The sequence below is a fragment of the Kitasatospora sp. NA04385 genome (genome assembly GCF_013364235.1).
GTDB lineage: Bacteria > Actinomycetota > Actinomycetes > Streptomycetales > Streptomycetaceae > Kitasatospora.
In genome coordinates this window covers 6,473,642-6,531,312 of sequence record NZ_CP054919.1, presented here as the reverse complement: position 1 = coordinate 6,531,312, position 57,671 = coordinate 6,473,642, and the positions used below count along the sequence as shown (strand labels likewise).

The window sequence follows — 57,671 nt, the reverse complement described above, 5'->3', positions numbered from 1 at the left end:
CACCACTCGCGCTCCGGGCCGTCGTCCTCCTGCCCGTACTCCGGCTCCGGTGCGGCCGGCTTCGGTTCGGCGACCCAGCCGGCCGCCAGGACCAGGCGGGAGGTGCGCTGGACGGCGAGGAAGGCGAAGGGGCGGTCGAAGGCGACGGTGAGGCGCCGGGCCAGGTACGGAGGTGGCGCGGGGATGCCGGCGGCGGCCGCCCCGAAGGCGGTGACCGAGGCGGCCCGGAAGCCGCGCGGGCCGAAGACGGCGGTGGTGGTCTGCCGGGCCGACTCGACCGCCAGCGGCTCGGCGCTGATGCCGGGGAAGTGGCCGCGGCCGAGGTCGGCGGCGGTGCGCAGGCCGAACAGCTCGGGCCGCGCCAGCAGGTCGTGGTCGTCCGCGAGGTCGAACTCGACGGTCTCGGCGTGGAGTTCGGGCTCGCGGGAGTAGCTGCGTACCCGGCGGGCGTCCAGCCCGGGGCCGGGGGCGCCGTCGGGGAGTACGGTGCCGGGGCGCACCGTGCGGGGGTGGGCGGCGGTGCCGACGGCGGCGGCCAGGACGGCGCCGGGGTCGGCGTCCTCCGTGCCGAGGCAGAGGTGGACGTCGACGCCGCCCCGGCCCAGCACCTTGAGCACGGTGAGCGGCCCGGCGGCGGTGTCGGCGACGCCGACCCGGTCGAGCAGCCCGGTGCGCCGCCACAGCCCGGCGACGTCGCGGTCCCGCCAGGGGCCGGTCTCGGGCCGGTCCGCACAGGGGTGGAAGCGGCGGATCCAGTCGGTGCGGACGGTGAGCGCGCCGGCCAGCAGGAGCCGGGTGTCCGGGGTGACCGCGGCGGGCATCCGGGGGATCGCCCCGGCCGTCCGGTCGGCGGCCCAGCGGTCGAGGGCGGCCCGGTCGGCGTCCGGGTCGCCGGTGATCCGGCCGTGGCCGTGCGGGGGCAGGGCGGCGGTCCAGGCCGGTTCGAGCGGGAGGCGGTCGGCGGTCCACAGGCCGAGGGCGGCGGTGACGCCGGGCGTCCGGTCGAGGGCGGCGAGCAGTTCGCGGCCGGAACCGGCGGCCAGATCGAGCGGGACGCCGAGCGCGTCGGCGAGTTCGCGGGCGGCGGGGCCGGCGGCGCCCGCGGCCAGCAGGGCGAGCGGGGCCCAGGCGGCGGGGGCGCTGAGGGCGGTGTTCCGTCCGGCGGCCGGGGCGGCGCGGCCCCAGCGGGCGGTCAGCTCATTGACGGCGCGGACGGTGCGGTGCATCGGCACGGTGCGGTTCTCCCCCGGTGGCGGTCCTGGGCCGGAGGTTAGCGCTGCGGCGGCGGGCGCGCGAGGGGTTATCGGGCGCCCGGCTCGCCGCCCGCCGGTGCACCGAGCGGGTGTGGTGGTCCCGGGCGCGGGCGGCGAGGGGCTCGCGGACGGGCGGGGCCGGTCGCCCGGGCGTGCGGGCGTCCGGGCGTCCGGGCTTGCGGGCTTGCGGGCTTGCGGGCTTGCGGGCTTGCGGAGAGCCGGTTGCACGGAGGGGGGACGGTCGTCCGGACGAACGGGCGTGCGGGGAAGGGTACTTCGGGGGCGAGAGGGGGCGCCATGACGGCCCGGGCACCCCGCGCTCGGGCCGTCATGGCGCTCGGCTGGCACGGCCCCGGTCTCCCGGTTTTCCCCTCCCAGGGAGCGGGGGCGTGCCGCCGCTTCTTCGGTTGGCTGTCGCCGCTGACCGTCCGCGTGGGGGTGGGGCCGGTCAGCGGCGGGACCCGGTGCGGATCAGCGGCGCTGCCAGAGGGCCGGCACGTTCGGCGGCTCCCAGCCGGCGTACGCGATGTGCCCCTGGACGCAGACGTAGGTGACGCCGTTGTACGTGACCACGTCGCCGGCCTTGTAGCTGGCTCCCGCCCTCCAACTGGTGGAGCCGCCCGTGCTGCTCGGGCTGGGGCTCGGCGAGCCCGGGTTCGAGTTGCTCGGGCTGGGGCTGGGGCTGGGCGAGCCGGTGCCGTTGACGTTGAGCACGAAGTCGAAGCTGGCCTCGCGCCCGTTGCCGACCTGGCGGACCGTCATCAGCAGGTCCGGGTCGTAGATGGTGTCGGTGGCGTTGCGCGGCTCGTTCGGGAAGTACAGCTGGGTGGTGAGGATCGGCTGGTTGGGGGCCTGCACCTTGACGTGGATGTGCCGGGTGCGGCCCGGGTAGAGGCCCGGGACGATCGTGGTCAGCGTGTACGCGCCGTTGGAGGCGCTGAACTGGTGGCCGCGGAAGGTGTACCCGGAGTTGTCGTAGTTGCCGTTGGTGTCGGCCTGCCAGAAGTCCAGCAGGGCCCCGGCGATCGGTACGCAGTTGCGGCCGAAGACGAAACCGCTGAGCGTCAGCGGGGTCCCGGGGGTGCCGCTGGTCACCAGGTTGGTGCGCAGCGGGGAGCCCGGCTTGAAGTACGGTCCCTCGATCTGCTCCTCGGTGAGGTGTCCGTCGGTGCACTCGGGGGTGAGCGGGGCCGGGGCGTCGGCGGCGACCGCTTCGCGGGCCAGTGCGACGCCGGTGCCGACCAGGACGGGCGCGGCGGCGGCCGCGGCGGCCGCCTTGAGCAGGCCCTTGCGGCTGATCTTTCGATCGGCCAGTTCGCCCAGGCCGTCCAGCGGGTTGTGGGGGGTGGACATGGCTCTCCGTTCGACTGCTTCGTTGGTCGCCGCACGCCCGGATTCCCTTGGATGGGACATGACACCTGGAGAGGTCGGGTCTCCCGACACGGCGGCGCGGTGGGGTGCCTCAGACGCTAGGCCCTGCCCGCCGGGGCCGTCGATGGACGGGGACGGCGGGACGTGGTGCATTCCTCAGCCGCGCCACGCGCTGTTCGACGGGCCGTCAGCCGGGGTTCGGACGGCCACCGGCCGGGCTTAGGGCGAACTTAGGGTATGCCTGATCCCGGCTTAGGGCGAGCCCCCGGCGGGACGGCGGGCGAGCTGCGGCGGAGCCACCGGACGGGCCCTGGGCGGGCCGGGGGCGACCTTAAGGCGAGCTACCGGACGGCGGGACGGCCGAGCCGTCGCGGGCCGAACCGCTGCGGGACGGAGGGGCAGCGGTCGGGGCAACTCGGTTGCGGCGCGGCTCGGTTGGCCGGGTCAGCTCGCCTTCTCGCGGAACTCGCCCGGGGTGCGGCCGACTTCGCGGCGGAAGAAGCGGCAGAAGTAGGCCGGGTCGGAGAAGCCGGCCGCCGCCGAGACCTGACGGATCGTCATGTCCGTGGTGGTCAGCAGGCGTTTGGCCTCCAGGGTCTGCTGCTCGCGGATCAGCCGGGCCGGGGTGCGGCCGGTGGCCTCCTTCACCACCTCGTGCAAGTAGCCCGTCGAGACGCCGAGTTCGCGGGCCAGCGCGAGCACCGAGCGGTCGGCGCGGTCGGACTCGGCGATCAGCCGGGTGAACCTGGTCGCCAGCGGGTGCCCGGCCGCCCGGGGCGCCGCGGCCGGGCCGCGACCGCGGGCCACCCGCAGCGCCCGCACCAGCAGGACGTGCAGCAGCGCCTGCAACACGCCCAGGCCGCCGTCCAGACCGGCCTCGTGCTCCGAGGTCAACTCCCTTAGCGTGCCGACCATTTCGCGGTGCTCCCGGCGGTCCGGCCGGATCGCCGGGCCGGCCGCCAGGGCCCGCACCAGGGCCAGGTCCTCGGGGTGCCGGTGCAGGAAGTCCTCGTTGAACAGCAGCACCCAGCCGTCGAGCCGGTGGGCCCCGCTCCAGCGGTGCACCTGGCCCGGCAGCACCGCGTACAGCGTGGGCGGCTGGATCCGGTGCTCGACCAGGTCGATGACGTGGGTGCCGCTGCCCGCCGCGACGTAGACCAGTTCGTGGAACGAGTGCCGGTGCGGGAAGTCCGCCCTGGAGAGCGGCCCGACGGCGTCGAAGCTGCCCGCCGCGAACGGCAGCAGCCCCGGGTCCGGGACGTCCAGGTCGTGCAGTTCCAGGCCGGTGGCCGGTCGGAGCCTCATCGCGCCAGTGTGCGCAAACCGCCCGCCGGACGTCCAGTGGTCCATACCAAGTGGCACTTAGCGGCAAGCGGGTGGCACCGAGCGGGGCGGTGCTGGGGAGAACCCGACCACGGGTCTCCACCTGGACGTCATGACGCGGCTCGGGCGCCGTACTGGAATGGAGGACGTGATCGACCACCGCCCCGCCCGCGCCGCGCTCCTCGCCCGCGCCCTCCTTCCCGCCCGTCCGGCTTCCGCGCCCCCTCCGGTGCGGGGGCGGCGCGTGCGGGGGCGGCGCGCGTGGGGGTGGGGCGCGGGCTGGCTCGGCTGCGCCGGCTGGGCGGGCCTGTTCCCGCTGCTCTCCCCGCTCGGGCCGCACCGCACCTGGGGCGCGCTCGCCGCCGTCGGCTACCTGCTGGCCGCCGCCGTGGCGCTGCTGCCCGGCGCGGGCGGGCCGGGGCGTTCCGGGTGGGTGGCGCTCGGCGGGGCCGGGCTGCTCCCGCTCGGCCTGCTGGTCGCCACCGGCTCCGGGCAGAGCGAGGTGGGCGTGCTGGCCCGGGCGGGGGGCCTGCTGCTGGCCCACGGTTCGCCCTACCTGGACGCCCCGGCCGGCCCCGGGGAGGTCACCCCCTACCTGCCGGGGATGGCCCTGTTCGGGCTGCCGCACGCGCTGCTGCGCACGCTGCTGCCCGCGGGCGGGCCGGTGGCCGATCCCCGGCTGTGGTGCGCCGCCGCGTTCCTGGCCGCGCTGTGGGCCGCCCGGCGCGTCCGGCCCGCACCGGCCGCGCGGGTGGGGATGGTGGCGCTGCTGGCTTCGCCGCCGGTGGCGCTGGCGCTGGCCGTCAGCGGGTGGACCTGCCGCTGACCGGGCTGCTGTGCCTGGCCGTGGCGTCGGGGGCCGCGCGGCGGCCGGGCGCGGCGGGGCTGGCACTGGCGGCGGTGGGCGCGCTCAAGTGGACGGCCTGGCCCGCCGTCCCGGTGGTGGTGGCGCTGCTCGCGGCGACGGCCGGACGGCGGGCGGCCCTGCGCGGCGCGGCGGTCGCGGTGGGCGGGACGGCCCTGCTGGTGGCACCGTGGCTGCTGGTGGCGCCGGGGCCGGTACTGCGCCAGGTCTTCGCCTTCCCGCTCGGCCGGGGCCGGTGGCCCACTCCGGCGGCGAGTCCGCTGCCGGGCCGCCTGCTGGCCGAGCTGGGCCCGGCCGGATGGGCCGCGGCGGCCGGACTGCTGCTGCTCGGCGGGGCGGCGGTGGCACTCTCCCTGCTGCTGCGCCCGCCCCGGCACGCGGTCGCGGCGGCCGACCGGCTGGCGGCCGGTCTGACACTGGCGTTCCTGCTCGCCCCCGCCGGACGGTTCGGCTACCTGGCGCTGCCGCTCTTCCTGTCCACCTTCGCCCGCCTGACGACCCGCCACCCCTCGGACCGAGCCGCCCCTCCCCCGCATCTCCGCCCGCTGTACGCCCCACCGCCGTGCGGTCGCGTGCCCGCTCCCGTAACCGCCTGCGCAGCCCGCCGCACCGTGCTGCGGGTCGGACAGTCGCTCCGGTTCGACCAGGCTCAGCCGCCACCGCTCCACCGCCCCCGTCACCAGCAACACCCACGCCCGTCACGGTCACCACGACACCGGGAACCCCACCGGCCGTCGCCGCACCGCGACATCCATCCGCCCGCTCCCGTCCGCTCCCCTCCGCGTCCCGACCCTATAACCGGTGGAGTGGAAGGGAGTTGATCCCCTACGGTGCGCCTACGATCGGATGACGAGGGCCTGGAGGTCGGATGCGGGTGGCGGACTTCGCTTCCTGGGAGCGGGAGTTCCCGCTGCGGTACGTGCTGGTGCGGGAGGTCGACGACGAGGACGACCGGGAGGCGGTCGAGCTGTTGGGGCGCTGCGCCGACGCCGAGGGCCTGTACCTGCCGCACGAGTACCCGGACCGGACGGTGCTGGTGCTGGAGGGCTGCCCGGCCGACAGCCCGCTGGCGGTCATGGCCGCCGGGCCGGGCGGGCGGCAGTTGGGCGACCTGGAGCTGCTGGTACTGGAGGAGAACGGCGACCCGAGCGCGTACGACTACCAGCTGGGCGGAGTGTCCGTCGTCACCGTCCGGCCCACTGCGGGCGCGCCCGGCCTGGTCGACCTGGTCGTCACCGCCGACCACCGGGACCATCCGTACGAGGGCCGCCCGCGCTACCCGGCCCGGCCGGGCTACGCGTTCTGGTCGCCGGACCGGCGGATCACCGAGCCGCTCGGCCACTGTCGCCACGTCGGCGGCCTGCTCGCCCGCCGGCCCGCCCGGGCGGACCCGATCCAGCTGATCGGCTGCGAGCCCGCTCCCGCGCTGCTCGCCCTGCTCACCCAGCGCGGCGGCCGCAACGAGGAGTGGGGAAAGCTGGCCGCGCTGGACCGCTCGGGCCGGGTGATGGCCACCGAGGAGGTCATGCTGCACGTCACCGAAGCCCGCCCCTCCGTCCTCGGCGGCCCACTGCTTGACGTCACCCTCGCCGACTGCGGCTACGGCTATCCCGTCCTGGAGGGCCGGCCGGTGCGCGAGCGCTGGTTCGAGGGCCCGCCGACCGAGCCCAACCAGTGGGCGCAGTTGGACACGTGGGGCCGTCGCGAGTGGCTCGCGCTCTGTCGCACCGGCCCGTCCGACTCCCCGCGCAGCGGCGGCACCCACCACCTCGACGGCCGGCACGTCACCGACGTCCCCGGCCTGCACCTGGCCATCGGCGAGGCGGTGCTCGGGCCCGGCCTGGAGATGGGCAGCAACCTGTTCTGGCTGCGCGACCGGCTGTGGGGCGGCACCGCTGTGGTGTCTCCCTTCACTCTGGTGTGGCACGACGCGGAGACCGCCCGGCGCTGCCTCGCCGGGGAGATCGTGGGCGGTGACCCGGTGCGCAGTTACTTCGACGTGGTGCTGGAGGTCCTGGCGGAGCGCGGTGTGACGGTCGTCCTGGACTGAGCGGGGCCGGGCGGGGCGGTTCAGACGAGCAGGAGGTCGCCGCAGGACTCGGTGAGGACGGTGCGGGCCTCGGCGGGGAGGTCGTGGTCGGTGATGAAGCAGTCGAGGTCGGTGAGGGCGGCGAAGCTGCTGAGGCCGACGACGCCCCACTTGGTGTGGTCGGCGACGGCGACGGTGCGGTGGGCGGAGGCGATCAGGGCGCGGTTGGTCTGGGCCTCGGCGAGGTTGGGGGTGGTGAGGCCGGCGCGTTCGCTGACGCCGTGGGCGCCGATGACCAGCAGGTCGACGTGCAGGGAGCGGATGGCCTGGTCGGCGAGCGGGCCGACCAGCGCGGCGGAGCGGGTGGGGGCGCCGCCGGTGAGCAGCAGGGCGGGGCCGTTCTCGCCGCGGGCGCGGACGAGTTCGGCGACCGGGAGGGAGTTGGTGACCACGGTGAGGCCGGGGACGTCGAGCAGGCGGGTGGCGACGGCGTAGGCGGTGGTGCCGGCCGAGACGGCGACCACGCTGCCGGGCTGGACCTGGGCGGCGGCGGCCTCGGCGAGGGCCGCCTTGGTCTCGGGGGCCAGGGTGGACTTGGCCTCGAAGGCGGGTTCGTCGGCGGCGGCGGCCCGGGCGACCGCGCCGCCGTAGACCTTGCGGACGGAGCCCGCGCGGGCCAGCGCGTCCAGGTCGCGGCGGATCGTCATGTCGGAGACGCCCAACTGTTCGACCAGTTCGGCGACCTTGACGGCCCCGTCGCGGCGGACCAGGTCGAGGATCAGGGCCCTGCGCTGGTCGGCGAGCAGTCCGCCGTCGGTCGTCACGGTGTCCTCCGGGGTGGGGCGGGGCGGGAAGCGATCAGCATAGTTCGCGGGGGTGCCGCATCAAGCCTGTTCGAGTGTGGTGCAGTGTGTTTGAATGTGTTGAATATACCGCCTGCTCGTCCGTGAACGCCCGCTGGAGCGCCCGATGACCACCGATGCCGCCACCGCTGCCGCAGCCGCCTTCGCCTCCGCCTTCGACGGCGCCCCCGACGGCGTGTGGGCCGCTCCCGGCCGGATCAACCTGATCGGCGAGCACACCGACTACAACGAGGGCTTCGTGCTGCCCGCCGCGCTCCCGCACGCCACCCGGGTCGCGGCCCGCCGCCGCGCGGACGGCCTGGTGCGGCTGTTCAGCGCGCAGGGCGACGGCGCGGTGGCCGAGTTCGCGCTCGCCGACCTGGCGCCGGGCTCGGTGCCGGGCTGGGCGGCGTACCCGGCGGGCGTGTTCTGGGCGCTGGCCGAGGCCGGGCACCCGGTGGGCGGGGCCGACCTGGCGTTCGCCTCGGACGTGCCGACCGGGGCGGGCCTGTCCTCGTCCGCGGCGCTGGAGTGCGCGACCGCGATCGCCCTGGACGAGCTGTACGGCCTGGGCCTGGACGCCCCGGCCCGGGCGCTGCTGGCCCAGCGCGCCGAGAACGCCTACGTCGGGGTGCCGTGCGGCGCGCTCGACCAGATGGCGTCCAGCTGCTGCGTCGCGGGCCACGCGTACTTCCTCGACACCCGGACGCTCACCGGCCGCCAGGTGCCGCTGGACCTGCCCGCGGTCGGCCTGTCCCTGCTGGTGGTCGACACCCGGGTCAAGCACGACCTGGGCGACGGCGCGTACGCGGGCCTGCGGGCGGGGTGCGAGCGGGCCGCCGAGCTGCTCGGGGTGCGGGCGCTGCGCGACGTCGCGGCGGACGGGCTGGCCGCGGCCCAGGAGCGGCTGCCGGCCGAACTGCGGCCGCTGCTGCGGCACGTGGTGACCGAGGACCAGCGGGTGCTGGACACCGTCGCGCTGCTGGACGCGGGCGACCCGCGGGCGCTCGGCCCGGTGCTGACCGCCGGGCACGCCTCGCTGCGCGACGACTACCGGGTCTCCTGCCCGGAGACCGACCTGGTGGTGGCGACCGCGAACGCGGCGGGCGCGCTGGGGGCCCGGATGATGGGCGGCGGCTTCGGCGGCTCGGTGCTCGTCCTGGCGGACACCGAGCGGCTGGCGGAGATCGAGCGGGCGGTGCACGAGGCGTTCGCGGCGGCCGGGTTCGGCGCGCCGCAGGCGTTCCCGGCGGTGCCCTCGCAGGGGGCGCACCGGGTGGCCTGAGTCGCGGAGCCCCGCCAGGGGCCCGGGGAACGGCGGGGCCGTGGCTGCTGACGGTTCACTGCCGGGGCGTGCGGTCGCTTCGGGTTCTGTTCCCGGGCCCGAAGCAGCACGAACGTCAGCTGGGCTCCGGCCCCCAGCAGCACGGCCCCGCCGTTCCCCGAGCCCCTGGCGGGGCCCGCCCTCGGGGTTAGCGCTCGCGCAGGGTGCGGGCGGCGGTCTCGGGGCGGACGTCGTTCATGAACGCGCCCATGCCGGACTCGGTGCCGGCCAGGTACTTGAGCTTGTCGGCGGTGCGGCGCAGGGTGAACAGCTCCAGGTGCAGGGCGAGTTCGGTGGCGGCGGGCCGCGGGGTCTGGTGCCAGGCGGCGATGTACGGGGCCGGTTCGGGGAAGAGCCGGTCGAAGCGGCGCAGCAGGTCGAGGTAGATCCGCGGGAACTCCGCGCGGGCGGCCGCGTCCAGCGCGGTGAGGTCGGCGGCCCGGCGGTTGGGGTAGAGGTGGACCTCGTACGGCCAGCGGGCGGCGAACGGGACGAAGGCCGTCCAGTGCTCGCCGGCCAGCACGACCCGGGAGTCGGGCTGGCCGGTGGTGGCGCGCTCGGCGGCCAGCACGTCGTCGTACAGGTTGCGGCCGGTCGCGGCGAGGTGGGCGGCGGCGCGGTCCAGGGCGAGGGCGGTGCGCGGGGTGGTGAACGGGAAGGCGTAGATCTGGCCGTGCGGGTGGCCCAGGGTCACGCCGATCTCGGCGCCGCGGTTCTCGAAGCAGTACACCTGCCGGACGCCGGGGCGGGCGTACAGCTCGGCGGTGCGGTCGGTCCAGGCGTCCAGCACCAGGCGGGCGCGGTCCTCGTCCAGGTCGGCGAAGGAGGCGGCGTGGTCGGAGGTGAAGCAGACCACCTCGCAGCGGCCGGTGCCGGGGGTGAGCGCGTACGGGCCGTCCGACCGGGGGGCGACGTGCGCGGCGGAGGAGTCGGCGAGCGACGGGAAGCGGTTCTCGAAGACGGCGACCTGGTAGTCCGCGGCCGGAATCTCGCTGAGCCGCCCGTCCCGGGACGGGCAGAGCGGGCACTCGTCGGCCGGCGGGTGGTAGGTGCGGGACTGGCGGTGCGCGGCGATGGTGACCGGGTCGCCGGTGAACGGGTCGATCCGGACCTCGGAGACGCTCGCCGCGGGCTCCAGCGGCCGGGCGTCGACCGCGTCGCGGACGGTGGGTTCGGCGTCGTAGTAGACCAGTTCGCGGCCGTCGGCCAGCTTGGTCACCGTCTTGTGCACGGCGGCACTCCTCGTGGTTCGTGGCGCGGCTCGGGGCAGGGACGGCGAGCCGATACATCAAACATCTTCGAACAGACTGCACCACAATGCAACACCCCTCCGGCTGCGGGGTGCCGGAGGGGTGCGGGGACCGGGGAGGCCGCGGGTCAGGCCTTGGCCAGGACCTCGGTGACCAGCTCGCGGGCCTCGGACTGGACCTGGGCGAGGTGCTGCTCGCCGCGGAAGCTCTCCGCGTAGATCTTGTAGACGTCCTCGGTGCCGGAGGGGCGGGCGGCGAACCAGGCGTTCTCGGTGGTGACCTTGAGGCCGCCGATCGCGGCGCCGTTGCCGGGGGCGTGGGTGAGGACGGCGGTGATGGGTTCGCCCGCGAGGGAGTCGGCGGTGACCCGGTCGGCGTCCAGCGCCGCGAGGGCGGCCTTCTGCTCGCGGTCGGCGGGGGCGTCGACCCGGGCGTAGACGGGGTCGCCGTGCCGGGCGACGAGTTCGCGGTGCAGGGCGGAGGGGGTGCTGCCGGTGACGGCGGTGATCTCGGAGGCGAGCAGGGCCAGCAGGATGCCGTCCTTGTCGGTGGTCCACGGGGAGCCGTCGCGGCGCAGGAAGGACGCCCCGGCGGACTCCTCGCCGCCGAAGGCCACGGTGCCGTTCAGCAGGCCGTCGACGAACCACTTGAAGCCGACCGGGACTTCGAGCAGCTCCCGGCCGAGCCCGGCCACCACCCGGTCGATCATCGAGGAGGAGACCAGGGTCTTACCGACGGCCGCCGCGGCGGGCCAGCCCTCGCGGTGGCGGTAGAGGTAGTCGATGGCGACGGCCAGGTAGTGGTTGGGGTTCATCAGGCCGCCGTCCGGGGTGACGATGCCGTGCCGGTCGGCGTCGGCGTCGTTGCCGGTGGCCAGCGCGTACGCGTCGCGCTTGTCGATCAGCGAGGCCATCGCGTACGGGGAGGAGCAGTCCATCCGGATCTTGCCGTCCCAGTCCAGCGTCATGAACCGCCAGGTCGGGTCGGTGAGCGGGTTGACCACGGTGAGGTCGAGGCGGTGGGTCTCGGCGATCCGGCCCCAGTAGGCGACCGAGGCGCCGCCGAGCGGGTCGGCGCCGATCCGCAGGCCCGCGTCCCGGACGGCGTCCAGGTTCAGCACGGCGGGCAGGTCGTCGACGTAGCGGCCGAGGAAGTCGTAGCGGCCGGTGGTGTCGGCGGCCAGCGCCCGGGCGTACGGGATCCGGCGGACCCCTTCCGGGCCGGCGGCGAGCAGCGCGTTGGCGCGGCGCTCGATCCAGCCGGTGGCGGTGGAGTCGGCCGGGCCGCCGTGCGGCGGGTTGTACTTGAAGCCGCCGTCGGCGGGCGGGTTGTGCGAGGGCGTCACCACGATGCCGTCGGCGAGCGCGGCCGGGCGGGCGCGGTTGTGGGCGAGGATCGCGTGCGAGACGGCCGGGGTCGGCGTGTAGCCGTCGGCGGTGTCCAGCAGCACGGTGACGCCGTTGGCGGCGAGCACCTCCAGGGTGGTGACCCGGGCCGGTTCGGACAGCGCGTGGGTGTCGATGCCGAGGAATAGCGGCCCGGTGGTGCCCTGTTCGGCCCGGTAGTCGCAGATCGCCTGCGCGGTGGCCGCGATGTGGTCCTCGTTGAAGGCGGTGCGCAGGGACGAGCCGCGGTGCCCGGAGGTGCCGAACGCGACGCGCTGGGCGACGTCCTCCGGGTCCGGGTGCAGCGCGTAGTAGTCCGTCACCAGGCGGGCGACGTCGATCAGGTCCTGCGGCTGCGCCGGCTGGCCGGCCCGTGCGTGCACCATCGTGGCTACTCTCCTCGGTCGGTACGGCAAGGATGCCCGTCGACCATCATGCGGGCCACAGTGCGTCAACTGCGGGAACGCCGTGGAGCAGGTGGCCGACGGGGCGTCGTCGGACGCGTGGCGCGACTACCCCGCCGGAGCGGCCGCCACTCGGCCGGCGCGCGGGACGGGTTCCGACTGCGGCCGGTCTCCCCCGGCCGGTCTCCCCCGGCCGACCGTCCGGCCGTCCGACCGGGGAGGCCGCCGGGGCGGCTACTTCTTGCGGCCGCCGCCGCTGCCGCCGCGCTTGGGCTGGGCGGTGCGGCCGCCGCCGGTGCGCCGGCCCGGCTTGGGCTTGGGCTTTCCGGCCTGGCCGGTGCGCTGCTGGGGCTGGGCCCTGGACTTCTTCGTGCTGGACGGGCGGCGCTGCTCCTCGGCGGCGGCGGTGCGGCCGCGGGAGCTGTTGGCGGTGCGGCCGCGGACGATGCCGATGAACTCCTCGACCAGGTCGGTGGTGGCCTCCTCGGGCCAGGCCAGGGCGACCTGCGACTGCGGGACGTCGGCCAGGGTGCGGTAGGTGAGGTCGCGGCGGTGGTGCAGCCGGGCCAGGGACTGCGGGACGGCCAGCACGCCGACGTTGGCGGCGACCAGCTCGATCGCGTCGGCGGTGGTGGCGGGCCGCTCGAAGGCGGGGCGGCCGGGCGGTTCGGGCCAGTCGAGGGTGTCGTCCTGCGGGTGGAAGACGACCTCCTCGGCGAGGTCGGCGACGGTGACCTCCTCGGCGGCGGCCAGCCAGTGGTCCTTGGGGAACACCACGACGGTGGTCTCGGTGTACAGCGGGATGGCGCTGAGCACCGTCCGGTCCACCGGCAGCCGGACCAGGCCGGCGTCCGCGCCGCCGGACAGCAGCAGGGCGTGGCCGTCGGCGGGCGCGGACTGCAGCAGCTCGACCGGCACGTCGGGCAGCCGCTCCCCCCACACCCGCAGCCACTTGGTGGGCGTCACCCCCGGCACGTACACCAGGCGGAAGGGGGCGGCGGACGGCTGGTTCTCGGTCTCGGTCACGGGCTCCAGGCTAGCGGGCACGGGCGGCGGGACGGCCCCGAGCCGGGCGGGGCGGGGGCGGCCGGGACCGCGACGGCCCCGGGGCGGCGGGACGGCCCTGAGCTGGGCGGGTGGGCCGGGCAGGGGCGCGCTCCCTATACCCTTGTCGCATGACTACGCCCAAGCCCAAGACCTCCCAGACCATGAAGCCCGCGACCGCGGCCAAGAAGCTGGGGATCTACCTGGCGGCGACCCCCGCCGAGTTCCGGGCGGGCGTCGTCTCCCGCGACGAGCTCAACGCGATGCAGGCCGAGCCCCCGCAGTGGCTGGCCGACCTGCGCCGCAACGGCCCGCACCCGCGCCAGCTGGTGGCCTCGCGGCTGGGCATCTCGGTGACCGGCCTGAACCGCGCCGGGATCACCGAGGCGCTGACCACCGAGCAGATCGACGCGCTGCGCGAGGAGGACCCGGAGTGGCTGCGCCGCGAGCGCGCCCTCCAGGCCGAGGTGCGCAAGGAGGCGCAGCGGGTGCAGGCGGCGGCGGAGAAGGCCGCGAAGGTGAAGGCCGAGCGGGCCGCCGGGAAGGCCCGGCGCAAGTAGTGCGGTCGGGGGGGCGGCCCGGCCCGCGGGTAGCGGGGTTCGCGGGTAGCGGGGTTCGCGGGGTTCGCGGGGTTTCGAACGCCCGTCGGGTCGGTCCCGGCCGGCGGCACTCTTTCGGATGGTGCGCGCACGACATGAACGGCACCGGGGGGTACGGCGGCTGACGGGCCGTCAGCATGGCGATCATGATGTCGCTACGCCGTACCTCCTCGGCAGCCCTGGTCGCCTGCGCGGCCCTGCTGCTGCCGCTCGCCCCCACTGCCCAGGCCGCCCCGGCCGCCGACCGGGCGGGTTCCCGTCCCACCGAGGCGGCCGTCAACGGCCTGCTGGACGGAATCCGGCACGACCCGGCGCGGTTGGACGCCTTCCTGCGGGCGATGCCCAAGGGCGGTGACCTGCACAACCACCTCTCCGGCGCGGTCACCACCGAACTGCTGATCCGGCTGGCCGCGCAGGACGACCTGTGCATCGACTCGGTCACCCTCGACTCGTCGACCGGCCCCTGCCAGGGCACCAAGCGGCCCGCCGCGGACGCGCTGGCCGAGGGCGAGTTCCGCACCCGGGTGATCCGGGCCTGGTCGATGCAGGACTTCACGCCGGGCGCGGAGTCCGGCCACGACCACTTCTTCGCCACCTTCGGCAAGTTCGGCGAGGCCAGCTGGCGCCACCCCGGCACGATGATCGCCGAGGTCACCGACACCATGGCCGCCCAGCACCAGAGCTACCTGGAGACCATGCTGACGCCGGCCTCCGGCGGGGTCGCGGCGCTGGCCGCCAAGGTCGGCTTCGAGGAGGACTTCGCGGCGCTGCGGCAGAAGCTGCTGGCCGACGGCCAGATGCAGGCCCTGGTGGACTCGGCCCGCGCCGACCTGGACACCGCGATGGCCGAGTACCAGGCCACCGAGCACTGCGGCACCGCGCAGGCCCGGCCGGGCTGTTCGGTGACGGTGCGGATCCAGTCCCAGGCGTCCCGGGCGTCCACCCCGGCCCGGGTGTTCGCGCAACTGCTGATCGGCCTGGAACTCGCCTCCCAGGACGACCGGTTCGTCGCGGTGAACCTGGTGCAGCCGGAGGACTACCAGGCCTCGCTGGACAACTACCGACTGCAGATGCGGATGCTGGAGTACCTGCGCCCGCTCTACCCGAAGGCCCACGTCAGCCTGCACGCGGGCGAGTTGGTGCCCGGGCTGGTCAAGCCGGAGGACCTGACCTTCCACATCCGGCAGGCCGTGCTGACCGGCCGGGCCGAGCGGATCGGCCACGGCGTGGACGTCACCCACGAGGACGACTCGGCCGAGCTGCTGCGCACCCTGGCCGAACGCAAGGTGCTGGTCGAGGTGCCGCTGACCTCGAACGCGCAGATCCTCCAGGTCGAGGGGCGGGAGCACCCGTTCCCGCTGTACCGCAAGTACGGGGTGCCGACCGCGCTGGCCACCGACGACCCGGGCGTGGAGCGGATCGACATCACCCACGAGTACGTGCGGGCGGCCCGGACGTACGGCCTGAGCTACACCGACCTGAAGGACCTGGCGCGCAACTCGCTGGAGTACGGCTTCGTGGCGGGCCGCAGCCTGTGGCGGGACCGGAACGGCTTCAAGCCGGTGCCGGAGTGCCAGGGCCGGCCGGTCGGGTCGGAGAACCCGCTGCCGAAGTGCGCGGCGCTGCTGGCGGCCAGCCCGAAGGCGGCGCTGGAGTGGAAGCAGGAGGGCGCGTTCCGCACCTTCGAAGCCTCGGTGCTGCACCTGAAGTAGCCCGCGGGGCAGGACCACGCGTGGTCCTGCCCCAGTGGCGGGTCTCAGTGACGGGTCTCAGCGGCGGGTCTCAGCGGCGGGTGAGGTGGGAGCGGAGCTCGGCCAGCGGTTCGGCGGCGTCGGGGGCGCCGGCGGTGGTGAGCGCCGCGATGGCGGCGTCCAGGCGGGCCAGGGCGGCGTCCGGCCGGTCCAGCCGGTTGGCCTCCAGGACGGCGGCGACCCGGATCGACTCGGCCCGGCCGTGGTACGCGTCGGCGCCCTGGGCGGCGAACGCGGCGATGGCGAGCTCCATCTCGGCGAGCGCCTCCTCGTCCCGGCGCAGCGCGCTCAGGGTGCGGGCCCGGGTGTCGTGCAGGGTGCCGTCGGGGCAGCCGAAGTGGAAGTGCTGCTCCTCGCGGGCGGCGGTGCGGGCCACCTCGGCGGCCTCCTCCAGCCGGGCCAGGGCCTGTTCCCCGGCGTCGGGGTGGTCGGGGCCGTGCCGGTCCGCGGTGTGGCGGGCCTGGCGCAGCAGCATGTCGAACACCGAGTCGGGGTGCGGGGCGGTGCGGTGGCTGTCGAGGGCGCGCTGCCGGGCGAGGTCGGCGGCGGCCCACTGCTCGGCGGCGGCGAGGGTCGCGGCGGCCTCGGCGGCGACCATGGTGTGGATGTGCCGGTCCTCGAACCCGGCGACCCGGTCGGCGAGCAGCAGGTACTCCTCGGCGGCGGCCCGGGGTTCACCGGCCTCGCGCAGGCCGCGGGCCAGAGTGAGCCGGGCCTGGGCCTGTTCGCGGACGTCGAGCCCGGCGAACGCGGGCTCCAGCAGCACGGACTCCAGGACGGCCACGCCGTCGTCGGGGCGGTCGGCGGCGCACAGGGCCTGGCCGAGCATGATCCGGGCGGAGGCCGCGGAGTCGGCGTCGCCGAGGCGGTCGTAGCGGGCGGCGGACTCGGTGAACGCCCCGGCGGCCTCGGCGGGGCGGTCCAGGGCGAGGCGGGTGCGGCCGAGGCCGTCGTGCACCCGGGCGGTGGCGGCGGAGCGGTCGCCGTACCGGGCGGCCGTCCGGGCGGCCCGCTGGAAGTAGTCCTCGGCGGTCTCCAGGTCGCCCCGGTACAGGGCGAGTTCGCCGCGGTGGCCGTGGGCGTGGGCGAGCCGCCAGGGGGCGGCGGCCTGCTCGATCAGCTGCTCGGCCTCGTCGGCCATCCGGTCGGCGTCGGCGAAGGCGGCGCCGTCCTCCTGGTGGCGGCCGAGCAGGAAGCGGGCCCGGGCGCCGAGCAGCCGGGCGTTGGCCTGGCGGTGCGGGAGGCCCTGCCGGCCGGCCTCGGCGTACAGCAGGTCGAGGGTGGCCTCGGCCTCGGCGAGCGCCTGCGGGTCGGGGCCGGGGCCGTCGAGGCCGCCCGCCGCCGCGGCGGACTCGAAGACGGCGCGCAGTTCGGTGTTGGCCTGCAGTTGCAGGACGGCGACCAGTTCGCGGCCGCCGAACGGGGCGTCGGCGGCGGCCAGTTCCTCCAGCCGGGCGCGGACGTCGCGGATCGCGTCGAGGTCGCCGGGCCGGTCGTGGCCGGGGCCGACCTGCCGGGCCCGGCAGGCCAGGGCGCGGGCGGTCAGCCCGGCCTGCTCGAACAGGTCGGCGGCCTCGGCGTACCGGGCGGCGGCCTCCTGGTCGGAGAGCTGCTCCTCGAAGGCGCGCTCCAGGGCGAGTTCGGCCAGGAGCTGGGCCCGCGGGCCGAGGCCGCTGCGCTCGGCGTCCTCGGGGTACCGGTGGTCGGGGGCCTCGACCAGGGCGCCGATCCGGTTCCAGTGGACGATCGCTTCGGGGTGGCTGGTGAGGCTCAACTCGCGGGCCTTGGCGACGAGTTCGGCCAGGTCGGCGGGCTCCTGCGGGGTGTCGGCGACGGCCGGGGCGGGCGGCGGGGCCGCGGCGGGGGCGGCGGCGCGCAGGCCGAGCGGCAGCGGCTCGGCGACCAGCGGGTGCGGGCCAGCCGGGCGCGGCGGGCATCGCCGACCGCGGCGGTGCCGTTGCGCGCGTCGAAGCGGGCGGCCAACGCGTCGCCCTCGGTGCGCAGTTCGGCGTGCAGGGCGGCGGCGGTGCGGTGCGCGCCGGGCGGCCCGGCCACCGGCACGTCGCCGTGGCCGTCCTCGACCAGCCGGGACAGCAGGAGTTGGGCGCCGGTGAGGAAGTGCAGCCGGGACAGCGGGTTGCCGTGCCGGTCGAACAGGTCCCGGTTCTCGGCGAGGATCTCCAGGCCGCGCGGTTCGTTGCGGGTGAGCGCGCAGAACTCCAGGTGCAGGCCGATCGCCCGGGCGGCGCCGGAGCGGCCGCGGGCCCAGCGGTAGCCGGTCAGGTGCGCGGAGCGGGCCTCCTCGGTGCGGCCGGTGCGCAGCAGCGGCAGCAGCGCGAGGGCCCGGCTGACGTGCGGCTCCTCGGAGCAGGAGCGTTCGCCGGAGAACACCGGCCGCCAGATCTCCAGGGCCCGTTCGTCGTCGCCGAGGGTGACGAAGTGCTGGGCCTGGTGGCGCAGTTCGCAGGCGTGGCAGTCGCTGTAGCGGGAGCGCCAGCGGGTCGCCCAGCGCTCGAAGGCGTCCTGGACGCCCTCGCCGGTGTGCGCGGCGAGGTGGTACTGCCGGGCGTGGTGGGGCTGGAGGTCGTGGCCCCGGGCGAGGTAGTGCGAGCGCAGTTCGCCGTGCCAGCGGCGGACCGCCTCCAGCGGCACGTCGGGGACGCTCAGCAGGGCGGCGGCGACCCACTTGTAGCGCCAGTCGGTGGCGTGGTTCTCCCAGTCGCCGAAGCTGTCGGGGTGGTCCTTGCGGAGCTTGGCGATCCGGGCGAAGACCACCGGCAGCTTGCGCTGCTCGGCGTCGTACTCGTACGCCTCGGTGAGTTCCAGCAGGGCGGAGACGAGCAGCTCGGGTTCGTCGAACTGCTCGGCGGCGTCGACGAGTTCCTCGGCGGTGACGGTGCGCGGCCGGCCGTGCGGCAGTTCGTCGTTGGCGCGCAGGGCGGCCCGGACGGCGTCGGGGGTGTCGAGCATCACGGCTCCTGGTGCGGCGTGGTCGGGCCGGTCCGGTCGGCGTCGGCGGCGGCGGGCTCGTGGCCGAGCATGGCGTGGTCGAGCAGGGCGAGGAAGGAGCGGTTCAGCAGGGCGGACTCGCTGGCCTTGAGCGGGCGCCGGGTGAGCAGCAGGGCCTGGCCGTAGAGCGCTTCGACGGTGGTGGTGGCGAGTTCGGGGTGCCGGATGGCGGCGGCCCGGCGCACCAGCGGGTTGAGGTGGTTGAGGACGAGCTGGGCGCGGGGCGCGGAGCTGCCGAGCGAGCCGAGGATGTCGGCCCACAGGCCGTCGGCCTGGTCGGCGAGCCGGGTGCGGGTGCGCTCGTGCCGGGCCTCCCGGTCGTCGAGCAGCAGGGCGGGGGCGCTGCCGGGGTGGAAGGTGCGCAGCGCGACGTCGCAGTCGAAGCGGCCGAGCACCTCGCGGGCGGTGGCGAGGAACGCGGCGGCGGCCAGCTCGGTGGCCGGGTCGACGTTGTCCAGGTGCGCGGTGACGGTGGCCGGGTCGAGGTCGGCGACGGTGGTGCCGGTGCGGATCTCGGGCAGCCGGTGGACCAGGTCCCGGTCGTAGGTGTAGCCGCCGTTGACGACGCCGAGGCCGGCCGCGCCGGCGATCGGGGCGACCTGGCGGAACTCCTCGACGGTGCGGGTGACCAGGACGACCGGGTGGGCGCGGACGAACTCGTCCAGCGTGACGTTGCCGTCGGTGGTCTCGAACGGCAGCCAGGGCAACAGCATCCGCAGCAGCTGGTCGTCGTGCCGGGCCAGCGACTTGACCGCCAGGTGGTGCACGGACAGGAAGCGGTGCAGCAGGCCCGGGTCGCTGGCGGAGAGGTCGGTCAGCCAGTCGCGGATGCGCAGGCCGAGCGCGTCGCGGACGGCGGCGAGCGTCTCGTCCGCGTACAGCGCCTCGCGGGAGGCGGTGGGGCGCAGCCGTTCGGCGTCGACCACGCAGCGCACGAAGAACGCCCACTCGGGGAGCAGTTCGTCGGCCTGGTCGGAGAGCAGCATGCCCTTGAGGTGGACGCGGTGCCCGGCCCGGCGGGAGGGCGGGACGGCCTCGGGGAGCACGTAGGCGACGCCGCCGAGGCCGACCAGCGGCAGGTCGAGGTCGATGGTGTCGAGCGGGGTGAAGCCGAAGGTGTCGCGGCAGTGCGCGGTGAGCGCCTCGCGGCGGGCGGCGGGGTTGGCGTGGCGGCGGGCCCAGGGCGCGGGGGTCTCGTTGATCCGGGTGGCGTGCCCGGCGCCGTCGACGACGGTGACCGGGTGGCGCAGCAGGCTGCCGTAGTGGCGGGCCAGTTCGAGGACGCGGCGCGGGGCGGTCCACTCCTCGGTGTCGGCGCGCGGGGTGAGGGTGACGGTGGTGCCGGGCTCGGGGCGGGCGTCGGCGGGCAGGGTGGTGATGGTGTAGCGGCCGTCGGAGCGGCCGCGCCACTCGACCACCGGCGCGTCGGGGGTGCGGGCGGAGCGGGTGGTGACGGTGATCTCGTCGGCGACGACGAAGCAGGCGAGCAGGCCGATGCCGAACTGGCCGATGAACTCGCTGCGGGCGTCGGCGAGTTGCCCGGCGTCCAGGTCGCCGTCGGCGGTCCGCTTGGAGCTGCGGCCGATGGTGGCGAGGAAGGTGTGCACGTCGGCCTCGGTGAGGCCGACGCCGGTGTCGGAGACCGAGAAGGCGTCGCCGGTGGTGACGGTGATCGCGGCGGGCGCGGCCGGGTCGAGGGCCTGCCGGGCGGTGATCGCGTCGACCGCGTTCTGCAGCAGTTCGCGCAGGTAGACGCGGGGGCTGGAGTACAGGTGGTGGGAGAGCAGGTCGACCAGGCCGCGCAGGTCCACCTGGAAGGTGTGCGCGCTGGGGTCGTTCGGGGTCACCTGGGCTGGTCCTTCGGCTGGTGCGGGCGGAGGTCTGGGGGGGTGGGCCGGTCCAGTGGGTCCGGCCGGGCCGGGCGGGCCGGAGGGCGGGTGGGCCGGGCGGGCCGGAGAGCGGGCCGGAGAGCGGGTGGGGCCGGATCAGTGCCCGGCGCACTGCCGGCGGGTGCGCTGGTACACCTCGGCCGCGTCGCCCCAGTAGCCCCACGGCAGGTCGGCGGCGCGGTCGCCGAGCTCGGCGAACAGCAGGTGGGCGGCGGCGGGCTGCTCGGCGAGCACGAACGCCATCGCGAACACGTTGTGGGCGATCGGCCAGTCCCGGCCGCGGACGTAGTCGGGGTGCCGCACCGAGCGGTCGGCGGCCTCGTGCAGCTGCGCCCGGACGTGCTCCTGGTCCATGTAGGCGGCGTCCTCGCCGGGGGGCAGCGAGAGCCAGTGCTCGATGTGCGCGGAGGCGACGAGTTCGCCGAGCGGGCTGCCCCCGGGGGCGGCGAGCATCGAGGCGCGGGCGAAGGCGTGCATCTGCTCGTGCGAGCCCTGCCACTTCTCGCACAGCTGCTGCAGGCGCTGGCGGTGCGAGTCGAGGTGGCCGGGGCTGCGGCGCAGCGCGGCCTCGAAGCGGTGGCGGGCGGCCTCCCGGTCGATCGAGGCGCCGCGGCCGCTGCGCTGCAGGAAGTACCAGGGGCCGAGCAGCTCCGGGTCGAGTTCGGCGGCCCGGTAGAGGTGCTCCTCGGCGCTCTCCAGCCGCTCCTGGAAGAGCTTCCACTGCTCCTCGGTGACGTTCCTGGCCCGGCCCGCGGTGCGCGCCTCCCAGGCCCAGGCGACGTGCCGGGCACCCTGGACGAGTTGCAGCAGCGGGTCGTCCGGGGCGGCGGCGAGCAGCTTGCCGAGCAGCACCTCGGCGCCGGTGACGTCGGCGACGGCCTCCACCATCAGCGTCAGGTCGTCCTGGTCGGCGGCGGCGTCGAGGATCGCCCGGGCGGCGGGCCAGGAACCGACGCCGACGAAGGCCCGCAGCCTGGCCAGGTCGGCGTCGCCGAACGCCGGGTCGATGGCGGGGCGCCCCTGCGGCGGCGCGTCCGCGGCCGCCGGGCCGTCCTCGCCGGTGTCGCGACGGCCGAGCAGCCGAGCGAACAGTCCCATTCCCGGGTTCCCTCCGAAGTGCTTCGCGTTCCCACGGGGCCCCGCGTGCGCGGCGGTCCCCGGACGGAGATTCCTATCACGTCCGTGGGACAGGTGTGCGAAGTGTTTTCCGCCCGGGAACGGCGGCGGGGGCGGGCACCCCACCGACCCGCCTCCGCGCGGTGCGCACGGTCGTGCCGCGGTACGGCTCGGCCTTCCCTCCGGGGCGGTTCCCGGTTCGCCCGGCGGTGCCGGTGGACGCGGGGATCGGCGGTGGACGCGGGGTTCGGCGGTGGGGGGACGTCCGGTACGGTCGGGGCGTGATCGAGGACGCGGCGGGTCGGGGTTCGGTGTGGTGGGCGGTCGCCAAGGAGCGGGCGGTCGGCTGCTGGTGGCAGTTGCTCGTGGTGGAGTTGCTGCACCTGGTCGTGCTGGCCGTGCTGAGCACCGTCGTGTCCGGGGCCGGGGCGGTGCGGTCGGCCACGGCGGTGCTGCTGTTCGCGGTCGGTGCGGTGCTCGGGGCCTGGCGCTGGTCGGCCCGGCTGCGGCTGCTGGACGGCGAGCGCGACCTGGTGCGGGCGCTGCGGACGGCGGGCTCCCCCGTCCTGCGGCTGGCCCTGCTGACCACCGCGGTGAACCCGTACGGGCTGGCCTGGTTGGCGTCGACGCTGCTCTCGGACGACGACTCGCTGATGCGGTCGCTGGCGCCGGTGCTGTTCCCGCTCGGCCTGTGCCTGGCGGCGGTCTTCGCGCTGCTGCCGATGGCCGTCCTGCTGGAGGGTCGCGGCCTCGGCCGCTCCTGGCGGCTGCTGCGCGGCAGCCGGAGTTCCGTGCTGCGGGTCGGGCTGGTGGTGCTGGGCCAGGCGGCGCTGTCCGTGCTGCTGCCGGGCTCGATGCTGTCCCTGCTGATCGACCCGGCCTGCGCGGTGCTGCTGTTCGCCTCCTACCGGCTCTCCCTGGACGAGGAGAACTCCCGTACGCACGAAGGTTTCTGAGGCTTCGTCAGGCCAGTTCGAGGATGCGTTCGGCGACCAGCTGCGGCCGGTCGATCGGCAGTGAGTGCCCGGCGTCCGGGACGACCTCGACCCGGGCGTCCGGCAGGACGCGGGCGATCCGTTCGGCGACGGCCCGTGAGTCGTGCAGCGCGCTGCGGGCGCCGAGCAGGAACAGCGCGGAGGAGCCGCCGATCCGGCGCAGCTCCCCGTCGGTGAGGACGGGCGGCACGGGCAGGGCGCGCCGGAAGCCCGCCGCGGCGCGGCCCAGTTTCGCCAACTCCCCTTCCAGTACGGCCCGGTTGCCGACCGCGCGGGCCAGCGCGGGACGCAGCGGCCGGGGTGCGCAGGCGGCCAGGCCGCCGGCGATCAGCCAGGCGTAGAAGCGGAAGCCGAAGCCGTTGAACCCGGCCGGGTCGAGCAGGGTGAGCGCGCCGGCCCGGCCGGGGTGGTGCAGCCGGTGCTGGAGGGCGACCCAGCCGCCGTAGGAGCAGCCGACCAGGTGCACGTCAGCGAGGTCGAGTCCGGCGAGCAGTTCCTCCAGCCAGCGGGCGGCGTCGCGGCCGTCGGCGATCGGGGCGCGCTGCACACTGGCACCGGGCTCGCCGACCGGGTCGACCGCGAACACCGTTCTCCGGCGGGCGAGTTCGGCGATCTGGTGGTGCCACATCAGGGCGTTGCCACCGGCTCCGGGCAGCAGCACGATCGGCCGCCCGGCATCCGCCGCGGCGGCGCCGTCGGGGCCGACCCGCAGGACCCGGGTGGTGCCGTAGGCGGTGGGAACGTCGCACGGAACGGGCGGGGCGGGCCACAGGGCGGCCAGGGCGTGGCCGTAGGCAGCCCGGAAGCGGTCGGCGGCGCGGGGGTTCCTGAACTCGCTGATTCGCATGGTACATGTGTATCACGGCATGATACGGGTGTACCAGGGAGGCCGGATCATGAACAGCAAGGTCGAGCACGAGGAGCGCCGTCGGCAGATCGCCGAGGCGCTGCTGCGGATCGCCGACACCCAGGGGCTGCAGTCCGCCAGCATGCGCGCCGTCGCCACCGAGGCGGGCGTCTCGCTGCGCCTGGTCCAGTACTACTTCCACTCCAAGGAGGGCCTGCTGCTGGACGCGCTGGCCCGGCTCGGCGCCCAGCTCCAGGACCGGATGGCCCGCTGGATCACCGCCGCCGGCAGCCCGCCCACCCCGCGCGCGCTGGTCACCGCCGTGCTGTCCTGCATCCTGCCCACGGACGCCGAGAGCCGGCGCATCACCCGCACCTACGCCGCGTACTACACCCTGGTGCTCAACGACCCCGAACTGCTGGCCAGGCACGGCACCGGGCAGGCCGACCTGCTGGAGGGCTTCCTGGCCGGGCAGGTGCGGACCGCCCAGGCCGCCGGGGAGGTCGCCGCCTCCCGCGATCCGGAGATCACCGCCGCCGGTCTGGCCGCCATGGTCAACGGCCTCGGCCAGAGCGTCCTGGGCGGCCAGCGCACCGGCGAGCAGGCGCTCACCGTCCTGACCCGGCACCTGGACGAGCTGTTCGGCGCCGCCTGACCTGGGCCCGGCCTGAGCCCGCTCCGGCGTCGGCCTGCCCCTGACTTGGGCCCGGCCTGGGCCTGACCGGCGGACGGCCCGGGGCCGGGCACCGGTTCCCCGGCCCGGCAGGCGGGTTGGTATGTTCTCCAACCGTCACTGCTGCAACAGCTGTCTCATGGGGGGATTCCTTCAGCATGCGCATCCGTCAACTCGCCGCCGCCGCGGCCCTGCTGACCTTCGCACTGGCCGCCACCGGCTGCGACCCGGAGGACGGCGCGGACTCCGGCTCGACCGCCGCCGCGCCGACCGCCGCCGCCACCACCGGCTCCACCGCGGGCTCCACCGCCCCGACCGGTGCCGCGTCCAAGTCCGCCGCCGCCTCCAAGTCCGCCGGAGCCGGCGCGTCCAAGTCCGCCGCCGCGCCCGCCGGGGGGACGGCCGTCGACTCCAAGGACGAGGCCGCCTTCGAGGCCGGCAGCCTGGACCCGGCGACCTGCGTCTCGTTCTACAAGCAGCACAAGGTCATGCTGGTGGAGAGCATCTCCGGCGGGCAGCTCAAGGGCCGCCAGGAGAAGACCACGTGCAGCAAGTACGGTCGGGAGCTGGACGACACCGGCGTCACGCCCACCACCTTCAAGCTCGCCTCCGGCTTCACCGTCACCCTCCTGGTGAAGCCGACCGGCAACACCAGCGTCTACCCGCGCTACCAGGCGAAGTCGTTCTCCTTCGAGGAGTTCGCGAAGGTCCGCCAGCCCTGCTTCGACACCGCCGAACCGGACAGCCGGCCGGCCGGCCTCGAGTGCGGGTTCCTGTTCGTCTACGACACCGACAGCAGCGGTGCCGTCACCGGGATGCACGAGACCTGGGAGCCCACCGACTGACACCCCCGCCCGGGCCGGGGGCGGAGCGCTAGGGTCGGGGCCATGACGCCTCGGCCCGAAGGCACTTCACGCACGCTGCGGAACACCTCGCGCATCCTGCTGCTCGACGACCGGGGCCGCCTGCTGCTGCTCTGCTCCCGCGACCCGCGGCCGGCGGGCGGTCGCTGGTGGTTCACCGTCGGCGGCGGCACCGAGGAGGGCGAGGACGCGCTGACCGCCGCCGTCCGGGAGCTGCGCGAGGAGACCGGGCTCGACCTGCCCGCCGAACGCCTCGGCCCGGTGGTCATGACCCGCACCGCCGACTTCACCTTCGACGGCCGCCCCTTCCGCCAGTGGGAGGAGTACCGCCTGCTGCGCCTGACCGCCGCCGAGACCGCCGCCGTCCGGGTCGACCCCGGCGAGGCCAGGTTCGGCCACCACTGGTGGAGCGTCCAGGAGTTGGCCACCACCGACCAGACCGTCCGCCCCCGCGACCTGGCCGTCCTGCTCCCCGCCCTGCTCCGCGACGGCCCCGGCCCGGCCCCGCTGGACCTCGGTGAGGTCGACGATGACGACGACCAGGTCGGCAGCTGACCCCCCCGAGGCGGTTGAGTCGCAGGGCGTAGGGCGTCAACTCCGTTACGTGAGACGGCGGATGTCGGTGGCGAGACGGCGGAGCAGCGCGAGCCGGGTCACCGGGCGGGGCGGGGCGAGGAGGGTCAGGGTCCGCTGCATCAGGGCGCGCGTCCTCTCGTCGGGCTCCGCCGCCAGCAGGCCCTCCAGCTCCCCGGTCGTCGCGCCGGTGGCGGCGCGACCCTGGAAACGGACCCAGCGGTCGTCCGGGCTGTCGCCACCGGCCCAGGGCGTACGGAACAGCGCCACGCAGCGGGGGTCCTCGAACCACCACTGGCCGAGCGCCCGCCGCGCGTGGCGCCGGACCTCCGGCGCGGGGTCGTCGGCGGCCCGCTCCAGCAGCAGCCCGGGCAGGTCGGTCCCGTCCGGCTCGCGCCGGAGGAACCAGTCCAGGGCGGTCCGCCGGACGGCGGGCGCCGGATCGTGCCGGAGCGCCGTGTGCATGAGGTCCGCCACCCGGGCGTCGTCCGGCCGGTCGCCGAGGACGTCGAGCACCTCGCTGCGGAGCATGTTGTCGGGTTCCGTGCGGGCGCGGTCGAGCAGGAGGGTGAGGAGGTCCGGATCGGCCCGGTCCGTGCCGACGTGGATGAGGGAGAAGGCCAACAACCGGTCCTCGGCCGACGCGGCCGACCCGAAGGTGTCCACGAGCGCGGCGCGCTCCTCCGGGTGCCGGTCCAGCCAACTGCGTACATGGCGCCGCTGCCACGACGGCATTCGAGTAACGACCCGACCGTTGATCAACCAGTTCATGCCGTTGCGCAACGGCATCCGGTCACCTCGCCGCCAAGCCAGAACGGCCTCCCCCACCGCTGCCTCCGCCTGCGCCGAATCCACCGACCGCCCCGGCACACTGCTGGTTGCCGACGGCTGCATGAAAGCTGCCCGGCCCTTTCCGAGTCGCTCGGCGGCCAGTGCGCGAACAAACGAGTCCGGATCATCAATCGCCTGGCGCCGAAAGAACGCCTCCACAGTGGTCATATCGCTGTCGTCGAGCTCTGCTCCGGCGAGCACCGTGCACAGCAAGTAGCGTGCCACGAGGTCTGGGTGATCCGCCGCATAGTCGATCACCACCTCGAGGACGCCGGGCGCGATGTCTCCCGAACGCAGCACCCTGCCTACTACCGCGTAGGCTGTCGACCCGAACGACCCGTCGATCAGGCGGAGGAGGGCGTCGGGGTCGTCCAGGAGCGCGCTTGCCGGTCCAGCACCGGCGCCGTCTCCTCTCGCGTCCCCCCAGAGGGCGTACCACTGGAGGTAGCGTCGCCGTCCGATCCACTGCGGACCGAAACCCTCCAGGGCCGAACTCAGAGTTCCGTAGCTCTGGCCCTCCTCCTGGTCGAGCTGCCTGGTGACCGCATCGATGGCCCGGTTGCTCCGGTCCGCCAGGACGGCGATCTTCTTCACCTCGGCGAGCACCCGCAGCGCCAGCGCCAACTTGCCCGCCTCGTAGCGGTCGTGTCGCTCCCGGTGCAGTCGGAGCAGGCCGTCGACCAGGGCGCCGGTGTCGCGTTCGCGGAGCTGGCCGGCGACCAGTAGCAGGACCTCGTGCCAACTCGGGTCCTCGGCGCGCGGGATGAGCACCTCGTCGACCAACTGCTGCGGCGTCCACTCGCGTTCGTGCTCGTAGCGGTAGACGAGGTCGTCGGCGGCCAGGTACTCCAGGAAGGTGCGGTGGACGAAGCCGTACACGCCGCCGCCGTAGCGGGCCAGGATGAAGTTGCGTTCGCGGAGTTGGCAGACCATGGCGCGGGCGGCGGGGCGGGCGCGGTCGGGGGCGATGTCGCACAACTGCAGGTATTCGCGGAAGAGTTCCTCGATGGCTCGCTCGTCCACGTGGTTGCCGGAGATGCCGTCGCGGCCCTCCTGCATGCGGCGGGCGAGCAGGCGGAGGAGTTCGAGGCGTTCTTCCTGGCCGAGGACGTCGAGGGTGTCGGCGACGGCGGGCGGGAGGTGGGCGGTGAGGTGCTTGGCGTCGCGGTCCCAGCGGGCGACGAGCACCGTGACGGCGTGGCGGTAGACGCCGTGGCGGTCGCGCGGGAGGGTCTGGCGGCGGCCGAGGATGGCGAGGATGGTGAGCAGCAGCGGGTTCCCGGCGAGTTCGCGGACCTGGCGCGAGCGGGCGAGGGCGTCGCCGAGACGGGTGACCAGGGTGGCGGCGTCGGCGGGGCGGCCGGGGCAGGAGGTGGCGTACCAGCGGTGGGCGAAGGCGGCGATCTGCTGGTCGTCGAGGTCCTGGAGCATGTGGTGGGCGAACCCGGCGGCGTCGAGCACCGCGCGGTGGTAGCCGACGGTGCGGGAGGTGACCAGGATCCGGCAGTCCGGGTAGCGGGCGGCGAAGGCGGCGATCCGGCGGGCGGTGGCGGCCCGGACCTCGGGGTCGAAGAGTTCGTCGAGGCCGTCGAAGACCACCAGCGCGCGGCCGCCTTCCAGGATCGGCAGCAGGACGTCCGGGGGCGGGGCCAGGCCCTCGGTGCGGGCCAGGTGGGCGAGGAAGTCCTCGAAGGTCGACCGCTGCCACTCCTCCTGGGCGTACGTCCGCAGTTCGACGACCAGCGGGGTGTGGCCGTCGAGCGCGGCGAGCGGCTCCGCGCCGTCGAGTTCGGCCCCGGTGAGGGCGAGGGCGAGGAAGTGCGCGAGGGTCGACTTCCCGGCGCCCGGGTCGCCGAGCAGGACGGCCCGGCGGGCGTCGTCGCGGGCCAGGACGGCCAGGACGGGTTCGCCGGGCCGCTGCTGGTAGGCGTCCCGGATCTCCGCCAGCCGCTCCGGGTCGAGGCCGGGCGGCAGTGGCGGCAGCTGCTCGGCCGACAGTTCGCCGCCCTCCAGCAGCCGCTGCCGCAGCTCCCGGGACAGCTCCACCTGCGGCGGGTCGGCCCGGACCGACGGCGGGACGAAGACCTCGCGCAGCTCGACGACGGGCTGCTCGCCCTGGTCGTGGTCGGGGGTGAGCACCTCCAGGTCGAGGCGGCCGTACGTCTCGGCCACCCGGCGGGCGTACGCCCGGAGGGCAGCGGCCTGCGGTGCGGCGGCGGGCTGCGGTGCGGCGGCGGCCTGCGGTGCGGCGGCGGCCTGCGGTGCGAGGGCGGGCTGTTCGGCCGCGCCGAGCGCGGTCTCCAGTTCGAGGTGGCGGCGGTGCCACAGCTTCGGGTCGAGCAGCGCGGTCGGCACCGAACGGGTGGCGGGGGCGCAGTCGCGGCAGGCGTCCAGCAGCGTCCGAACGGTGTTCCAGTCCGGCGTCCGCTGGAAGTCGCCGTTCAGCAAGCGGTACGCGGTGCTCCTGCTGATCGGCAAATCGGCGTCGGCGCTCGCCCTGGCCAGCCGCTCGTAGCTCGGGCGGCCGGCCGCCCGGTGGACCTCGTCCAGCGCGTCGACGTACCGCTGCCGTGCCTGCTCCGCCACCATGCCCCCGTACCGCCCCGGTCGCCGCCCGCCGTTCCGGAACGTTCCGGGACGTTCCGCGTCGGCGGGCCCATCGTACGGCGGTGGCAGCGGAGTTCGGGTGCTCGTTCCGGTTCCGCCCGGTCCGCCCCGCGGGCGGCGGCGGGGGTCGAGGGTGCTCCTCGTAGGCAGTCCGTCCGAGTACGAGGAGTCCCGTCCGTGAGCGCCGAACTGATGCTCTTCCTGTTGGCCCTGCTGGTCTTCGCGGGGGTGGTGCTGCCGGCCGTCTGGTCGCGGCACGGCTACCGGCGCGCCGCCGCGCGGCGGACGCTGGTGCTGTTGTTGCGGGCGGTGCGGGGGCGGTTCACGCCCTGATCCCGCTGCCGCCCGGCGCGGGTCCGGTGGGCCGGGGCGAATGCCGTTGCGGGCGTCGGCGGGTGCGCCGTACCGTCACCGCGTGGACGTCGAACGCAGGCCGCCGGTGCGGCCCGAGGAGGTCGTCGCGCTGCTCGCCGAGCAGACCGGCGCGTGCGCGATGGCCCGGGAGGCCGTCCGCGCGGGCGGGGAGGTCGTGCTCCTGCCGGACCCGGCGCCGCACTGGATGGTCTTCGGCAACAGCGCGGGCAGGCTGCGGAGAACCCGGCACACCGGGCAGCTCACGGTCGGCCTCGACGAGAGCGTGGCGATCCTGCGGGAGCACGGCGGCGCGTGGCTGCGCACCGGCTGGATCGAGACGGTCGACCGGTCCTGGTGGTTCCTGCTGTACTTCGACGCGACCGGCGCCGAACTGCTGGCGTGCGCGGCCGTCCGGCTCCCCCCGCGCACGGCTGCGGGCGGCGCGGTCCGGCCCGGGACCGAGACCGGGCCCGGCGCCGTCACTTCGGCAGGAAGACCGCGTACTCCTTGACCCGGGCGGTCTCGCCCTCGGCGAGCTGGGCGTACACCGCCACCTCGTCGACCGTCCGGAACTGGCCGAGCTCCTCGCGGGCCCGGACCACCCGGGCGGCCGCCTCGGGCGGGAGCGAGCAGTGGGCGGAGATCGCCTCGGCCGGGGCGGAGTTGAGGTCGACCAGGCCGCCGTCGTCGTAGGGGCCGGCCAGGTCGGGGCGGCCGATCCGCAGTTCGTGCGCCATCACGGCGTCCCGCGCGACCAGGGCCCGGGCCTCCTCGCGCCGGGCCCGGGCGGCGAGGCGGGCCGCCACCACGGGGTCGGCGGAGCCGGGGCCGGTCGGCGGCGGGACGGCCAGGCCGTACACCTCGCGGCGGACCGGGCCGATCTGCACGCAGGCGAACCCGACGGTGCTGACCAGGCCGATCACGAACAGCCCCTCCAGCGCGTCGCCCACTCCCCCGCTGACGTGGCCCTGCGCGTCGTGCGGGACGAAGGAGCTGAGCGTGAACAGCAGGACGACGAGCACGGCGTAGACCGCCGCGCGCATCCGCAGGCTGCGGCGGTTCAGCCGGGAGGCCGCGTGCAGGAAGGGCAGCGGCGTCAGCAGGCCGAACGAGCAGATCATGGCGACGAAGTACCAGTTCCCCTTCGGGCGGCGCGCCGTCGGCGGCGGGAGGGGCGACTGCCCGCCGGGGTGCGGCGGGTGGGGTGCGGTCATGGTGGCGGCTCTCGTCCGGGGCCGGGCCGCGCGAGGCGGGCGGGCCGCGCCGCGTGCCGGGGTCGGGGCGGCAAGTGACGCCCCATGATAGGGCGTTCGGGACGGTTCGGGACCGGCTTCGTTCAGTCGGCGGCGGCATCGCGCCCGCGGCGGCGGTCGGTGCGGGCCAGCAGCAGGGCCGCCGCGACCGGCAGCGCGACCATCGCGCGGAGCAGGCCGCTCTCCGGGTGGGCGTCCTGGCGCAGGTGCAGGGCGAGGTACGCGGCGGCGAGGCCGACGGCACCGGCGAGGCCGAGCGGGCGGGCGGCCGCGCGGATGCGGCGGTCGGCGAGGGCGGCGAGCGCCACCGACAGCGCTCCGGCCGCGGCGAGCCCGGGGTGCGCGAAGCCGAGGCCGTAACGGACCGCGAGGGCCGGGACCAGGAACAGCACCAGCGTCCGGCGCAGCAGCACGGCGAGCGCGGCGGTCCCGGGGCCGGGGGTGGCGACCGGGGCGGGGCGGCGGTCGCGCCCGGTGGCGGCGAGGACCGCCAGGGCGAGCACCGCTTCGGGCCAACGTCCTTGCAGGTGGCGGAGGTTGTAGAGCAGCGCGGTGTCGTAGACCACCATCACCAGGGTGCCGACGGCCCACAGTTCGGCGGCGAAGCGCAGCAACCCGAGGGTGTCCAGCGGCCGTTCCGCCCCCGGCGCGCGGCGGGCGGTGCGCAGCAGCAGCGGCGCGGTGCACAGCGCCGACAGCATCCGGATCGCCACGTCCTGGACGGTCCACGGGTTGCGCAGCGCCCATTCGACGGTGCAGAACACCAGGGTGTACGAGGCGGTGGTCGTCCACACCAGCGCGGGCGAGCCGAGGACGCGACGCAGCAGCGCGGGGCCGAGGCGGTGCAGCACCGTCGCGTAGGCCAGCAGTACGAACGGCAGCTCCAGGAACGCCTGCACCCGCAGCACCGTCGGCGCGAACAGCCCGGGCACCGGCAGGTGCGCGGCCAGCGCCCGGACCACCGGGTGCCCGGTCGGCTCGGCGAACCACCCGGGCGGCAGGTACCGGGCGACGTACCCGGCGTCGCCGCCGTGCACCCGCAACAGGTAGGCGGAGCACAGCAGTTGGTTCAGGTAGACCAGCGCGACCACCCCGGCCAGCAGCACCTCCGGCCGGATGCCGCGGGAGGCAGCGGTAGGGGCAGCCGGGGCGGCGGGAGCGGCGGCAGGAACAGCGGGAGCGGCGGCAGAAACGGCGGGAGCAGCCAGGGCAGGCGGAGCGGCCGGGGCGGCGGGAACGGTCGGAACGGCCGGGGCGGCGGGAGCAGCCGGAACGGCCGGGGCGGCGGGAGCAGCCGGAACGGCCGGGGCGGCGGGAACGGCAGGAACGGTCGGAACGGCCGGGGCGGTCGGGGTGGCGGAAACGGCCGGGGCGGCGGCAGGGGCAGCCGGGGCGGCGGGAACGGCCGGAACGGCGGGAGCAGCGGCAGGAACGGCGGGAGCAGCCGGGGCAGGCGGGGCGGCGGCCGGAACGGCGGGAACGGCCGGAACGGCCGGGGTCGCGGGAACGGCCGGGGCAGGCGGGGCGGCGGCCGGAACGGCCGGGGCGGNGGCCGGAACGGCGGGAACGGGCGGGCGCAGGGCGCGGGGGCCGAGCAGCAGGGCGGTGCCGGTGGAGCCGAGGACGGCGGCGTCGACCAGCAGCACGGTGGTGGTCATCCGCAGGATGCTACTGCCGGGCATCGGGCCTGCTCACCGCCGGGGCGGCCCGGCCGGTCCGCAGCCGGGCCGCAACCGGCCGCAGCCGGTCCCACGGGCGGGCCGGACGGCCGGAGCTGCCGGGAGGCGGCCCGGACGTCGGCCCGGGTTGGCATGATGGTCGGATGAGCGATCAGCAGCGCACCGAGCCTTCCCGGGTGGCCGACGACCGGGCCTCCCTGACCGAGTTCCTCCAGTACCAGCGCGAGACGCTGGCGATGAAGTGCGCCGGGCTGACGTCCGAACAGTTGCGGCTGCGAGCCGTGCCGCCGTCGGAGCTCTCCCTGCTCGGCCTGGTGCGGCACTTGGCCGAGGTCGAGCGGGGCTGGTTCCGGAACGTGGTGAACGGCGACGAGGCACCCGTGCACTGGCCGGGCGGCACCGCGTTCGAGGTGGCGGCGGCCGACCCGGACGAGGCGTTCCGGGTCTGGCACGAGGAGTGCGCCCGCTCCCGGGCCACCGTCAACGACGCCGCCTCCTTCGACGCGCCCGTGCGCTGGCGCGAGGAGGTCTTCACGCTGCGCTACGTCGTCACCCACATGATCGAGGAGTACGCCCGGCACAACGGCCACGCCGACCTGCTGCGCGAGTGCATCGACGGCAGCACCGGGGAGTAGGGCGGATCGCGGGCGGCGGGCCCCGGCGAACGGGCTGAGGGGCCGAGGGGCTGACGAGCCGACGAGCCGAGGGGCCCTAACCGGCGAGCGGGTCGGCCGCCGCCCGCCCGTCCCGGGCCGCCATCCGGGTGCCGACGGCCCAGGCGTGGCGGGTGACGGCCAGCAGGAAGCGGGTGCGCGAGGCGCGGACGGCGTGCAGGGCGGGGCCGTGGTCGACGGCCACGAACAGGGCGCCCGCGAGGGCCAGCAGCAGCCAGGCCAGGTGCGCGAACGGGCGGGCGGGGGGCGGCAGTTCCTCGAAGGACTGCTGCAAGCGGAGGACGTGGAAGGGGATGTGGCGCCGCTCGTCGCGCAGGATCCGGTCGGTGACCTCGCGGGTCAGCGGGTCGGGCAGGCCGTCGCGCACGCTGCGGTAGTACTCGACGGCGATCAGTTCGGCGACCATCAGCATCATCAACTCGGTGCGCAGGCCGAGCAGTCGGCGCACCCGGACGAATATCCCGTCGCTCCAGTGGCCGTCCAGCAGCGGGACGCCGGCCGCGCCGAGCAGTTCGGCGAGCAGCCGCCCGTGGTTGCGCTCCTCGTCGACGAACAGCCGTACCGCCGCCGCGTAGGCGCCGTCCCCGGCCTGGTCGGCCTTGGTCCGCAGGTTGGCGCCGTCGCCGCTCTCGCCGACCTGGAACTTCTGCAGGCTGCGGGCCACCGTCGCGGGCAGTTCGGCGCCCCGCTCCCACCGCGGGTCCGCGGTCCGCTCCCGCCGGGCGCGCTCCGCCTCGAACTCCGCCACCCATTCGCCGAATCCGCTTCCGGGCATGGCTGTGCCCCCGTTCTGGTGCGTGTGCTGGGCCCGCCGCGACCGGGCGACATGCGGGCGTACCGGGATGAACGCCACGGTTCGGTGGCGCACGACCAGTACGCTACCGCACCCCTGAACGCGTTCAAATAGCCGTGGCCCGGATCGGGACGGATCGGAGCGGAGCAGGCGGGCCCGGATCGGGGGCGGGGCGGGTCAGTACACGTCGCGGACGTAGCGCTTCTCCGCCGCCAGGGACTTGACGTAGGCGGCGGCATCCTCGGGGCTGAGGCCGCCGTGGGCGGTGGCGATGTCGCGCAGGGCCTGGTCGACGTCCTTGGCCATCCGGGAGGCGTCGCCGCAGACGTAGAAGTGGGCGCCGTCCTGGAGCCAGGACCACAGGTGGTGGCCGTGCTCGCGCATCCGGTCCTGGACGTAGACCTTGGCGCGCTGGTCGCGGGAGAAGGCGGTGTCGAGGCGGGCCAGGGTGCCGTCGGCGAGGTGGGCGGCGAGTTCCTCCCGGTAGTAGAAGTCGGTGGCCTGGTGCTGCTCGCCGAAGAACAGCCAGTTGGGGGCCCGGTGACCGCGGGCCCGGCGGTCCTCCAGGAAGCCGAGGAAGGGGGCGACGCCGGTGCCGGGGCCGACCATGACCATGGGGGTGGCGGGGTCGGCGGGCGGGCGGAAGTTCGGGGAGCGCTGGAGGTGGACGGGGACGGTGGCGTCCGGGTCGGCGTCGGCGAGGTGGGTGGAGCAGACGCCGCCGCGCGGCTGGCCCTTGAGGCTGTCCCAGCGGACCACGGAGACGGTGAGCGAGACCAGGGCGGGGTCGGTGAGCGGGCTGGAGCAGATCGAGTACTGGCGGGGCTGGAGCCGGCCGAACACCTCGACCCACTCCTGGGCGTCCGCCCGGACGCCGAACTCGGCTGCCACGTCCACGGCTTGGCGTCCCCACGTCCAGCGGGCCAGCGCGTCGGTGTTGTCGGCGCGCAGCAGGGCGCGCAACTCGCGGTCGTCGCGGGTGCGTTCGGCGGTGAAGCGGAGCAGTTTGGGGCTGACCCTGGTGATGTCCAGGTGCCGGGCGAGCGCCTCGCGCAGCGGCAGGTCGCCCTGGCCGCCGACGGTGACGGCGCTGTCGCCGGGCAGCCCGGTGACGGAGAGCCACTCGTCCACCAGGGCAGGCGAGTTGACGGGATGGACGGCGAGCGCGTCGCCGACCGCGTAGTCGAGCGGGAGGCCGAGGGCGGCGGTGTCGAAGGTGAAGCGGCGGACCTCCTTGCCCGAACCGGCCCCGGAGAGCAGCCGGTTGCCGACCAGCCGGGCGGGGGTGGTGGTGCGGCGCGGGGCGGCAGCGGCGGGGGCCGGGGCGGCGGGCGTCGGGGCGGGCGGGGCCGGGGCGGCGGGCGCGGCGTCCCGGCAGAGGGCGGCCAGCACGCTGTCCAGCCAGGTGTCGGCGGTGCTCTCGTAGTCGGGTTCGCAGTCGACGCGGGGGGCGAGGCGGTGGGCGCCGAGTTCGGCGAGCCGGTCGTCGAGGCGGCGGCCGTGGCCGCAGAAGTCCTGGTAGTTGGAGTCGCCGAAGGCGAGGACGGCGTAGCGGCGGCCGTCGAGGCGGGCGGGGTCGGCGGCGGTGAGGGCGTCCCAGAATCCGGCGCCGTTGTCGGGGGCGTCGCCATCGCCGTAGGTGGAGGTGATCAGCAGCAGGTCGGCGTCGCCGGGCAGCGCGGCCGGGTCGGTGTCCGCCATCGCGTGCAGCGCGGCGGGGTGGCCGCCGGCGGTGAGGCGGGCGACGGCGGTGGTGGCGAACTCCTCGGCGGTGCCGGTCTGCGAGGCCCACAGCACGATCAGTTGACGGGTCGTCACCGAGACGACGGACGGCGCGGGTTGGGCGGTGCGTGAGTACAGCCCGGCCAGGGCGCCGTTGACCCACTGGGCGTGCGCCGGGTCGAACGGGGCATCGACCGGGAGCACCGGCACGCCGGGCAGTCCGGTCGGGATGGCGGCCAGGAACCCGGCCAGGTACCGGCGTTCGCCCTCGGAGAGGACCGGCGGGGGCGCGCTGTCCAGCCCGAACACCGCGGCGGAGGACGGGGCGGTGGCGGCGGCCAGGACGGCGTCCGGGGCGGCGACCGGAACGGCGGGCGCGGGGGCGGCGAGGGCGGCGGGCGTCGGGACCTTGGTCAACGAGACGGCGCAGTACTTGAGTTCGGGCTGGAAGGAGAGCGGGTCGACGGCGTCGGAGGTGACCGCGTTGACCGACAGGTACTCGCCGAACAGGTCGTTCCAGTGGAACGGCGCGAAGCAATTCCCGCGCTGCACCAGGTCGGTGACCCTGGCGGGCAGCACGGCCCGGCCGCGCCGGGAGGATACCTCGACGCCGTCGCCCTCGCCGATGCCGAGCGCGGCGGCGTCCTCGGGGTGGATCTCGACGAACGGCGACGGGTTCAGCTTGGCGAGCTTGGCGACCTTGGCGGTCTTGGTGAGGGTGTGCCACTGGTGCGGGAGGCGGCCGGTGTTCAGTACGAACGGGTAGTCGTCGTCCGGGAGTTCGTCCGGGTCGAGGTGCGGGCGGGGGTGGAAGGCGGCCCGGCCGCTGGGGGTGGGGAAGTGCGGGGTGCCGTCGGGGAGCAGGTAGCGGATCGGGTTGCGGTCGGGGCCGTCCGGGTCGGCGGCGGGCCACTGCACGGGGGTGTCGCGCAGCCGCGGGTAGGAGGCTCCGCGTAGGTCCCAGCCGGTGACGGGGTTGTACGCCTGCTTGAGCTCCTCGAAGACCTGCTCGGCGTCGGTGAAGTCGAACCCCTCCGAGTAGCCCATGGCCCGGGCGACTTCGGCGATGATCCGCCAGTCCGGGAGCGCCTCGCCGGGGGCGTCGGCGGCGGGGCGGGCCAGGGTGAGGTTGCGCTCGCTGTTGATCAGCACGCCCTCGGTCTCGGTCCACAGCGCGGCCGGGAGGACGACGTCGGCGTAGGCGTTGGTCTCGGTGTCGGTGAACACGTCCTGGGTGATGACGAGTTCGGCCCGTTCCAGGCCCTCGATGACGGTGCGCCGGTTGCCGACCGAGGCGACCGGGTTGGTGCAGATGATCCAGCACGCCTTGATCTCGCCGTCGGCCATCTTCCGGAACATCTCGACGGTGCCCCGACCGACGCCGTCGGCGCGCAGCGTGCCGGGCGGCAGGTTCCACAGCCCTTCGGTGAACTCCCGGTCGGCGGCGGCCAGGACGGAGCGCTGGCCGGGCAGGCCCGGGCCCATGTAGCCCATCTCGCGGCCGCCCATCGCGTTGGGCTGACCGGTCAGCGAGAACGGGCCGCTGCCGGGGCGGCAGATGGTGCCGGTGGCCAGGTGCAGGTTGACCAGGGCGTTGGTGTTCCAGGTGCCGTGCGTGGACTGGTTCAGGCCCATCGTCCACAGGCTGGTGAACTCCCCCGCCTCGCCGATCAGTTCGGCGGCCCGACGGATGTCGGCCTCGGCGAGGCCGGTGAGCTCGGCGACCTTGGCCGGCGGGTAGTCGGCCAGGAAGTCCGGCATCGCCGCCCAGCCCTCGGTGTGCCGCTCGATGAACGCCGGGTCGGTGTGCCCGTTCGCGTGCAGCAGGTGCAGCAGGCCGTTCAGCAGCGCCAGGTCGGTACCGGGCCTGAGCTGGAGGAACAGGTCGGCCTTGGCGGCGGTGGCGGTGCGCCGGGGGTCGACCACGATCAGCTTGGCGCCCGCCTTGACCCGGTCCATCATCCGCAGGAACAGGATCGGGTGGCAGTCGGCGGCGTTGGAGCCGATCACCAGGAACACGTCGGCCAGGTCGAGGTCCCGGTACGAGCCGGGCGGGCCGTCCGCGCCCAGCGACAGCTTGTAGCCCGTCCCGGCGCTGGCCATGCACAACCGGGAGTTGGACTCGATCTGGTTGGTCCGGACGTACCCCTTGGCGAGCTTGTTGGCCAGGTACTGGGCCTCCAGGCTCATCTGCCCGGACACGTACAGCGCGAACGCGTCCGGCCCGTACTCGTCCACGATCGCCCGCAGCCGCCGCCCGGTGGCGGCGATCGCCTCGGCGACCGGCACCGGCACCTGGTCCTCGCCGCGGACGGTGCGCACCAGGGCGGTGGACAGCCGGCCCGGGGCGGCCAGCATGTCGGCGGTGGTCGCGCCCTTGGTGCACAGCCGGCCGCGGTTCGCCGGGTGGTCCGGGTCGCCGGAGACCTTGCGCACGGTACGGCGGCCGTCCGGGCCGGTGCCGATGTCCAGGAGCAGGCCGCAGCCCACCCCGCAGTAGGAGCAGACCGACCTGACCTGTTCGGTCCCCGGTCGCTGCGGCTTCGCTGCGTCCTGCGCCACCTGTCCGGCCACGGGAGCCCTTCCGTTCGACCTGCACCTGCCTGTGGCGACTGTAGGAAGAGCGCATTTCGCCGCTGTCTCCGCGACGAACGGTCGGCGGTTACACCGACCGCACAGCGGGGTGCGGAGTCCGGTGAGGGGCGGGCGGGGGGGTACGGGTGTGGGGCGCGGGCGCTCAGCCGCTGTGCGGCACCCCCGTGACCAGGGTGCTCTGGCCCCGGAACTCAGCGACCACCGCGCCGGCGGCCGTCCGCACCGTGACGTCGTAGACGCCGTTGCGGCCCGCCAGGGTCCGTTCGACGGCCTCCGCGACCAGCTCGTCGCCGAGCTGCGCCGGGGCCAGGAAGGTGATCTGCGCGCCCTGGGCGAACGCGAGCGGCCCGTAGCTGTCGCAGGCGTAGGCGAACGCGGTGTCGGCGAGCAGGAACACGTACCCGCCGTGCCCGATCCCGTGCGCGTCGGCCATCTCCTCGGTCACCTTCATCCGTGCCACCGCACGCCCTCCGGTCACCTCCCCGAGCACGATGCCCGCCCCGCGGGCGGCCCGGTCGCGTTCGAACATTGCGTCGATCCTGGAACGTCCCACGGCAGATTCCCCCGGTGAGCTGCGCGTTCAGCCGAAGCAGCATTAGACCGATCTGCTGACAGCCTGTCAATGCGGTCCCACCGGGCGCGGGCCGCCCCCAGCGCCGCCGGGTCCGGCCCCACACCGGGACCCGGCGACGGGCGGGCCCGTCCCGACCCGACGGGCAGGGGACGGCGGCTCCGCCGGGCCGTCGGCGGACGTCCCGGCGCTCCCACCCACCGTCGTACCGCCCCACGGAACCGTGCGCACCCGCCCGGCGGCCCCCGCCGCACGGGGGAACGGCTCAGGGACGGTCCGCCAGGTGCGCACGGCCGTCCGGCCATCCTCGCCGAACAGGTTTGCCTTTCGGCTGCGCCCGGTTAACGTCCCACCGGCGGACCGGGCGGGAGCAACGGGCATCGAGACGGGTCGGATCGGGAAGCGTCGAAGCAGGCCGAAGCGGTGGGCCTCGGATCGGCGACAGCCGGTCGGCCCGGCGGCGACGGGCGGCGAAGCGGACGAGGACGGCAGGCCGCAGCCGTAGGTGTCGAGGCGGGCCGGAGCCGGAAGGGTTGAGGCGGGCCAAAGCGGCGAGCCGGGCCACAGCCGCAGGCGCTGAGGCGGGCCAGAACCGCAGCCCGCAGCCGCCGGCACCGAAGCGGGTCGCCAACGGCAGGCCGGGCCAGAGCCGCAAGCGTCGAAGCGGGACGGAGCCGCGAGCGCCGAAGCGGGCGGACCTCGGATCGGCGACAGCCGACCGGCCTGGCGGCGGGCACCGAAGCGGACGAAGACGGCAACCCGAAGCCGCAGGCACCGAGGCAGACCGGAGCCGCAGGCCGGGCCGCAAGCGCAGAAGCGGGCCAGAGCCGCAGGCGTTGAGCCGGGCCGGAGCCGCAAGTGCCGAGGCAGCCCGCAGGCGCAGGTGTTGAGGCGGGGTGGGGCGGTAGGCGTTGGGGTGGGTGGGGGTCAGATCGGGGAGAGTTGGTCGGCTCGGCGGCGGTGGGCGGCGGCGGTCTGGGTGAGTCCGGCGGCCTCCTCGGTGCGGGCCAGTGTGCGCAGCACGTCGGCGGTGGCCTCGTCGTGGCCGATCCGTTCGGCCTCGGTGAGGGCGGCGGTGAGCCGTTCCCTGGCCTCGGTGTGCCGGCCCAGCCCGGACAGCGCCTCGCCGGCCGCGCTGTGCAGCAGGACGCGGCGCGGGTCGGGGCGCTCGCCGGTGCTCAGCCCGATGCCGTGCAGGGCGTGGTCGAGGGCCTGCTGCGGGCGTCCGACGTCGAGGTGGTGCCGGGCGAGGTGCTGGAGGGCGAGCGCCACGGTGTGCGGGTGGTCGGCGGCCAGCGCGATCTGCAGGGCCTGGGCGAGGCCGGCCCCGGCGGCCGCGTGGTCGGCGAGCTCGGAGTGCACGGCGGCCAGGTTGATCAGGGCGATCGCCCGGCCGACCTGGTTGCCCGCCCGGGCGGCGAGCTCGGCGGCGGGGGTGAGGCAGGCGGCGGCCTCGTGCAGGCGGCGGTTGGAGACCAGCACCCAGCCGAGCAGCGCCCGCACCTGGCTCTCGCCGTCCGGGTGTCCGGTCTCCACCGCCGCCTCCAGGGCGAGCTGGAGCTGCGGCACCCAGCCGTCGCGGACCCGGCGCAGGATCAGCGGCCACTGGGTGAGCACCAGCCGCCAGGCCCGCTCGGGGTCGGCGGTGGCGATCACCTCGGCGAGCGTCTCGCGGTGCGCGCCGAGCCACTGCAGGGCATCCTCGACGGTGCCGAACTCGGGGACGGAGCGCGGGCGGCGGCTGGTGGCGGGCGGTTCGCAGCAGGGCCGGCTGCCGGGCTCGGCGCACTGCGCGGCGGCCAGTCCGGCGTACAGGTACTGGTCGGCCAGCCGGGCCCGGGCGGTGCGCTGCTCGGCCCGGTCGGTCTCGGCGGCGAGCTGGCGGGCGTACAGCCAGACCAGGTCGTGCAGGGTGTAGTGCTCGGCGGTGGTCTCGGTGACCAGGTGGGTGGCGGCCAGCTGCTCCAACGCCTCTGCGGCGGTGTGGTGTTCGAGGTCGGCGAGGGCGGCGGCGGTGTGCGCGTCGACCATCGGGCCGGGGTGCAGGCCCAGGGCGCGGAACAACCGGTCGGCGGTGGGCGGGAGTTGCTCACGGGAGATCCGCAGGGCGCTGGTGACGCTGATCTCCTCGGCTGCCAGGTGGCTCAACCGGCGCTGCTCGTGCCGCAGTTGCTCGGCGACGGCGGCCAGGCCGCGGCGCGGGTCGGCGGCGGCCTTGGCGGCGGCGATCCGCAGCGCGAGCGGCAACCCGTCGCACAGGTCGGCGAGTTCGCGGGCGGCCTCGGGCTCGGCGGCGATCCGGGACGGGCCGAGGACGCGGGAGAGCAGGGCCGCGGACTCCGCCGGGCGCAGCACCGACAGCGGGACGGGGCGGGCGAGTTCGGAGGCGACCAGGCCGAGCAGCCGGGTGCGGCCGGTGACCAGCGCGGCCGAGTCGGTGCCGGCCGGCAGCAGCGGGCGGACCTGCTCGGACTCCCGGGCGTTGTCGACCACCACCAGCAATCGGCGCCCGGTGGTGGCCCGCCGGTAGAGCGCGGCGCGGCCGGCCAGGGTGGGCGGCAGGTCCGCCGGGTCGGTGCCCAGGGCGACGAGGAACTCGGCCAGGACGTCGCCGAGTTCGCGGTCGGGACGGTCGCTGAACCCGCCGAGGTCGGCGAACAGCACCCCGTCGGGGAAGCGGCCGCCGTGCCGGTGCGCCCAGTCCAGCGCGAGCGCGGTCTTGCCGACCCCGGCCGGGCCGGTGACCAGGGCGATCGCCCCGTCCGGGCCGGTGCGCAGGGCGTCGCCGAGGGCGGCGAGTTCGGCGGCCCGGCCGTAGAAGCCGCGCGGGGCGCGGGGCAGCAGGTCGACGGCGGCCGGCACCGCGACCGGAACGGCGGACACGGGCCGGGCCGGGCGGCGGCCTCGGCGGTGCGCGCCCGGCGCCCGTCCGGCCCGGGCGCGCTGGGCGGGGATGCTCGGCGCCGCCGCGGCCCGAACGGCCGGTGCCGGAGCCGGTGCCGGAGCCGGGGTGGCGGCCGGTGCCGGTGCCGGGGTGGCGGCCGGTGCCGGTGCCGGGGTGGCGGTGGCGGCCGGTCTGACAACCGGTTCGGCACCCGGCTCGCCGCCCGCACCACCCGTCCCGCCCCCGGAACCTTCCTCGCCCTCGCCGCGCAGGATGCGCTCGTACGCGGCGTTCAGGGCCCGGCCCGGGTCGACGCCGAGGCGGTCGGCCAGGGACTCCCGGGTGCGGTGGTACCAGTCGATGGCGTCGCACTGCCGCCCGGCCCGGAACAGGGCGAGCATCAACGCGGAGACCAGCGACTCGCGCAAGGGGTGGGCGACCGTCTCGGCGCGCAGCAGTTCGGCGGCCCTGGCCGGTTCGCCGAGCCGCTGGAGGTGGTCGGCGAGCGTCTCGACGGCGGCGAGCCGGTTCTCCTCCAGGGTCTGCCGCCAGGCCTCCAGCGGGGTGCTGGCGACGGTGCCGGTCAGGGCGGGGCCGCGCCACAGGCCGAGGGCGCGTTCGAGGGCGTCGACCACCTCGGCGGAGCGCCGCTCGCCCCGGGCCGCGGCGACCAGCGCGTCGAACCGCTCGACGTCGAGCAGCCCTTCGGGCAGGTGCAGGGTGTAGGCGTCGCCCGCGGTGGCGAGCCGGACACCGTGCCGGTCGGCGTGCGCCTCGGCGAGCACCGCGCGCAGCCGGGAGACGTGGCTCTGCACGACGGTGCGGGCGTTCGCGGGCGGCTCGTCCACCCAGAGCGCCTCGGTGAGCTGGGCGACGGACACGGCACGGTTGCGGCGCAGCAGCAGCAGGGCGAGCAGGCTGCGCCGCTTCTCCGGGCCGAGCGGGAGCGCGCCGTCCGCGCCGTCCGCCGCGACCGCCCCGAGCAGCCGGAATCTCACCGTGTACCCCCCATCGTGGTGCCTCGTCCGGTCAGGGAGGTTATCCGGTCGTTATCCGGTGCATGCCACCGGGGCCCTGAACCGGTAAGGCCGGGCGGCTCAGGCATCCCCCTCCGGCGCCCCCGTGCGGTCGGCGACGAACCGGGCCAGCCCGGCGGTGCGGGCGTCGACCTCGGCCTGGACCTTCTGGTCGCGCGACTTCCCCTCCCCCGGCGCGAGTTGACGGACCGTCAGCTCTCGGCTGCGGTCGGACCGGGCGGTGATCCGGTAGTCCCAGTCCTGCCCCGTGCCGGGCCGGGTGGCTAGCCGGACGGTGACCTCGTTCGGCCGGTTGCCCGGCTTGAGGTAGGTCTCCCCCTCGATCGTCCGGATCTGTTCCGCCACCGGGCCGCCGTTCAGGTCGAAGACCCGGCGCAGCGGCAGTTCGGGGCCCTCGCCGGCCACGGTGAGGTGGAGCTGCCCGGTCGCGGACGCCCCGCCCCCCAGCAGCGGGCCGGCGGCGTCCGCGACCTCCGCCATGGCGGCGGTGACCAGTTCGCTGGCCGGGCCGCCGTCCGTCCAGGTGCCGCGGTGGATCTCGTACGGCTCGCGCTCGGGCCAGCCGTCCTGCGCCCCGGCGACCAGGTCGTCCAGCGTGATCGGCCCCTCGGCGCCCTTCCGCGCCGCGTAGTCGACCACCTTCCGCACCTCCTCGGCCTTGAGCGCCGTCCCCTCGGGGGTGCCGAGCAGGTCCCCGAGCAGGGCGGAGGTGCCGGTCGTGGTGCCGCCGGCGAGTTCGACCAGCCGGTGGGCCGCCCTGATCCGGGCGGCGCCGGTGTCGGTGCCCGCGGTGAACTCCCGGTCGGCGAAGGCCCGTCCGAGCCGTGCGGTGCCCATCAGGTGCTCGTACCGGGCGGGCGTGCGGGCGGGGACGGACGGGGTTCCACCGGCCGACGGGTCGGCGGCGTCCGGCGTCAGGGCCCGCTCGACCTCGGAGAGCCGCCACGCCCCTTCGCTCAGGCGCGCTTCGCCGCCCCGGTGCTCCGGGGTGAACGCCAGGTGGTGGTCGCCCGGCACCTCCTTGGCGGTGGTCTCCGCCTTGGGGATGTCGACGGTGAAGGGGACGACGCCCTTCTCGGTGACCCGCTTCCCGTCCCCGTCGAAGAACGTCACGTCGACCTCGGCGTAGCCGGTGTACCGCGCCATGTCGTCGGAGTACTTGGCGTTGGAGATCACCTGGCCCGAGTCGCCGTGCGCGCCGCCGTCCCGCCGGAACCGGGCCGCCCCGCCGACGAGCGCCGGGCTGTTGGAGGTCGGATCGCCGGTGATCCTGGCACCGACCTCGCCCAGGACGCCCGCGTTGTTCGCCGCGTAGTCGTTGCGCACGCCGCCGGAGGAGAGCGTGTTGGCCGGGGCCACGTCGGCCTTCCCGCTCGACCGGTTCTCCAGCGAGACGACCTTCACCCCCACCTCCACGCCCTTCCCGCCGCTGAACGTGACCTTGTTGGTCGGGACGGTCGCCGCCACCTCGGCGCCCTGGCTCGCGCTGCCGAACAGCGCCGAGAGGTGGCTGTGCGTGGTGATCTGCCCGACCTGGGGTTCCATCTTCTGCCAGGTCGACGCGCCGAAGTACTGCGGGCCGCGCAGCCGCACCAGGTCCTGGACGCCGCCGACGTCGCCGAGCCAGCGCAGGACGTCGGTGTCGCGCAGGCCGGTCTGCCAGATCCGCTCCGGCGGGACCTGCACGGTCTCCGCCGCGGGCGGCCGGAGCGAGACGGTCTGCGGCTGCCCGTCGCCGGTGGTGGCCCCGTTGACCGTGCCGGTGGTGGCCGTGCCGGTGGTGGCCCCGTTGACCGTGCCGGTGGTGGCCGTGCCGGTGTCCCCGGCGGCGGGCTTCGGCGTGACCGGCACGGTCTCGCCGGTCTCGACGATGGTCTCGTAGCCGATCACCGCGGTGCGCCGCTGGTGGACCTGGGTGCCCACCACCGGCTTGCGGGTGATGGTGAACTGGAGCTCCGCCTCGCCCCGGTAGGCGCTGCCGTCCGTCTTGGTCTTGGTGGCGGCACCGGCCGCGGTGCTCCGGGTCCGGACGTCCACCTGCTGGTGGCCCCGGCCTCCGGTGCCGGTCAGCCCGCCCGTCACCGAGACGGCGGGCGCGTGCGGCACCGGGACGGAGGCCACCGCGCCGAACACGCCCTGGTGGCTGGTGCCGGTGCCCTCGGTGCCGGCGAAGGTCCGCTGCACGTCGGTACCGGCGTTGAACTCGGTGGTGCCCGAGTCGCCCAGGTGCACCAGCTCGTCGCGGAGGACCGCGCCGATCCGGACGGTGGTCCGCCCGTGCCGCACCACGATCTCGTCGCCGGCCGTCATGCCCTTGAGCCGGGACTGGAGCCTGTCCGGGGTGAGTTCCGCGTCCAGCTTGCGGCGGATGCCCGCCCAGTCGCTGCCGAACGGGTTGCTCTCCAGCCCCGGCCGCGCCTTCCGCCCGCTGCCCGGCAGGCGCAGGCCGCCGGGCTTCCAGCCCGACTCGACCTGGGACAGGATCGACTCGCCGAGCGGCCGGTTGGGCCCCGGCTTCGTCCCGGCGGACCCGCTGGTCGTGCCGTTGGTCGTGCCGTTGGCCGAACTCGCCGGGGCGGTCGCCGGGGCGGTCGGCGCCGGGTCGGGCAGGGCGTGGACGTCGGTGACGATCGCCGACGAGTCCAGGCGCCGGTGCTCCACGAAGCCCTTCGGCTGCTTCGTCGTGACCCGCTGGACCGGGCCCCCCGCCGGCTCGGTGTCCCGCTCCGGGACGGCGACCCGCGCCACCGTGTCCACCTGCCGGGTGACCGTCCCGTGCGGGACGCCCAGCTGGGTGAACTTCACCTCGACGTCGTAGGCCGTGTCGACGTCGAAGAACGCCGCCTTCTCGACGTGCTTGCCGCGGTTCGAGGCCGACCCCACCGTCTCGGTCGCCCGGCCGTAGCTGCGCTCCACCCGGTACGCGTAACCCCCCGGGATGCTGACGAACGGCGCCCTGATGTTGGCCCGACCGCCGCCGGCCACCCGGTCGCGGCCGTCGTGCAGGTTGCCCTGGCCGCTGGACGCCCGGGTGCCGGACTCGAACTCGTACTTGTCCGTGCCGGAGTGGTAGGTGGAGTCCCCCAGCCGGGCCCGGACGGTGATCTCGGCCGACCAGGTCTTGCCGGAGACCGTCTCGGTGATCTTCCCGCCGCGGGTGAGTCGGGAGAGCTGGGTCTTGAGCGCGACCCGGTCGAAGCTCGCGTTGATCCGCTGCTTCACCTCCTCGGACGGCTCGCCGTGCTTCGAGCGCACCGCGGCCTCCACCTCCGAACGCACCTTGTCGGCACCGTTCAGGGTGTGCACCACGTAGGACGCGTTCAGCTCCTTCTGCTCGCGCATCCGGCTCGGCGCCTTGGGGCGGGTGTCCGGCTCGGGCGCGGTGGTGCCGGTGGCCGGGTCCGGCTTCGGCTTCGGCTTCGGCGTGCTGCCGTCCGTGGTGACCGCGTCCGGCTTCGGCGTGCTGCCGTCCGTGGCGGCCGCCGGGTCCGGCTTCGGGGCGGGCCGCTTGAAGTCGACCACGCCGTCCCCGGTGCGGGGCGCCCGGACCTTGACGGTGTCCCGGGCGTCCATGCCCACCTCGGCGCGGACCGGCACCGACACGTCGGCCCGACCGCCGACCGCCTCGCCGGGCCGGCCGACGTGGACGTCCACCACCAGCTCGGTGCCGTAGATGACCTGCGGCGCAGCGTACTTGCCGCTGGCGTACACCCGGTCGGCCTGCCGGCCCTGCCCGCCGGAGCGGCGGCGCTGTTCGGCGGCCGCGGTGGCGGTCAGGTCCAGGCCCGGCGCGCCCTTGACCGGCGCGCCGCCGGCCTGTCCCTGCTCGATGGTCGTGCGCGCCCCCAGCCGACGATCCACGCTGAACGAACCGGTCTCGTTCACCACGTTGAGTTCGGCCTTGCCGTCCTCCCGGCGGTAGGTCATCGTCTCGACCCTGGCGACGGCGGTGACGACCAGCGGCTCCTTGCCCGGAACCTTGATCTCCAGGGGCTCGCCGCGGGTCATCCCGGTCAGCCGGGCGGACAGGTTCGGCTGGCTGAACCCGCGCATCACCTGCTCGCGGACGGTGTCCCACTCCTTGCCGAACTTCGCCCGCCCGGCGGTGTCCAGGGCGGCGCGCAGCTCCTTCGTGCTCTCCAGGTCGCGGACGACGACGGTCTCGCCCAGCCCGCCGGTGTCGTCGCCGCCGCGCCAGACGCTGTCGGGCGGGCTGACGACCTCGTGCAACTGCGGCTCGGTGGAACCCTCCGCCTTCGGCGCGGTGCCCTCCGTCTTCGGGGTGGTGCCCTCCGTCTTCGGGGTGGTGCCCTCCGTCTTCGGCGCGGTGCCCTCCGTCTTCGGCGCGGTGCCCTCGGGCGCGGTCGCGGTCTTCGGGTCGGCCTTCGCCGGCTCCGCCGCGGTGTCCGCGCGGTCGACCAGCAGCCGGACGGACGCCGCGCCCGCGTCGCTCGCCACCGCCTTGCCGTTGAACGACAGGTCGAAGTGGACGGTGCCGTCGTAGACGACGCCCGGCACCTTCGACTTGCTGGTCAGCTGGGAGGTGCGGGCCTCACCGGTGATCGTGATCCGGTCGCGCCCCAGCCGCCCGGCGACGCCCGGCGGGGTGATCAGGCCGGCCCCCGGCTTGACCACGGACGAGAACCCGAGCTGGCCCGCGTGGCCGGTGTTCGCGGCCTTGCTGCGCACCTGCTGCACGCTGGTGCCGATGTTGAACTCGGACTCCTTGGTGGTGCCGACCTGCTTCAACTCCCCGACCCGCGCGGTGATCTCGACCGTGCCGGCCGGGTTGCCGCGCCGGTCGGTCAGCGTGACCGAGACCGGCTCGCCCGCCGTCATGCTCTTCAGGTCGCGCTGGAGCCGGGCGAGGTCGACCTCGGCGAGCACCTTGTCCCGCAGCGCGGGCCAGTGGTCGCCGAACTCCGCCGCGGCCGCCGTCCCGGCCTTCCCGAGCAGCGCCTCCACCGGCGGACGGTCGGGCGACCCGCCGCGCGGCGAGAGGTCGAGCACCACCTCCTGACCGCCGACCCGGCCGTCCCGCAGCCGCTGCGGGGGAACCCGCTGCTCGCTGCTGGCCGTGATCTCCGGGCGCTGCGGGACGGCGACGGTCAGGCCGAGGTCCACCGTCTCGGTGCGCCCGCCGGACTCGTTGCGCACCGGGGTGCCGCGGTGGCTCAGGTCGTCGAAGTCGAGTTCCAGGCGCATCGTCGTCCGGAACAGGTCGGCTTCCTCGTTGGTCTTCGACCGCGCCACCGTGCCGCCGAGGTCCATGGCGACCTCGGCCTGGCCGCGGTCGTGGTAGTAGGCGACGAGCTCCTGCGGCTCCCCGACGCCGCGCGCCTGCCTGGCCCGGGCGCCGACGTTGAACTGCCACGCGGTGTCCCGGCCGGTGCCGATCGCCACGGTGCGGTCGGCGCCGTCCTCGAACTCGATCTTCTTCTGGCCCAGCGCCGTCGACTCGGTGACCCGGCCGCGCAGTTTGACGCTGCCGCTCCAGCCGTTGCCCTCGAACGGGGCCGTCCACGTCTCGCCCCGCGAGAGCGCGCTGAGCATCGGACGCAGCGTCGCCGGACCGAAGTTGGCGTCCGCGAACGCCCGGGCCGCCGCCCGGTCACCCGGCACGGCCCGGGCCAGCACGTCGATGACCTTCTGCCGGACGGCCGTCTCGTGCTCGGTCAGCCCGACCACCAGGTCGGTGCCCGCGATCGGCTTGGGCTTCGACTCCGGCTGCGGTTGCGGCTTCGGCTCCGGTTGCGGCTTCGGCTCCGGTTGCGGCTTCGGCTTCGGCTTCGATTCCGGCTGCGGCTCGGCGGCGGTCTCCTTCTCCTGGTCCGCCGGCTTCGGCTCGGCCTCGGGGGCCTTGGACGGGGGCTGCTGCTGCTCGTCGCCCCCGGGCGCCTTGAGCGGCTGCTGCTGCTCGGGCTCCGGCTGCGGGGCCTTCACCTCCGGCGCCGGGGCGGGCGGGGTGTGGACGGTCGCCGGGGCGACCGGCGGCGGCTCGCTGCCGTCGTAGTGGTTCCCCCGGTGGTAGACCGTCACCGGCGTCCCGCCGGGAGGCCCGAAGACCGCCCGGGTGACGCCGTCGTGGTCGACCACCCGCAGGCGCAGGTCCAGCGCGTGGGCGGCTGCCGCCGGCAGCATCTCGCCCGCGTCCGACCCCCACCGGCCCGCCCAGTCCCGGACGGTGCCGAGCAGGACCTGCCGCTCGCGGGGCGACGGGTCCGGCGAGTTGACGGCGAGGTGGTCGGAGATGATCGCCCGCAGCTGGTCGTCGGGCAGCCCGGCGAACCCGGGCCGGTTCTCGGGCGGGAGGAACTCCAGGAGCTCGCTCTCCCCCAGGTTCGACCGGCTGAGCAGGTGGTTGCGGTAGTTGGCGACGACCTCGGTGGGCCAGTCCTCCGGACGCAGGTGGGCGAAGTGCTGCTCGACGGCGTTCTGCAGGCCCTCCGGGTGGCGCGCGGCCAGCCCGGGCGCGCTGGCTTCGAGCGAGTGGACCAGGCAGAGGCCGTCGCCCCGCACCGGGACCCGCGCCCCGACCGGCGGGAACTCCACCACGGGTTCCGCGAGCGCGGGGGTGGTGTGCGGCTCGGGGGTGGTGTGCGGCTCGGGCGCGGGGGTGATCGGGTGCGACTCGGGCGCGGGGGTGATCGGGTGCGACTCGGGCGCGGTCGTGGTCGTGGTCGGGTGCGGCTCGGCCACCGGCAGTTGCTCGACGGCGTCGTGCCAGACGGTGGACGACCCGTCCTCGGACCGGTCGGACACCGACATCCGCTCGACCGCGTCGTGCCACACGGTGGACGACTCGTCCTCGGACCGGATCGAGGACGTGTCCGAGTCCGTGTCCGAGTCCGTGTCCGCGTCCCGGTCGGCGCGGTGCGAGGTGCCGAAGGTGTCGACGTCCATCGGGTCCGACGGGTGCTCGGACTCGCCGAAGGTGCTGAACCGCTCCATGAACTGCGGGTCGTGCGGCCCGGAGATGTTGTTCTCGTGCGGGTCGGCGACCGAGGCCCAGACCGTCCAGTCGGAACGGTAGTTGTCGGGCATCGCCCCGTTGGCGGTGGTCACCTTGCGGTCGGTCAGGTCGGCCCAGCGCAGCGTGCCGTCCCGGTCGTGGACCAGGGCGACCGCGTGGCCGTGCCCGCTGCCGGGCGCTCCGATGCCGAGCACGGTGGCGAAGGTCCCGGGCCCGCCGGCCTGCACTCGGTCCATCAACTTCTGCACCGCGTCCGGGCCTTGGCCGAACAGGGCGGGGCCGTCGTGCCGCTTCCAGAGCGTGTTGCCGGGGATCGGTTCGACGGTTCCGTGCTCGGTCCGACCGGAGACCCGGGGGCGTCCGAAGTGGGTGTCCCGGTAGGCCTCGACGTTCTCCAGGCAGGCGTTCAGGTCGTTGCCGGACCGGAAGTCCGCCGCGGGAGCGTTCGGTTCCTGGTGCGGATTGACCTTCTGTAGGAGCGAGTTGCTCATCGGCGGGTGCAACTTGGGTGCGCCGCCGAGGTAGTTGACGAGTTCGCCGGTCAACGGGTGCTGCGGGCCGATCCGTTCGTAGCCCCGGTCCGCCATCACCGCCTGGCTGTTCTCGTACTCGGGGGTCCGCCGCCGCTTGGCGTCCGGCTCCTCGACGGGCGCCTCGTCGTCCTCCTCGCGGCCGCGCTTGCGGCCGTGCTCGGTGGTCCCCTGCGGCTGGTCCGCCGCAGGCTGGTCCACCGCAGGCCGGTTCGTCGGCTCCTGCATCGCCGTGTCGCCGTCCCGGTCGACGGGGTGCTGCTCGACCGGCGGAGTGTCCAGCTCCATCGGCTCGGCGGTGGGACTGTGCGGCGGGGTGTCCAGCTCCATCGGCTCGGGACCGTGCTGCTCGACCGACCGGGTCGCCTCCGGCCCGTTCGACACGGGACCGGACTCGGCGCCGGACTCGGGGCCGGACCCGGTGCCGACGGGCGGCCGCGGGACCGTGGGGACGCTGCCGAAGCCGCCGCGGCCGCCGCCGGTGGGGCCGGTGGGGCCGGTGGGCCCGGGCGGCGGGGCCTGGTCGGCCAGGGTCAGGTCGGCCATCCGTCGGCGCAGGGTGGCGCGCCCGGAGCCGGTCTGGGAGTCGCTGTCGCTGTCCTCCTCCCGACGCCGCTTGCGGTTGGCCGCCCCGGGGCCGCCCGGAGCGGCCGTGGCGGCCGGAGCTGCCGTGGCGGGCGGGACGGCGCCGGTGTGCTGCCCCGTGCCCTGCGGGTCGGCATCGGCCATCACCACGTCCTGGTGCGGGTCGGCGTCGGCCATCACCACGTCCTGGTCGGACGCGGGCTGCGGTACCGCCCGGTCGGGCCGGTACAGGCCCTCCGTGCCGAGACGGCTGAGCCGGTCGTCGGACAGCGGGGTGGTGTCGGCCCGAGCCGAGGGGTCGCCGGACGAGGAGACCGGCAGCCGCCCGGTGCCGGGCGTCGTGGTGCCGAGGTCGCTGGCGACGATGTTCACGCTCGCGCCGTGGTCCTTGAGGTTCGACTTCGCGACCTTCTCGCCGAGGTCCAGCTTCTGCTGGAGGTCAGCGTTCTTCTCCTCGGCCTCCTGCCGCTTGGCCTCCACGTCCTCCTGGGTCTTGGGGGCCATGAGGTCGCGCAGCTCCGGCGGCACCAGGCCGTTCGCCTCCAGGCTGCGCACCGCCTGGAGCAGGTCGGCGGTGTGCGGCGCGTACAGCACCTCGGGCGGGAGCTGGTCGTGGGCGACGGCGGTCAGCAGGTCGGGGTCGCGGATGACGTGCGGGTCCAGGAAGTTCTGGATCCACTTGTTGGCCCGCTCGTCGCCGAACCGCAGGTTGGACGCGCTGTTGGACAGTGCGGAGGTCATCTTGACGATCAGCGGGGGCAGTTCGTCGGGGTGGGCGGTCAGCGCCTGCTCGAAGATGCTGGCGGGGTGGTTCTCGCCCTCCCCGGCCCGTGCGAACGCGCCGCCGCGCTGCCGGCCGACCATCTCCAGGTCGGTCACCGCCCAGGCGACCCGTCCGGCCGTGCTCTTGTCGGGGCCGGTCAGGGCCTCCTGCTCCAGCTGATTCACCCGGGCCTCCACCGCGGTGGCGGTGTCCAGGTTCCGCCTGGCGGCATCCAGGGCCTTCTCGGCCTTCCGCGCCTTCTCCTCGGCTTCCTTCAACTCCTTCTCGGCGGCTGCGAGTTGCTTGGCGGCAGCCTTGTCGTTCTTGTCGGCGTCCGCGGCCTTCCCGGCCTTCTCCCGCGCGGCCTCCGCCGCGGCGAGCTCCTGCTCCGCCGTGGCCAGCTTCTTGCTGCTCTCGGTCTCCTCGCGCTGCGATTTGGCCAGTTCGTCCTGCGCGGTCTTGGTGTCCCGGGCGCCCTGCTTGCTCGGCTTGGGCAACTCGCGGAGCCGCTGGGCGATCTCCCCCTTCCGCAGGTCCTTGCGCTCGCTCAGCAGTTCGTCGGCGCGGCGGCCCAGCTCGTCCCCGGTGGCCCGGTCCGGTCGGAACTTCAGGTCGTCGGCGAGCGCGCGCGGCTTGGCCGGGTCCTGTCCGGCCGCTTCGTAGCGGGCCGCCAGGTCGTCCAGGCGGTCGGCCAGTCGCTTGCGGGCGGCTTGGGTGTGCGGGCCGCCGTCCTTCTTGGCCGCGTGCAGGGCGTCGACCGTCTCGCTCAGCACGTGCGGGCCGGTGATGCCGTTGACCAGGGCCAGGTCCTCCAGTGCCTGTTCCCCGACCTTCCGGCGCACCTGCTCGACCGCGGCGCGCACCTCGTCGAGCTGCCGGTCGGAGAGCGGACGGTCGGGGTGCAGCTGGTCGACCACCCGCGCCAGGTCGTTGAGCTGCTGGCGGACGGGCAGGTCGAGGCCGTTGCGGCCGAGTTCGCGTTCGAGGTTCGCCCGGACGTCGGCCGCGGCGCGGGGGCCGTCGATGCCGCTGGTGTCGAACGCGGACGGCAGCCGGTGGTTGCCGTACACGCCCACCAGGTCGGGGTTGCCGTCGGTGATGGCCCGCAGGTCGCGCTTGACCAGCGCCGCTTCCTCCTGGCCGTTGGCGGCCAGCCGCTTGTCGGCCGCCCGGCCGAACTGGTCGTACACCCGGTGCGGGTCGGGCGCCATCGCCTCGACGAAGTCTCCGAACGCGTGCGCGGCGGCCGGGCGGTCCGCCGGGTCCAGCGAACGGGTCTTGAACACGGCCGCCGTCACGTACTTGTGCACCATGTAGTCGGCGATCACGTGGTTGCGGTTGACCATCGCCTCGGCCAGCTGGATCTTGCTGCCGTCCATCCGCTGGACGACCTTCTCGGCGTGCGGCTGCTGCGTCGCCAGGCCGTGGTCGGAGTAGCCGAACGCCGCGTGGTAGCTGTCCTCGAAGTTCTTCCACTTCGCGGCGGACGGAGCGGGCACGCCGTTCTTGAACACCGAGCCGGGCCGCGCCGGGGTGGTCGCCGGGGTGGCCTTCTTCGCCGCCTGCTCCGCCGCCCTCGCCTCCGTCTCCGCCTTCTCCAGGTCGTCCTGGCGCTGCTTCAGGTCGGCGACCCGCTTCTCGTGGACGCTGGAGGACCCGTCCACCGAGTCCTTCTGGTTCTGCTCGGCCTGTTCGAGCAGCTTCCCGTTGCGCTCCTTCTCGGCCTCGATCCACTTGATGCGATCCGGCAGGATCGCCCTCTCGGCGTCCTGCCGCGCCCTGGCGAGGGCGGCCAGTTCGCCGGCCTTCGGTTTCTGCTTCTGCGGCAGCTGGTTGGCCCACTCGTGCTCGAAGATCGCCATCCGGTGGCGCTGTTCCTCGATGCGCTTCCGGGCGGTCTCCAACTGCGCTTTCTGTTCCTGGAGTTCCATCGCCCGCTTGGGCGTCGTCGTGGGGTCGGCCAGTTCGCGGTCGCCGTCCTGCTCCAACAGGTTCAGCTTGTCGAGCATCTCGGGCAGCTTGTCCGCCTGGCGGGAGAGCAGGTCCACGTGCCGGAACTTCTCCTCCCGGTACTGGTCCCGCATCGCGTTGGTGTCGCTGGACGACATCTCGCCCCGCTTGTACTTCTCCAGCGCTTCCCGCTGCTCCCGGAACTCCTGCGACCCGCCGAGGAAGTCGTCGATGGTGTCGAACGTCCTGCGGCCGTCGACCTTGAACGAGGACGCGTCCTCGTCCTCGTCCGCCTGGTCCGAACGGCTGCCGCTCTGACCGTCGCCCTGCGGCGGGTGCGCGGACGAGGAGGCCGTGCCGAAGCCCTCGTCGCCGGGCCGGGTGAAGCCGGAGTAGGTGTCCATGAACTCCGGGTCGTGCGGGCCCGAGATGTTGTTCTCGTGCGGGTCGGCGACCGAGGCCCACACCGTCCAGTCGGAGCGGAAGTTCTCCGGCAGCCCGCCGGTCGCGGGGGCGGTCGTGCGGTCCGACAGGTCGGCCCAGCGCAGCTGCCCGTCCTGGTCGTGGACCAGCGCGACCACGTGGCCGGTGCCCTCCTTGCCCGCGCCGAGCACGGTGGCGAAGCTGCCCGGCCCGCCGGCCCGCACCGTCTCCATCAGCTTCGGGATCGCGGTGGCGCCCTCGCCGAACAGCGCCGGACCGTCGTGCCGCTTCCACAGCGTGCTGCCCGGGTGCTGCTCCACGTCCCCGTGCAGCGTCTGACCGGCGACCCGGGGACGGCCGAAGTGGGTATCCCGGTAGGCCTCCACGTTCTCCATGCAGGCGTTCAGGTCGTCGCCGACCCGGAAGCCCTCGCGCGGGTGGACCGGCGCGGCGTGCGGGTTCACCTTCCCGAGCAGCTCGGGGCTCACCGGCGGGTGCGCCTTCGCCTCGCCGCCGAGGTGGCTCACCAGGTCCTGCGTCAGCGGGTCGTGGGCGCCGACGGCCCGGAAGCCGCGGTCCTGCATCACCGCGTCGCTGTTCTCGTACGAGGGCGTCCGGCGCCGCTTCGGCTCGCGCTCGGAGCCGGGCCGGTCGTCGTCCTCCTCGTCCCGCCCGCGCTTGCGGCTGTCCGACGGGACGGGCTGGTCGGCCTCGTCCTCGTCCCGGCCGCGCTTGCGGCTGCCCGCCGGGGCGGGCTGCGACGCGGTGTCGCCGTCCGCGTGGCGCGGCTGCGGAACGGCCCGGGCGCTCTGGGCTTCCTGGGCGCTCCGGGTGTCCTGCGGGTCCCGGACGTTCTGGGCGTCCCGGACGTTCTGGGCGTCCCGGGGCGGTGCGGTGGCCTCCGTCGGACGGGGCTGCTGGTGTTCGGGCGCACCGGTGCCGTGCGCGGTGGCCGCCGGGGGCTCCGAGCGCACCGGGGCTTCCGAGTGCGCCGCGGGTGCCGGGCGCGACGGGAGCGAGCCGAAGTCCCGCGCCCCGGTGCCGTGTTGGCTGCTCTCGGCGGCGGGAGCGGGCTGCTGCTGGGCCTCCTGGGCCTGCCGGGTGGTGCTCTCGTGCTGCATCACGTCGATCCAGCCCGACTTCCGGAACTCCGAGATCAGGGTCTCGGGAGTCCGGTTCGGATAGGCCGTCAGCGCCTGCTCGGCCAGCTTCCGGATGTGGGTCTCGCTGGAGTCCAGGAACTGCTGGTTCTCCTCGTTCACCCTCCGCAGCTCGGCCGCGGCGGCCTCGACGTCCCCCAGGGTCTTGCCGGGCCGCTGGAGCTCGGCGACGAGGCGCTCCTGGGCTTCGAGCCGCCCGCTCATCTCGTTGACGAACCTCTTCAGCGTCTGGACGGAGGGGTCCCGCGGGTCCAGCCCCTTGGTGAGGCCGTGCGCCGCGTCCTGGAACTGCCCCAACTGCTGCTTCGCCCTGACGTGGTACGGGTCGACCGTCATCTTGACGAGGTTCTCCGGCGTCTGCGCGGTGACCTCGAACGGGACGGTGGACTGCTTGGAGACCCTCGGCGGACTGTGCGGATCGAGGATGTTCGTGTGCGTCTCCTGGCTGACCAGCTCCCAGCCCTGCCCGTTGTGGCGCAGCATGTTGGTCGCCGCCGGCGCGTGGCCGGGCGGCAGCGGCGCCGCGTAGTCGTGCAGTCCGGCCCACTGGGTGACCGTCTTCCCCAGCCGGAAGTCGGCGCCGGCCTGGAGGTTCTCCGGGGCGGAGTACGACTGGTAGTGCCAGGCCGTGAACGTGTCCTCACCGGGTTTGACGGTGGCCACGAACGCGCAGCCGTTCATCGCGTCGGTGAACACCAGCCCCTCGCGCGGGAGGTCCGGGTGCGGGCGCAGCGGGACCTCGGCGTGGCCGATGGTGCTGTCGTCGGCACTGGGACGCTCGCTGGCCTCGTAGGGCACGTACGCGCCCTTCACGTAGTGGCTGTCGTCCTTCAGCGGCGGCAGCCGGGACCCGAGCGGCTCGGGGAAGCGTTCGAGTCCGGGGAAGCTCTCGGGGTGCTCGGCGAAGTGCGCCGCGTACTTCTCCCACGCGGGCACCAGGTGGTAGGAGGGCTTGCCGCCGTGGCCGACGGCCGGGTCCGGCTCCATCGTGAACCAGTGCTTGTCGCTGCTCTTCATCGCGTTGAGAAACGCGATGTCCTGCCCGGGCCGCAACCCGGGCATCCGCTGCTTCACGCCTTCGGAGAAGTCCACCGAGAGCAGGTTGTCCTGGAGGAACCTCGCCGGGTCGTGCATGATCCCGTGCTCCGGCGTGCCCACCGGCGGCAACGGCTCCGGCTCGACGTGCGGGACGACGTCCTCGTGCGGCACGGCGTCCTCGCGCGGCACGGCGTCCTCGTGGTGCGACGGCCGGCCGGTGCCGTCCTCGTGCTCGTCACGGACCTGCGACGACTCGGGGCGACCGGGGTGGCCCGGGGCGTCGTCCGAACGGCGCGGCGCGGACTCGGGAGCGGCCCCGCGACCCTCGCCGGGACGGATGGTGCTCCCGCCGGGCTCGGTGCGGACCGGACCGGTCACCGGGCCCTCCCGGCGACCGCCCTGCTGCGGAACGGCCCCGAACCCCGCCGGGCGGCCGGACGCACCGGTCCCGCCGTGTCCGGCACCGCCCGCGCCACCGGCCATCGCACCGGGCAGGTACCCCCCGCCCGCCATCGGGTTCGGCGTGGTGCTCGACGACGGCGTGGCGTCCGGCACCGTGTCCGGCAACACCTGCCCGGGCACCTGCTCGGGCCCGGCCGGACGCGCCGCAGCCGGAGCGGACGCCGCCCGGGTGCCACCACCGTCCAGATGGGTACCACCGCCACCGGCCAGGTGCGCGGCACCGCCCAGCACACCCGACAGGTTCGGCACCCCGGACTGCTGCGTCGGCGTGGCAGCGGCAGGCTGCTCGGTCGCCCTCGGCGCGGCGTTCTCGTTCGTGGACGCAGGAGTCTCCTGGTGCGGCACCGGGGTCTCGTGCGACTGCGGCACGGACTCCTGACGCGGCGCGGGGGTCTCGTGCGGGGCGGGGGTCTCGTGCGGGGTGGGGGTCTCGTGCGACTGCGCGGCGACGTGCCCGGCGGGCGGCGCGGCCGACTCGTGCGACTGGGCCGGGGGTTGCTGATTCGGCACGGCCGACTCGTGCGGCTGCACGGTCGGTTCCTGGTGCGGCGCGGGCGTCTCGTGCGGCTGCACGGCCACCGGCTCCTGACGCGGCGCAGGGGTCTCGTGCACCTGGGCCGGGGGCTCCTGACGCGGCGCAGGGGTCTCGTGCACCTGGGCCGGGGGCTCCTGACGCGGCGCAGGGGTCTCGTGCAGCGCGGAGGTCTCGTGCGGTGCGGGCATCTCGTGCACCTGCGCTGCGGGCTGCTGGTGCGGCGTGGGGGTCTCGTGCGGCTGCACGGCCGGTTCCTGGTGCGGCGCAGGACTCTCGTGCACCTGGGCCGGGGGCTCCTGGCGCGGCACGGCCGACTCGTGCGGCTGCACGGCCGGTTCCTGGTGCGGCGCAGGACTCTCGTGCGGCTGCACGGCCACCGGCTCCTGACGCGGCGCGGGCGTCTCGTGCACCTGGGCCACCGGCTCCACCCGAGGCGCGGGCGTCTCGTGCACCTGGGCCGCAGGCTCCTGACGCGGCGCGGGCGTCTCGTGCGGCTGCACCGCCACCGGCTCCACCCGAGGCGCAGGCGTCTCGTGCGTCTGGGCCACCGGCTCCACGCGCGGTGCCGCCGTCTCGTGCGGCTGGGCGGTCGTCGGGTGCTCCGAGCGCACCATCGTCGGTTCGGTCTGGGTGCTCGGGGTGGACGTCCGCGTGTCGGTGTGCGGCGCGACGGTCCGCGGGGTCTGCGTCTGCGTCGGCTCGTGGGTGGCCGGGGCGGCCGTCTCGTGCGTGGTCGCCCCGGTCGTGGCACCGGCTGTGGTCCCGGCGCTGCGGTCGGAGCCGAACGGCACCAGGCCGTTCACCTTCGACTCGCCCGCGCCCGTCGTGGCGGAGTGCCCGACGGACG

At 75.2% G+C, this 57,671-nt stretch carries 32 protein-coding genes (2 of these 32 running past the window's edge); 13 read left to right on the top strand and 19 right to left on the bottom strand.

What is annotated here, in order from left to right; genetic code table 11:
• From HUT16_RS28845 to HUT16_RS28835, 3 genes are all read right to left on the bottom strand, one after another.
• Positions 1-1,226, bottom strand: partial view of a serpin family protein gene (locus tag HUT16_RS28845; protein ID WP_368662747.1) — the 5' portion only. The gene continues 1 nt to the left of window position 1, outside the view; 1,226 of the gene's 1,227 nt are visible here — the first part of the coding sequence; the start codon lies at positions 1,224-1,226; the stop codon is cut by the window's left edge — 2 of its three bases fall inside, at positions 1-2.
• Positions 1,227-1,724: 498 nt separating this feature from the next.
• Positions 1,725-2,606, bottom strand: a complete 882-nt coding sequence (locus tag HUT16_RS28840; protein WP_176190970.1) for a carbohydrate-binding protein — start codon at positions 2,604-2,606, stop codon at positions 1,725-1,727.
• A gap of 462 nt (positions 2,607-3,068) precedes the next feature.
• Positions 3,069-3,929: a helix-turn-helix domain-containing protein gene (locus tag HUT16_RS28835; protein ID WP_176190969.1), complete on the bottom strand. Its 861-nt coding sequence runs from the start codon at positions 3,927-3,929 to the stop codon at positions 3,069-3,071.
• 166 nt (positions 3,930-4,095) lie between these two features.
• Between HUT16_RS28835 and HUT16_RS28830 the strand changes: the two genes are divergently transcribed.
• Genes HUT16_RS28830 through HUT16_RS28820 form a run of 3 tightly spaced genes read left to right on the top strand, consistent with a single transcriptional unit; the run spans position 4,096 to position 6,862 of the window.
• The gene (locus tag HUT16_RS28830; RefSeq protein ID WP_176190968.1) at positions 4,096-4,773 is read left to right on the top strand and encodes a hypothetical protein; all 678 of its coding nucleotides are present in this window, start codon (positions 4,096-4,098) and stop codon (positions 4,771-4,773) included.
• Complete coding sequence (locus HUT16_RS28825) at positions 4,758-5,633, top strand: hypothetical protein (protein ID WP_176190967.1); 876 nt, start codon at positions 4,758-4,760, stop codon at positions 5,631-5,633. The genes HUT16_RS28830 and HUT16_RS28825 overlap by 16 nt, the downstream gene beginning before the upstream one ends.
• A gap of 53 nt (positions 5,634-5,686) precedes the next feature.
• The gene (locus tag HUT16_RS28820) at positions 5,687-6,862 is read left to right on the top strand and encodes a hypothetical protein (RefSeq protein WP_176190966.1); all 1,176 of its coding nucleotides are present in this window, start codon (positions 5,687-5,689) and stop codon (positions 6,860-6,862) included.
• Positions 6,863-6,882: 20 nt separating this feature from the next.
• Here the strand turns inward: HUT16_RS28820 and HUT16_RS28815 are convergent, their stop codons facing one another.
• A complete protein-coding gene (locus HUT16_RS28815) occupies positions 6,883-7,665 on the bottom strand; it encodes a DeoR/GlpR family DNA-binding transcription regulator (RefSeq protein ID WP_176190965.1) in 783 nt (260 codons plus the stop codon).
• A 145-nt stretch (positions 7,666-7,810) separates the two neighbouring features.
• On the opposite strand from HUT16_RS28815, the gene galK reads away from it, so the two are divergent.
• On the top strand, positions 7,811-8,968 hold the full coding sequence (gene galK / locus HUT16_RS28810; protein WP_176190964.1) for a galactokinase: 1,158 nt from the start codon (positions 7,811-7,813) through the stop codon (positions 8,966-8,968).
• A gap of 187 nt (positions 8,969-9,155) precedes the next feature.
• On the opposite strand, the gene galT is transcribed toward galK, so the two are convergent.
• The 3 genes from galT to HUT16_RS28795 form a co-directional block, all read right to left on the bottom strand.
• A complete protein-coding gene (gene galT / locus HUT16_RS28805; protein ID WP_176190963.1) occupies positions 9,156-10,238 on the bottom strand; it encodes a galactose-1-phosphate uridylyltransferase in 1,083 nt (360 codons plus the stop codon).
• A gap of 146 nt (positions 10,239-10,384) precedes the next feature.
• The gene (pgm, locus tag HUT16_RS28800; protein WP_176190962.1) at positions 10,385-12,028 is read right to left on the bottom strand and encodes a phosphoglucomutase (alpha-D-glucose-1,6-bisphosphate-dependent); all 1,644 of its coding nucleotides are present in this window, start codon (positions 12,026-12,028) and stop codon (positions 10,385-10,387) included.
• A 252-nt stretch (positions 12,029-12,280) separates the two neighbouring features.
• A complete protein-coding gene (locus HUT16_RS28795; protein WP_176190961.1) occupies positions 12,281-13,072 on the bottom strand; it encodes a LysR family substrate-binding domain-containing protein in 792 nt (263 codons plus the stop codon).
• A gap of 149 nt (positions 13,073-13,221) precedes the next feature.
• On the opposite strand from HUT16_RS28795, the gene HUT16_RS28790 reads away from it, so the two are divergent.
• The gene (locus HUT16_RS28790) at positions 13,222-13,650 is read left to right on the top strand and encodes a DUF5997 family protein (RefSeq protein WP_176190960.1); all 429 of its coding nucleotides are present in this window, start codon (positions 13,222-13,224) and stop codon (positions 13,648-13,650) included.
• A gap of 176 nt (positions 13,651-13,826) precedes the next feature.
• Positions 13,827-15,401, top strand: a complete 1,575-nt coding sequence (locus HUT16_RS28785; protein ID WP_176190959.1) for an adenosine deaminase — start codon at positions 13,827-13,829, stop codon at positions 15,399-15,401.
• A gap of 70 nt (positions 15,402-15,471) precedes the next feature.
• Here HUT16_RS28785 and HUT16_RS28780 read toward each other — a convergent pair whose 3' ends face one another.
• From HUT16_RS28780 to HUT16_RS28765, 4 genes are all read right to left on the bottom strand, one after another.
• Positions 15,472-17,214, bottom strand: coding sequence for a tetratricopeptide repeat protein (locus HUT16_RS28780; protein WP_176190958.1), 1,743 nt, complete (start codon positions 17,212-17,214; stop codon positions 15,472-15,474).
• On the bottom strand, positions 17,211-18,410 hold the full coding sequence (locus HUT16_RS28775; RefSeq protein ID WP_176190957.1) for a hypothetical protein: 1,200 nt from the start codon (positions 18,408-18,410) through the stop codon (positions 17,211-17,213). Before HUT16_RS28775 ends, HUT16_RS28780 begins: the two co-directional genes overlap by 4 nt.
• The gene (locus tag HUT16_RS28770) at positions 18,410-20,296 is read right to left on the bottom strand and encodes an HSP90 family protein (RefSeq protein WP_176190956.1); all 1,887 of its coding nucleotides are present in this window, start codon (positions 20,294-20,296) and stop codon (positions 18,410-18,412) included. Before HUT16_RS28770 ends, HUT16_RS28775 begins: the two co-directional genes overlap by 1 nt.
• Before the next feature lie 138 nt (positions 20,297-20,434).
• Positions 20,435-21,436 carry a hypothetical protein gene (locus HUT16_RS28765; RefSeq protein WP_176190955.1) on the bottom strand — a complete coding sequence of 334 codons (1,002 nt, stop codon included), beginning with the start codon at positions 21,434-21,436 and terminating at the stop codon, positions 20,435-20,437.
• Positions 21,437-21,735: 299 nt separating this feature from the next.
• On the opposite strand from HUT16_RS28765, the gene HUT16_RS28760 reads away from it, so the two are divergent.
• On the top strand, positions 21,736-22,410 hold the full coding sequence (locus HUT16_RS28760; RefSeq protein WP_176190954.1) for a hypothetical protein: 675 nt from the start codon (positions 21,736-21,738) through the stop codon (positions 22,408-22,410).
• 7 nt (positions 22,411-22,417) lie between these two features.
• Here the strand turns inward: HUT16_RS28760 and HUT16_RS28755 are convergent, their stop codons facing one another.
• Positions 22,418-23,296, bottom strand: coding sequence for an alpha/beta fold hydrolase (locus HUT16_RS28755; protein WP_176190953.1), 879 nt, complete (start codon positions 23,294-23,296; stop codon positions 22,418-22,420).
• Between the two features lie 49 nt (positions 23,297-23,345).
• Here HUT16_RS28755 and HUT16_RS28750 point away from each other — a divergent pair, with 49 nt between their 5' ends.
• The 3 genes from HUT16_RS28750 to HUT16_RS28740 all read left to right on the top strand — a co-directional run bounded on the left by HUT16_RS28750 (position 23,346) and on the right by HUT16_RS28740 (position 25,387).
• Positions 23,346-23,951, top strand: coding sequence for a TetR/AcrR family transcriptional regulator (locus HUT16_RS28750; RefSeq protein WP_176190952.1), 606 nt, complete (start codon positions 23,346-23,348; stop codon positions 23,949-23,951).
• A gap of 176 nt (positions 23,952-24,127) precedes the next feature.
• Positions 24,128-24,814 (top strand): hypothetical protein, encoded by a 687-nt coding sequence (locus HUT16_RS28745; protein WP_176190951.1) that lies wholly within the window; start codon positions 24,128-24,130, stop codon positions 24,812-24,814.
• 42 nt (positions 24,815-24,856) lie between these two features.
• Entirely contained in the window at positions 24,857-25,387 is a 531-nt protein-coding gene (locus HUT16_RS28740) for an NUDIX hydrolase (RefSeq protein WP_176190950.1), read from the top strand.
• Between the two features lie 45 nt (positions 25,388-25,432).
• Here HUT16_RS28740 and HUT16_RS39400 read toward each other — a convergent pair whose 3' ends face one another.
• A complete protein-coding gene (locus tag HUT16_RS39400) occupies positions 25,433-28,822 on the bottom strand; it encodes an NACHT domain-containing NTPase (protein WP_176190949.1) in 3,390 nt (1,129 codons plus the stop codon).
• Positions 28,823-29,020: 198 nt separating this feature from the next.
• Between HUT16_RS39400 and HUT16_RS28730 the strand changes: the two genes are divergently transcribed.
• The gene (locus HUT16_RS28730; RefSeq protein WP_176184174.1) at positions 29,021-29,176 is read left to right on the top strand and encodes a hypothetical protein; all 156 of its coding nucleotides are present in this window, start codon (positions 29,021-29,023) and stop codon (positions 29,174-29,176) included.
• Positions 29,177-29,258: 82 nt separating this feature from the next.
• Positions 29,259-29,708 (top strand): hypothetical protein, encoded by a 450-nt coding sequence (locus HUT16_RS28725; RefSeq protein WP_176190948.1) that lies wholly within the window; start codon positions 29,259-29,261, stop codon positions 29,706-29,708.
• On the opposite strand, the gene HUT16_RS28720 is transcribed toward HUT16_RS28725, so the two are convergent.
• Positions 29,677-30,411 (bottom strand): helix-hairpin-helix domain-containing protein, encoded by a 735-nt coding sequence (locus tag HUT16_RS28720; protein WP_176190947.1) that lies wholly within the window; start codon positions 30,409-30,411, stop codon positions 29,677-29,679. The two genes, HUT16_RS28725 and HUT16_RS28720, sit on opposite strands and share 32 nt — an antisense overlap.
• Before the next feature lie 1,861 nt (positions 30,412-32,272).
• Between HUT16_RS28720 and HUT16_RS28710 the strand changes: the two genes are divergently transcribed.
• Positions 32,273-32,764 (top strand): DinB family protein, encoded by a 492-nt coding sequence (locus HUT16_RS28710; RefSeq protein ID WP_176190945.1) that lies wholly within the window; start codon positions 32,273-32,275, stop codon positions 32,762-32,764.
• Between the two features lie 76 nt (positions 32,765-32,840).
• Here the strand turns inward: HUT16_RS28710 and HUT16_RS28705 are convergent, their stop codons facing one another.
• The 5 genes from HUT16_RS28705 to HUT16_RS28685 all read right to left on the bottom strand — a co-directional run.
• Positions 32,841-33,578 (bottom strand): ferritin-like domain-containing protein, encoded by a 738-nt coding sequence (locus HUT16_RS28705; protein ID WP_176190944.1) that lies wholly within the window; start codon positions 33,576-33,578, stop codon positions 32,841-32,843.
• A gap of 195 nt (positions 33,579-33,773) precedes the next feature.
• Positions 33,774-37,892 carry a bifunctional nitrate reductase/sulfite reductase flavoprotein subunit alpha gene (locus HUT16_RS28700; RefSeq protein ID WP_254898033.1) on the bottom strand — a complete coding sequence of 1,373 codons (4,119 nt, stop codon included), beginning with the start codon at positions 37,890-37,892 and terminating at the stop codon, positions 33,774-33,776.
• A 163-nt stretch (positions 37,893-38,055) separates the two neighbouring features.
• Entirely contained in the window at positions 38,056-38,442 is a 387-nt protein-coding gene (gene paaI, locus HUT16_RS28695) for a hydroxyphenylacetyl-CoA thioesterase PaaI (RefSeq protein ID WP_176190943.1), read from the bottom strand.
• A gap of 969 nt (positions 38,443-39,411) precedes the next feature.
• Positions 39,412-42,366, bottom strand: a complete 2,955-nt coding sequence (locus HUT16_RS28690; protein ID WP_176190942.1) for a BTAD domain-containing putative transcriptional regulator — start codon at positions 42,364-42,366, stop codon at positions 39,412-39,414.
• Between the two features lie 99 nt (positions 42,367-42,465).
• Positions 42,466-57,671: the 3' portion of a toxin glutamine deamidase domain-containing protein gene (locus HUT16_RS28685; protein ID WP_176190941.1), read on the bottom strand. It continues 1,159 nt past the right edge of the window; the window shows 15,206 of its 16,365 coding nt (coding positions 1,160-16,365); its start codon lies off the right edge, out of view — the gene reads right to left on this strand; the stop codon is at positions 42,466-42,468.

What these genes read in the sequence shown, in the direction of transcription:
- HUT16_RS28705 (WP_176190944.1), bottom strand. Translation starts at nt 33,578, where the DNA reads ATGCCCGGAAGCGGATTCGGCGAATGGGTGGCGGAGTTCGAGGCGGAG.
- paaI (WP_176190943.1), bottom strand. Translation starts at nt 38,442, where the DNA reads ATGTTCGAACGCGACCGGGCCGCCCGCGGGGCGGGCATCGTGCTCGGG.
- HUT16_RS28740 (WP_176190950.1), top strand. Translation starts at nt 24,857, where the DNA reads ATGACGCCTCGGCCCGAAGGCACTTCACGCACGCTGCGGAACACCTCG.
- HUT16_RS28710 (WP_176190945.1), top strand. Translation starts at nt 32,273, where the DNA reads ATGAGCGATCAGCAGCGCACCGAGCCTTCCCGGGTGGCCGACGACCGG.
- galK (WP_176190964.1), top strand. Translation starts at nt 7,811, where the DNA reads ATGACCACCGATGCCGCCACCGCTGCCGCAGCCGCCTTCGCCTCCGCC.
- HUT16_RS28790 (WP_176190960.1), top strand. Translation starts at nt 13,222, where the DNA reads ATGACTACGCCCAAGCCCAAGACCTCCCAGACCATGAAGCCCGCGACC.
- HUT16_RS28840 (WP_176190970.1), bottom strand. Translation starts at nt 2,606, where the DNA reads ATGTCCACCCCCCACAACCCGCTGGACGGCCTGGGCGAACTGGCCGAT.
- HUT16_RS28785 (WP_176190959.1), top strand. Translation starts at nt 13,827, where the DNA reads ATGGCGATCATGATGTCGCTACGCCGTACCTCCTCGGCAGCCCTGGTC.
- HUT16_RS28835 (WP_176190969.1), bottom strand. Translation starts at nt 3,929, where the DNA reads ATGAGGCTCCGACCGGCCACCGGCCTGGAACTGCACGACCTGGACGTC.
- HUT16_RS28755 (WP_176190953.1), bottom strand. Translation starts at nt 23,296, where the DNA reads ATGCGAATCAGCGAGTTCAGGAACCCCCGCGCCGCCGACCGCTTCCGG.
- HUT16_RS28750 (WP_176190952.1), top strand. Translation starts at nt 23,346, where the DNA reads ATGAACAGCAAGGTCGAGCACGAGGAGCGCCGTCGGCAGATCGCCGAG.
- HUT16_RS28745 (WP_176190951.1), top strand. Translation starts at nt 24,128, where the DNA reads ATGCGCATCCGTCAACTCGCCGCCGCCGCGGCCCTGCTGACCTTCGCA.
- HUT16_RS28765 (WP_176190955.1), bottom strand. Translation starts at nt 21,436, where the DNA reads ATGGGACTGTTCGCTCGGCTGCTCGGCCGTCGCGACACCGGCGAGGAC.
- pgm (WP_176190962.1), bottom strand. Translation starts at nt 12,028, where the DNA reads ATGGTGCACGCACGGGCCGGCCAGCCGGCGCAGCCGCAGGACCTGATC.
- HUT16_RS28775 (WP_176190957.1), bottom strand. Translation starts at nt 18,410, where the DNA reads ATGCTCGACACCCCCGACGCCGTCCGGGCCGCCCTGCGCGCCAACGAC.
- HUT16_RS28720 (WP_176190947.1), bottom strand. Translation starts at nt 30,411, where the DNA reads ATGACCGCACCCCACCCGCCGCACCCCGGCGGGCAGTCGCCCCTCCCG.